This is a genomic window from Oryzomonas japonica, assembly GCF_008802365.1.
In the GTDB taxonomy this organism is placed as follows: domain Bacteria; phylum Desulfobacterota; class Desulfuromonadia; order Geobacterales; family Pseudopelobacteraceae; genus Oryzomonas; species Oryzomonas japonica.
The window spans coordinates 288,357-346,027 of sequence record NZ_VZQZ01000002.1; the positions used below are offsets into that span (position 1 = coordinate 288,357).

A 57,671-nucleotide genomic window follows, 5' to 3' on the forward strand; every position below is an offset into this window, starting at 1 on the left:
GCCGCATCAGGGGGGTCATGCCGATCCAGGCAACGGACGAGGGTGAGGAAATCGCCAACTTCATCCACAAACTCTACTGACCGTTACTAAAACCCGCGCTGTCACCAGCCGCGGGTTTTTTTCGAGGTAAATTCCGATGCGTGAGATCCATGGCAATATCTGGGATTATCAAAAAACTGCCATTGTTGCCATTACTACCAACGGGGAGGTGGCGAAAAACGGCAAGGCCGTCATGGGGCGAGGGGTGGCTGCCCAGGCTGCGCGGCTCTTTCCCTGGTTTCCCGGAAGGCTTGGCGCCTGCATCGCAGAGGACGGCAACCATGTGCATCACCTGGGCAGCAATCTGGTGAGTTTCCCGGTGGAACAGTCGCCCTATGCCGTTCCCGACCTGGGTTTGATCGAACAGTCTGCCCGTGAATTGGCCGCGCTTGCCGATACGGCTGGTTGGGAGATGATCGTGGTGCCGCGGCCCGGTTGCGGGGGAGGGGGGCTATCGTGGCATGATGTGCGCCCGATACTGGAGCGTTATTTCGATGATCGTTTTGCTGTCATCACGGTGGGGTCCCCCTGAGTCCGTGTCACCTTCACGGCGACGTTGAACTCCGGCATGCCGCTCGATCCGCCGTTAAAGCGCCACGGATTCAGGTTACTCTCCCAGCATCTGGGCAAAAAAAGCCGCCGCCATATCCACCGTTTCCCCCCCCTTGGTTTCGCCGCCGTTGGCTGACGCATCGATCAGCAGGTGCTCCGGTATCTCGGCCAGGAAGCGGCTCGGTTTACGCTCTTCGATGGAACCGTACTTTCTGCGGGTTCTACAGCGGGAGATGGTCAGGTGCTGGCGGGCGCGGGTGATGCCCACATAGCACAGCCGCCGCTCCTCGGCGCAGGTCGGGTCTTCTTCAATGGAGCGCTTGTGGGGGAGCAACTCCTCCTCCAATCCCACCAGGTAAACATGGTTGAATTCCAGTCCTTTGCTGGAGTGCAGCGACATGAGCGTGACGGCGTTGTGGCCGTGCTCCTTGTCGTCCTCCGATTTTTCCTCGTCCATCAGCGAGATCCTCTCGAGAAACGCCGACAGGGTGGCCCTGGGGGTTTGGGCCTCAAATATGGCCAGGGAGTTGACCACCTGTTCGATATTCTCGATCCGCTTGCGGGCCTGGGAAGCATCGTTCAGGGTACGGTACAATTCGTCCTCGATGCGCAGGCGGTTAAAAAGGGCATTGACCTGGGCGCCCAGGTCGGTGCGGCCGAAACCGGCAATAACCTCCGTCATCATCCGGTAGAAGCCCCCTACCGCTTTTTTTGACGACTCCGAGATGTCGGCGATCTCCGCCACCCGGCCCAGGGCCTCGAACAGTGGGACGTTATGCGCCAGTGACCACTGGTTGAGATGCAGCAGGGTGTTGTCGCCGATGCCCCGGCGGGGAAAGTTGATGATGCGCAGCAGGGATGCCTCGTCGCCGGGATTGTCGATGACCCGCAGGTAGGCCACGGCGTCTTTGACCTCCTTGCGCTCGTAGAACTGCTGTCCCCCCACCACGATGTAGGGGATGCGCTCCAAACGCAATTTTTCCTCAAAGGCCCGGCTCTGGGCGTTGGAGCGGTAGAGTACGGCAAAATCCGACCACGGGAGTTTGCCGCGGAACTGCTCCAGCATCATACTGTCAGCTACCCTGGCGGCCTCTTCCTCTTCGTCGGCCGCAACGATCAGGTCGATCCCACGCCCCTGGCCGCCGGCCGTCCAGAGTGCCTTGTCGGTACGGATCGGGTTGTTCCTGATGACGCTGTTGGCCGCATCCAGGATCGAGCTGGTTGAACGGTAGTTCTGCTCCAGCTTGATCACCCGACAGCCGGGATAGTCGTCTCCGAAATTAAGGATGTTTTGCACCTCGGCCCCGCGCCAGCCATAGATGGACTGGTCGTCGTCCCCTACCACGCAGATGTTGCCGTGCTTCTGAGCCAGAAGCGAAATCAGCAGGTACTGGGAGGCGTTGGTGTCCTGATATTCATCCACCATGATGTAGCGGAAACGATCCTGCCAATGCCCCAGGATAGCTGTGTTGGATTGTAGCAGCCTGACCGAAAGCATGATGATATCGTCGAAATCAATGGCGTTAAACCCCTTGAGCAGTTCCTGGTAGCGAGGGTACACTGCGGCCGTGGCCAACTCGAGTTTGTCGTCGTGGGCCGGTTTGAATTCGGCAGGGCCGATGAGGCGGTTTTTGAGGCCGGAGATCTTCCAGAGCATCAGGTCCGGGTCGCATTGCTTCGGGTCAATGTCCCGCTCCCGCATGGCCTGCCGCAGCACGCCGGCCTGGTCCGACGAGGAGTAGATCGAAAAGTTGGGCTTGAAGCCCAGCGCTCGGATGTCGCGGCGCAGGATGCGTACCCCCAGGGAGTGGAAGGTTGAGATGATGATCCCGTCCGCCATTCTGCCGGCCATGGTGCCGACGCGCTCCTTCATCTCCCTGGCGGCCTTGTTGGTGAAGGTCACCGCCAGGATGTTGTCGGCGGAGATGTGCTTGTCCTTGAGCAGGTGAACGATGCGGGTTGTGATGACCTGGGTCTTTCCGGAACCGGCCCCGGCAAGAAGCAGCAGGGCGCCTTCGGTGTGGTTGACCGCCTGTTGTTGCGGAGTGTTGAGTCGTTTCATAGGTGATAAGGTGTACCACAAACAGCACTGTGGACGCAAATCTGTTCCATGCTTGTTGCTACAATGCCATAATAATGTAACATCTATCAGGTAGAACAAATCCGCACCCTGGAGACCACGGTGACAGCATCCCCCCGTACCAAGAAGAAGCAAACCCAGAATAAGACCAAGCGAGGCAAGGTGGACAAGGTAGACCCAACACCGGCAAAGCCCCCCAAGACCAAGGCGACGAAACCGAAGCAGCCAGTGGCCGTTGAGAAAACTCCGGCTGCGCCCGAGCTAGACCTGAACGACAGCGAATGGTATCTCAACCGGGAGTTGACGTGGCTGGAATTTAACCAGCGGGTACTGCACGAAGCCGAGGACAGTCGGACGCCCCTGCTTGAGCGCCTGAAGTTCATCGCCATTGTCAGTTCAAATTTGGACGAATTTTTCATGAAGCGCATCGGTGGCCTTAAGCAGCAGATCGGCGCCGGCATGCGGGAGCTGACCCTGGATGGCCGCACGCCCCGCCAGCAGGTCCAGGAATGCCACCTTGTCATTCGCGGCCTTGAGGCCCGCAAGGACCTGCTTTTCCGCCACCTCTGCTCCCTGCTGGAGGAGAAGGGCATCGCCATAGAATCCTACAATGAGCTTACCGCCAAGGAAAAGAAGACACTGCGGGAGCATTACTATACCAACATCTTTCCCCTGTTGACCCCCCAGTCCATCGACCCGGCCCACCCATTCCCGTTCATTTCCAACCTGTCCCTCAACCTGCTGGTGACCCTGCGCTACCCGAGGGCGCGGGAGGTCTCCCTGGCACGGGTCAAGGTGCCGGTCGGCCTGGGAACGCCCCGTTTTATAAGGGTGGGGAAGGGGGACCATTTCGTCTGTCTGGAAGACGTGATGATGAACAACCTGGACATGCTCTTTCCCGGCATGAGTATTGTAAGCTGTGAAATCTTCCGCGTGACCCGCAATGCCAATACAGAGCGGGATGAGGAAGAGGCCGACGATTTGATGGCCATGATCGAGTCCGAGCTGAAGGAGCGGAAGTTCGCCCCGATTGTGCGTCTGGAGATCGGCGCCGGAATGGACCCGGTCCATCGCGGTCGTCTGGCGGCCGAGTTGGAGTTGGACGAAGAAAACGACGTCTTCGAAGTGCCCGGTCTTCTGGCCCTGCGCGACCTGTTCGAGCTGGCTGGCCTCGATTATGCCCGGCTGCACGACCATCCACATTACCCCATCGAACACCCCCAGTTGCAGACGGCGCGCAATATCTTCCATATCATTCGCGACTGCGGCTCCATTCTGCTGCAACACCCCTACGAGTCGTTCTCCACATCGGTGGAGCGTTTTCTGCGCGAAGCGGCCACCGACCCCAAGGTACGCGGCATCAAGATGACCCTCTACCGCACCTCCATCCAGGGGCGCATCATCGATTCCCTGGTGTTGGCCGCCCAGAACGGCAAGCAGGTAGCGGTGGTGGTGGAGCTCAAGGCCCGCTTCGACGAGGCGGCCAATATCCGCCTGGCGGAACGGATGGAAGAGGCCGGCATCCATGTGACCTACGGCGTCGTCGGCCTCAAAACCCATTGCAAGGTTATTCTGGTGGTGCGCCAGGACTATAACGGGCTGCGGCGGTATGTGCACATCGGTACCGGAAACTACCACGCCGAGACGGCGCGGATCTACAGCGACCTGGGACTGTTGACCTGCGATCAGACCATTGGCCAGGACGTGACGGAGTTGTTCAACTACCTGACCACCGGCTTCATGGCGAAACGTAATTATCAGAAGATTGTACCGGCGCCCCGTATGCTCAAAAAGGCGCTCCTGGCGGGGATTGAACGGGAGATCGAGTTGCACCGCCAAAAGGGTGGCGGGCTGATCCAGTTCAAGATGAACGCCCTGGAAGATGGCGACATCGTCAAGGCGCTCTACCGGGCGTCCCAGGCCGGGGTGAAGATCGACCTTGTGGTGCGCGACACCTGTCGGCTGCGCCCCGGCATTCCCGGGCTTTCAGAAAATATTCGGGTTATGAGCGTCGTTGGGCGCTTCCTCGAACACTCGCGTCTCTACTATTTCAGAAACGGCGGGGCGGATGACTATTACATGGCTTCGGCAGACGCCATGAAACGCAATCTGGAAGCGCGTGTGGAGGTCCTCTGTCCGGTCGAGTCACCGGAGCTGACCAAGGAGTTGCGGGCCATCTTCGATATTCATCTCTCCGACCAACGCTCGGTCTGGGACATGCACCCGGATGGCAGCTACACCCAGCGAATGCCTACTGCGGAATCGCCCCACCTGGGCAGTCACCATTTGATGATCGAGCGGGCTTCCAAGCGTCTCAGGGAATCGCTCAAGCAAAAGAAAAAGACCAAACCCAAAACCTGATTTTCAAATTTTCCCTGTGTAACGGCTGCTTCGGCAGCCGTTTTTTTGGGTGCCCCGGGATGGGTGACGAATTAGTATTGCAATAGAACAATTTTATATTATACTGAATGGCAATAAATATATTTTATATATGCCCATGATGATTGAAGGTTAGGTCACTCCAGCCAAAAAGGGGGTTGTGAATGAACAATCAAGATGATGGCGCTGAAAACAGTTTGTTAGAACACAATTGCGCAATGCGTGAGTACTCTGTAGGAGAAATACTCAGGGAACGGGGGGTTTCCCGACGGGATTTTCTGAAATTTTGTTCCGCCATGACGGCGGCCATGGCCCTGCCGGTCACCTTCGCCCCCAAAGTCGCCCAGGCCCTGGACGAGGTCAAGCGCCCGCCACTGGTCTGGCTGGAGTTTCAAGACTGCGCCGGGGATACGGAGGCGTTGCTGCGTTCCGCCAACCCGACCGTAGGGGAGATCGTCCTCGACATCCTTTCCGTCGACTACCATGAGACCATCATGGCCGCCGCCGGGCACCAGGCTGAAGCCGCCCTGGAAAAAACCATTACCGACTACAGGGGCAAGTACCTCTGCGTCGTCGAGGGATCGATACCTATGAGGGACGGTGGTGTTTACGGCTGCGTGGGCGGCAAGTCGCACCTTTACCGGGCGCGCCAAGTCTGCGGCGGTGCCCTGGCAACCATCGCGGTGGGCACCTGCGCATCCTTTGGCGGTATCCCGGCCGCCGTGCCCAACCCCACCGGGGCCGTCGGCGTCAAGGAAGCGGTCCCCGGTGCAACCGTTATCAACCTGCCCGGCTGTCCGGTCAATGCCGACAACCTGACCGCCACCGTGGTCCACTATCTGGTATTCGGCAAGATCCCGGCTCTGGACGGCCACGGCCGGCCGCTGTTCGCCTATGGCAAACGCATCCACGACAACTGCGAGCGCCGCCCCCATTTCGATGCCGGCCAGTACGTGGAGCAGTGGGGCGACGACGGCCACCGCAAGGGGTTCTGCCTCTACCGGATGGGCTGCAAGGGGCCGGCCACGTTCCACAATTGTCCCACTCAACGCTACAACGACAAGACCAGCTGGCCGGTGGGCAGCGGCCACGGCTGCGCCGGGTGCTCGGAGCCGGCCTTCTGGGATACCATGGGTCCCCTGTACAAACGTCTGCCCAACGTGCCCGGTTTCGGCATCGAACACACCGCCGACAAGATCGGCATCGGGCTGGCGGCCGGCGCCGCAGCGGCCTTTGCCGTCCACGGCGCGCTGAACGCCATAAGGAGAGATAAGGAACCCAGCGACGAAAACAGGGAGGGATAGGCAATGGCCAAGATAGTGGTTGACCCGATTACCAGGATAGAAGGACATCTGCGCATCGAGGCCGAGATCACTGACGGCAGGATCACCGATGCCTGGAGTTCCAGCACCATGTTCCGCGGCATCGAGAAGATCCTCAAGGGGCGTGACCCGCGGGATGCCTGGTTCTGGACCCAACGTTTCTGCGGCGTCTGCACTACCGTGCATTCCATCGCCTCCATCCGGGCCGTGGAGGATGCGCTCAGGATCAAGATCCCGCCCAACGCCCAGTTGATCAGGAACATCATCATCGGCATCCAGAACGTGCAGGACCACGTCATTCATTTTTATCATCTCCACGCCCTGGACTGGGTGGACGTGACTTCGGCCCTCAAGGCCGATCCGGCCAAGACACAGGCCCTGGCCGCCTCCCTTTCCGATTGGCCCAACAACTCCGCAACCTACTTCCAGTCGGTACAGGACAAGCTCAAAGCCTTCGTGGCCTCGGGCCGACTCGGTCCTTTTGCCAACGCCTATTGGGGGCACCCGGCCTACAAGCTCCCCCCCGAGGCGAACCTGATGGCGACGGCCCACTATCTTGAAGCACTGGAGTGGCAGAAGGACGTTATCAGGATTCACGCCATTCTGGGGAGCAAGAATCCCCACCCCCAGACCTTTCTGGTGGGCGGGATGTCGATTCCCATCGATCCCGACTCCCAGAACGCTCTCAACGCCGACAAACTGATGGAGATCAAACGCCTGCTGAAGAAGGCACAGGATTTTGTGGAAAAGGTCTATATCCCGGATCTTTTGGCGGTTGCCTCTTTCTACAAGGATTGGGCCGCTATCGGCGGCGGGGTGGGCAATTTTCTCAGCTACGGCGAATTCCCCGATGCGGCCGGCAACCAGTGGTTGCCCCAGGGTGCCATCCTGGGCAAGGACATCTCCAAGGTGCTGCCGGTGGACCAGAAGAAGGTGGCCGAGTATGTGGACCACTCCTGGTTCGAGTACAAGAACGGCCCGGAAAAGGGGCTCCATCCCTGGGACGGTGAATCTGAAGCGAGTTACAGTGGGCCCAAGCCTCCTTACGAATACCTGGATACGGACAAAAAGTACTCCTGGGTCAAGGCCCCCCGTTATGACGAAAAAGCCATGGAGGTAGGACCCCTGGCCCGGGTGCTGGTGGCGTATGCCTCCGGCCACAAGGAGGCCAAGGCAGCGGTGGACATGGTGCTCAACAAATTGGGAGTCGGTCCCGAAGCGCTCTTTTCCACCTTGGGGAGGACCGGCGCCCGCGGCATCGATTGCCTGCTGGTCGCCCGCCAGACTCCGAAATGGCTGGACGAGCTGATCGCCAATATCGCCAAGGGTGATTACCGCATCCACGCCAACGAGAAGTGGGACCCCAGCGAATGGCCCGCCGAGGCCAGCGGCTACGGTTGGCACGAGGCGCCGCGCGGCGCCCTGGGACATTGGATCAAGATCAAGGACCAGAAAATTCTCAACTACCAGGCGGTTGTCCCCTCCACCTGGAACGCATCTCCCCGGGATGCCAAGGGGCAGCGCGGCCCCTACGAGGCGGCCCTGATCGGAACACCGGTGGCCGACCCCGCCAAACCGCTGGAGATCCTGCGTACGGTCCACTCCTTTGACCCGTGCCTGGCCTGCGCCGTTCATGTGGTGGATGCCACCGGAAACGAAGTGATCAAAGTGACCGTTTCCTAGAAAGGAGTGGGGTATGAGTGAGCAGTGCAAATTCAAGAATTACATCTGGGAATTACCGGTGCGCTGGTGTCACTGGATCAACGTGATCTGCATCGTCGTGCTGTCGGTGACCGGCTTTTTCATCGGCACCCCTTTCTCGTTCGGCCGTTCGGCATCTGATTTTACGATGGGTTGGATTCGTTTCATCCACTTCACCGCTGCCTACCTGTTTGCCGTCAGCGTGATCTCCCGGGTGATCTGGTCGTTCATCGGCAACAAGTACTCGGGCTGGAAAGAATTTTTCCCACTCGCCACCGCCAGGGGGCGTCATAAATTGCTCAGGATGCTGCGATACTACCTGCTGATCGACAAGGACGTGCCCGAGACCGTTGGGCACAATCCTCTGGCGACCACCGCCTATATCGCCCTGTTCTGCATCTACTCCACCATGGTCCTGACCGGCTTTGCGTTGTATGCCGAACATGCCCCCAGCTCTCCGATGCACCGGGCGCTCGGTTTCATGTATGCCTTGTTCAGCGACCAGGGGATGCGGCTCACCCATCATTTCGGCATGTGGCTGATCGTCGGTTTTGTCATCAACCATATCTACAGCGCCTGGTTGATGGACATCAAGGAGCATGGCAGCGAGATTTCCAGCATGTTCTGCGGCTACAAGTTCACGGTGAAAAAAGAGGATTAGTGTATCCCCAGAATCCGTGACGCCTCCATGCCTCCACTTGTCCGGAATGCCTCTGCCTCTGCTGGAATGCAGGTGGTCGACCGTCCGGCGGCGGCCTGGCGTGGTGAGTGGCTTGGTGCGGCACAGGTGGCGTGCGGCTCCGACTCTTCCGGCCGCTACGTATTCCGGCGTCACGGATTCTGGGGATATTTTAGATTCAGCCGGGCCACAGTTGGCGCTTCCATTTTCCGCAGCGGAGGGGTGCATGATTTTGCATGACGGTCAGGCCCAAGCCCCTGCTATCCTGGTGCTCGGCATCGGCAATCTGGTGATGAGCGACGACGGGGTTGGCGTGCGGGTGGTCCAGGAACTTCAGAAGCGCTGTTGCTTCCCGCCCCATGTGGAGATCATGGACGGCGGCACCCTGGGGTTGGATCTCCTGCCCAAATTGGAAGGGATCGATCGGCTCTTGGTGGTGGATGCGGTTGAAACGGGGGGCACGCCGGGAACGCTGGTGCGGCTGTCGGGCACGGAGTTGCCGATTGCTCTGCAAACCAAGGTTTCTCCCCATCAGATGGGGCTCAAGGACCTTCTGGCCGTGGCGGAGTTGCTGGGGCATGCTCCCCGTGAGATGGTGCTGGTCGGGATCCAGCCGGCCAGTATCGAGATGGGGGCAGAACTCTCCATAAACATTACTGCACAACTTGAAAAAATGATTGGCAACGTACTGACGGAATTGAATGAATGGGGTGTTGAGGTGCGTCCTTTTTAGCCAAGAGACTTTTTCATTTCCAGGACATTACCTCCGTCCGCCTTTTTGTACTCCACGGAATCCATCAAAGAGCGGATGATGAAGATGCCGCGCCCCTTTTCGCCGAGCTGGTCCGCTTCAAAGCTGGGATCGGGTACGCTTGTGAGGTCGAAACCCTGCCCGCTGTCATAGACCTTAATGCAGATTTCCCGGTCGGAAACGCTGATGCGTATCAGGATCTCCTTGCTTGGGTCGGCGGCATTGGCGTGTTTGATGGCGTTTACCATGGCCTCGGTCAGAACCACGTTGAGGTGGTGCGCCAAGGCCTCCCGGTCCCCTTTGAAACGGTCCAACTCCCGCACCACATTCTCGCCGATTTTGCCGATCATGCTCAGGTAACGGGTCTGGTTGGGAACAACAATCTCTATGTCGATGGTGTTCTTCATGACAACCTCGCGTGTGAGAAAGCTGCAGGTACGTGGATGACGGCTCGGTCAGTAACTCTCCAGCGCATCGTCCACCGTCGGAAATATGTCGAATACCCGGTGCAGGCGGGTCAGTTCGAACATCGACTTGACCTGGCTCTGGAGCGCGGAAAGCTTGAGGCTCCCCTGGCGCGCGGATGCATTCTTGAATCCTGACACCAAAACCCCCAGCCCGGAACTGTCGATGAAACGCACCTCCTTGAGGTCGATCAACAGGTCTTTGGTCCCGCTATCGAACAGCCGATTCAGTTCGGCCTTGAGCTCGTCGGAGTTGTGGGCGTCAAGGCGCTCCTCCTTTACGTAGATGACCCTGACGGCTCCATTCTCTTCGATTTTCAACTGCATGGGTAACTCCTTTCGTTATGTGTCCCCCTCATGGCGCCGAGGCCGGGGAACGGTGCGGTGATTTTACAGAATTTTGAGTACGACCAGGGAGATATCATCCTGAAATGTTTCCGAAGCTGTGAATTCCCTGACCGCCGCGTAGAACGCATCGATAATCTCCCTGGCCGGCAGCTGCCGCAGCGTGCCCAGGAGAGAGCATACCCGCCCGGTCCCGAACAGTTCGTCCCGCTCGTTGCGCGCCTCGGTCAGGCCGTCCGTATAGAAAAGCAGTACATCTCCCGTCTTAAGCTCGAAACTGCGCTCCTCGAATATCACCGAGGTCTTGACGCCGAGGATCAAGCCTTCCGCGTCCAACTCGACGCATGAATACTCGCCGTCACGGCTGATCATGGGACGGTTGTGGCCGGCATTGGCGAAGGAGAGGCGGCCGGTGGCGGAGTTGTACTTGGCGTAGAACATGGTGATGAATAATTCGGAGCGGGTCAGATCGTCGTAAAGCTGGCTGTTGAGGATTTGCAGGATAGCGCTGGCGCTGTGGGCAGAATTTACCTGGGCACGCAGCAGGGTGCGTACCTCGGCCATGATCAGGGCCGCGCCGACGCTGTGCCCGGAAACGTCGGCGATCAAAAGGTCGATGGTGTGATCGTCGCGCTTGAAAAAATCGTAATAGTCGCCCCCCACATGGGCGGCCGAGATGCAGCGGCCAGCCAGGTCGATGCCGAACGTCTCCGGGGCGGCGTCGGGCAGGAGGGATATCTGGATCTGTTGGGCGATCTCCATGTCCCGCGTGACACGCGCGTTTTTCAGGAGCGCCAGTTCCTTCTCATTTCGTTCCCGCTCCTTGGCCTCCATCTCGCGGACTATGGTAACCGCCTGGGCCAGTTGGCCCGCCAGGCTGCACAACAGGCTGATGAACTCTTCGGTGAAAATGCCGGTGATCGATTTGGAAAAAACCGATAATACCCCCAGGGACGGTTCACCCTCGCGGAAGATGGGGAGATAGGCGCAGGAAACGATTCCCTCCCCAAGGGTCTGCTCCAGGTTGACGGCCCCTCCGATCTGGCTGGTGTCGTTGACGAAGTGCGGCTTGCGGTCCAAAAGCGCCATATCCCAGTAGGGGGCGCTCTCCATGAACCAGTGCTGCGGGGCCATGGGGCGCCGGTTGCTCCCCTGATAGCTCTTGACCGTCAGGGTGCCGTTGCCGTTGCGCAATTGGATGAAAGCAACATCCAGCTTGAATTCCTTCAGCAATAGGTTGAGCAGGTCATCCATGATGATCTGGAGGTCAAGGGTACGATTGATGATCTCGGACGCCTTCAGGCGGACGTAGAGAGCTTCGCGGCTCTGGTCGAGGGAGGTGCGCACGGAGCTGAAGATATCGTAGACCGATTCCATGCGTGACCCCATGTCGGAAAGGAAACTGTCCACAATGGCCCCGGCCGCGGCCGCGCCGACCGACCCGGCCAGGGTTTTCTCGGTGAACCGTTTCAGGTTGGGGAGTTCGAACTCGGGAACATTGCCATCCGCATCCATCTCCCGGCCGCCCAGGTGGCTGCTGATGGCGTGGTGCGCATCCGCCTCTCCGATGAATTTGGCCATCAGATTGACGAACTGGCCGATGGTAACCGGCTTGGAGAGACGCTTGGTCTCTGCCGGATGATAGGCACGCTCCTGCTCGTAGCTGCCGATGAAGCGCCGGACCTGCTCGCGCTCCGGCTCGTCCTGGCGCAACAGGATCGAGCAGAAGATATACGCGCCAACATTGAACAGCATGCTCCAGAACAGGGAGTGGCTCCACAGGTCCATGTTGCTGAGGCCGAACAGTTCGGTCGGCTTGAGAAGTCCAATGCCGAAAGGACCTTTCGTGAGCAGTTCCACCCCAAGCCAGCCGGATTTGCTGAACGAAGGGAGCAGCAGGGTATAGGCCCATGTCAGAAAGCCGAACAGGATGCCGGTAATGGCGCCGGTTTTGTTGCCGCGTCTCCAATAGAGGCCCCCCAGCATGGCCGGCAGGAACTGGCAGGCGGCCGAGAAAGAGATCAGCCCCATATTGACCAGCATGTAGGAGTCGCCCACGATCCGGTAATAGAAATATCCCAGGAAGATCACCAGGAAGATGCCGAGCCGTTTCAGGTTGATCAGCAGATAGGGGAACCAGGGTTGGGGGTGGAAGCGGACGATGACCGGCATAAAGATGTTGTTGAGCAGCATAGTGGATATGGCGACCGATTCCACCATCACCATCCCGGCGGCGGCTGACACTCCTCCCAGAAAGGCCAGCAGGGCGATGGTACCGTGTCCGCTCAAGAGTGGGACGTTGATGACGAAAAAATCGGCCCCGGTGCTGTTGCCGGTGGTCAGGATGCCGCCCAGGGCAATTGGCATGACGAACAGGTTGATCAGGAAAAGGTAGGCGGGAAAGAGCCACATGGCCTTGGTGATATGCTTTTCGTCCGAGTTTTCGATCACCATGACATGGAATTGGCGCGGCAGGAGCATGATGGCAGCCATGGACATGAAAAGCATGGTGAAGGAGGGGATGTAGCCCGGGTCGTTGCTGGCGCCGCCAAAGGTGAAAAGCCGCTCGAACAGTTCGGGCCGGACGGCATGGAAACGGGTGAATATATCGTCGAAACCGTCAAAGAGGTAATAGGTGACAAAGATGCCCACCCCGAGCAGGCTAACCAGTTTGACCAGCGATTCGAAGGCCACGGCGGCGATCAGCCCCTCGTGGCGTTCGCTCGATGCCAGCCTGCGGGCTCCGAAGATGATGCTGAAGACTGACAGGATCAGGGCGAGCAAAAGGCCGGTCGGCACCGACAATTCGCCTCCGCCGTGGGGAATGTGGATACTGTTGGCCCGGAATCCGCTGATCAGGTAGAAACTGGTGGAAACCGCCTTTATTTGCAGGGCGATATAGGGCATGATGCCCAAGGTGGAGATCAGGGTCACCAGGGCGCCCAGCCAGAGCGACTTGCCGTAGCGCAGGCTGATGAAGTCGGCGATGGAGGTGATGTTGTTCTCCTTGCTGATCTGGACGATACGGCGCAGCAGGAAAAACCAGGAAAATGCGGTAAGTGACGGCCCGACATAGATCATCAGAAAGTCCAGGCCGGTGGTGGCCGCCTTGCCGACGCTGCCGTAGAAGGTCCACGACGTGCAGTAGACCGCAATGGATAGGGAGTAGACGTAGGGATTGCCGACGATGCTCCGGCCGATCTCCTTGCGGCGGTGGGCATACCAGGCGATCAGGAAGATCAGTACGGTGTAGAGGGCCGATATGATTGCCGCATGGACAAAGCCGGAGTTCACGGTTGTTTGTTCTCCGGTGATTTAGTGGCGGTCGGGTTGCCGACTGCCAAGGTGAAAAGATAGATTATGAATATGGAAACCGCCCAGCCGAGATAGAAATAGAGAAACATGAACGGGTAACCGAAGATGGTGCCCGGCTTGTTGAAGATGTGCAAAAAGGGAAAGTTCATCATGATGAAGCCCACCACGAAGAAAATGACCCATGATTCCTTGAACTGGAGCCGGCGCAGGAGTTTGTGGCGCAGTTGCCTCGTCATGGCGCGAGCCTCGCATAGATCGGGCTGGTGAGGGCCTCGGGTGCAGCGGCCGTGGCAACGTTTACCACGAGCCCTTCCGATTCATCAGGCGGTTGGAAGTTGTCGCGTTGCAATTCGAGAATTTCCAGGCGTCCGTCGGAGATGTTCTCACCGGCAGCTTCCCGTTCGGCCAGGCGGCGGCGATGTTCCGTCACCGGGCAGATGCAGAACAACACGACGCAACGGACTGCTAGTCTTTCGGCCAGTTGGCTGAAGGGGCGGCGCTGACTGCGGCTGATGAAACAGGCATCGATGATGACGGAGCGTCCCATGGCGAGCTCGGTTTCCGCCAGGCGCAGCAATTCGGCATAGGTGGCCTCGCTGGCTGCGGCCGAGTAAAGCCCGGTCTCGAACGGCACGCGCATGGGCGTATCCGGCGGCAGGGCCGCCATCTGTTTGCGAACCCTGTCCGAATTGTAGGTTGCACTACCGAGTTCAAAGGCCAGTTGTGCCGCCAGGGTGCTTTTGCCACTCCCCGTGAGGCCGCAGGTGATGAAAAGTGTGGCTTTCTGGCGCTGTCGCTCGATGTAACCGCGCGCCAGCCGGAAATATCCGGCCGCCCTTGCTCCGGCGCGTTCCTGCTCCTGCGGATCTATGCCGCTGTCGTTCTGGCGGAAACTTTCCACCTTGCCCCGCACAAAGGCGCGGTACAGCTTGTAGAAATCGACCAGTTCCGGGAGGCCGGCGTCACCCGAGGCGGCCAGATATTCGTCGAGCACCGCCTCTGCAAGGTCGTGACGACGGTGATAGTCAAGGTCCATGAGGAGAAAGGCGATATCGGCGGCAGTGTCGCAGTAGCGGAAGCGCTCGTTGAACTCGATACAGTCGAAGATGTAGATCCTGCCGTCGGTCAGGCAGATGTTTTCCAGGTGGATGTCTCCGTCGCATTCCCGGATGAACCCTTGGGCTATCCGCTTTTCAAAAAGCTCCGCCCGGCTTTCGACAAATGAGGATACCCATTCCCGGATCACCGCCAACTCGTCGGGAGAGAGCGGCGTCCGGGGGCTGTCTGCTGCGCTCTGGGCGAAATTTTCCTGCCAATTGGCCATGATCCGTTCCCGGCGGCCGTATTCGCTGATGGCGGGCGAGGTGGCGGCGGCGAGGTGGAAGTCGGCAATGACCTTGGCCACCGCTCGCATGTCGGCGGCGGTTACCTCTCCCCGGGCCACCAGTTGGTCGAGCATCCGTCCTGCCGGGAGCCGCTTCATCTTGACGGCATAATCGATGATCGGGCCGTCCCCGAAAAATGCGGCGCCGCCGGGAGCCTCCCGCACTTCGACGACCCCCAGGTAGATATCCGGGCAGAGACGGCTGTTGAGCCGTACCTCTTCATGGCAGTAAAACCGGCGCCGATCAATGGTCGAGAAATTGAGAAACCCAAAATCAACGGGCTTTTTGATCTTGTAGGCCGTGTCGCCTGCCAGGAATATCCAGGAAACGTGCGTCTGAATCAGCTCGACGTCGCCGACCGCCTCCGGGTATGCGCTGGATTTTGATAATGATTTTAGTATATTGCGCTGCATAAGGGTATCTCTCTTAGATAAAAATACTACCATTAAAACAACGCTTCCGCAAGCAACTGGCCGGTCTGATATTCATTTGACGGTGATTAGGTTTCATGCTAGGTTTTATCACACTTTTCAACAACGAGGAACGCCGCTGTGAAGCCCTGTTTTCTATTGATAGCACTGTCCGCCATTCTGCTCTCCTCCTGCGCGACAACCGGTTCCCCGACGCGTGTCGATCCCTCGCCGTCCCGCTTGGCATACGGCAACCAGTCCCGGGCTCTGTATCTCTATTCCCGGGCTCGTTTGTCGGCCTACGACGGTGATTTCCCCACCGCCCTGTCCATTCTGAGGGATGCCCTTGAGTTGGACCCGGCATCCCCCTTTCTCAACAACGCTGTTGCCGAGGTCAAGCTGAAGATCGGGCAGGCACAAGAGGCCATGGAATACTTCGACAAGGCCATCAAGCTCGACCCGACCTATCGCGAGCCCTATATCATGGCCGGGTCGACCCTGTCGTCCATCGGCAAGGACCGGGAAGCACTCGATTATCTGCGCAAGGCGGTCCAACTCGATCCTTCCCGGGAAGATGCCTATCTGCACCTATCCTTGGCCCTGTCGCGGCTCAACGAGTACGAAGAGACCGTCACCACACTCAAGTCGCTGATCAAGGTTAATCCCGACTCCATGCTGGGGTACTACTATCTCGGCAGGGCCTACAGCCAGATGAAGCTGTACCGCGAAGCGGTGGGGTATTTTCAGAAAGCCCTCGAATTGCGGCCCGAGTTCGAACAGGCCGCCCTTGACATGGCCGCTTCCTATGAGGCCCTGGGGGACTATCCCCAGGCGATCGAGATCTATAAGAATATTCTCGATGACGACGACAGCAAGGTCCCGGTCCTGCAACGCCTGATACAGCTTCTTATTCAGCAGCGCCGCTTCGAGGATGCCCTTGATCTCCTGAAACGGGCGGCGGATTCCGGACTTTCCGGCCCGGAAACCATGCGCAAGATCGGGCTGCTCCATCTTGAACTGGAGCAGTATGATGACGCCATCAAGGTATTCAACGATATGCTCGAAAAGGATTCGGGCGCCGATCAGATCCGTTTCTATCTGGGGATGGCCTATGAGGAGAAAGGCGATATCGACCGGGCCTACGCCGAATACACCAAGATACCCCACGCTTCGACCGCCTACCTGGATGCCATCGGGCACATCGCCTTTATCCTCAAGGAAAAGGGCAAGACCGCCCAGGCGGTGGGGATGCTCAAGGATGCCATTGCCGGCAATCCGGGCCAACTCGACCTCTATCTCAATCTTTCAACGCTCTACGAGTCGCTCGGCAAGGTCGATGACGCCCTGACCCTGGTGCTGGGCGCGGAAAAGGAATTCCCGAACGAACCTCGCCTGTTTTTCCGCATCGGAGTTCTTTACGACAAGCAGGGCAAAAAGAACGAATCTATCGAACAGATGAAAAAGGTGCTCGCCATCAATCCCAAGGATTCCCAGGCGCTCAATTTCCTGGGCTACACCTATGCAGAGTTGGGCATCAACCTGGAACAGGCGTTGGAATACCTCAAACAAGCCGTTGCCATCCGCCCCAATGATGGATTTTTCCTGGACAGTCTCGGCTGGGTGTACTTCAAGATGAAAAAGTTCGATGAGGCCGTGAAATATCTGGAGGAGGCCAACCGTCAGGTTGAGGAGGACTCCACCATTGCCGAACACCTGGGGGACGCCTATTATGCCAAGCGGGAGTACCACAAGGCGTTGAAGCTTTACAAGCGTGCGCTGAAGATCGAACCGGAACGCAAGGATCTGGCGGACAAGCTGCGCAAGCTCAAAGGGGAGCCGGGTGATCGATGAACACGGTGCGCCGTTTCAGGCTGCTCTTCCCGGCACTTTTTCTTTTCGTTTCCGCATGTACCCAAGCGCCGGCGCCCCCCCGGAGCGGCGCCCATGACGTAAAGCCAGCCTATGGCGATGCCCTGGTGGAGGGCACCATCAGCGACGCCTCCACCCTGATCCCACTCCTGGCAACCGATAGCTCATCCCATGCCGTGGCCGGGCAGATTTACAACGGCCTGGTTAAATACGATAAAAATCTTAAGATTATCGGTGACCTGGCACAATCCTTCGATATCTCTCCGGATGGGCTCACCATTACCTTTCACCTGCGCAGGGGGGTGAAATGGCACGACGGCGCCCCCTTTACCTCCCGCGACGTACTCTACACCTACCATGTCGTCATTGACCCCAAGACTCCCACCGCCTATGCCGAGGATTTCAAACAGGTCAAGGGCATTGCCGCGCCCGACGATTATACCGTCCGGGTGACCTACGGCGCCCCCTTTGCGCCGGCCCTGGCCTCCTGGGGGACCGCCATTTTGCCGGCGCACCTTCTGGAGGGGAAGGACATCACCAAGAGTCCCCTGGCCCGCACGCCGATCGGCACCGGCCCGTACCGCTTCAAGGAGTGGGTCGCCGGCCAGAAGATCGTGCTGGAATCCAACCACGACTACTTCGAGGGCAGGCCCTGGATCGACCGCTACATCTTCCGCATCATCCCCGACACCTCCACCATGTACATGGAACTCAAGGCGGGCGCCCTCGACACAATGCCCCTGACGCCGGTGCAGTACGCCCGCCAGACCACCGGGACCCGGTTCACGTCGCTGTTCAACAAGTACCGTTATCCCTCATCCAGTTATGTCTATATGGGCTACAACCTGCGCCATCCGCTTTTTCGGGACAAGCGCATCCGGCAAGCCCTGACCGCTGCCATCGACAAGGATGAGTTGATCCACGGCGTGCTGTTCGGCATGGGCCAGAAGGCGGTGGGGCCGATTCCTCCCGGCCGCTGGGCCTACAACCCCAATGTCAAGGATATCGCTTATGATCCCAAGCATGCGGCCGAACTCCTGGCCCAGGCCGGGTGGCGGGAGAAAAACAGCGACGGCATCCTGACGAAGGACGGCAAACCGTTCAGTTTCACCATCCTGACCAACCAGGGAAACCAACAACGCCTGCTGACGGCCCAGATCATTCAGCAACGGCTCAGGTATGTGGGGATCGACGTGAAGATCCGTATCGTGGAGTGGGCCACATTCCTCAAGGAGTTCGTGGACAAGGGAAACTTCGAGGTGGTCATGCTGGGATGGACCACCACGCCGGACCCGGACATGTACGATGTCTGGCACTCCAGCAAGACCAATCCGGGCGAACTGAACTTTGTCGGTTTCAAGAACGCCGAAGTGGACCGTCTGCTGGTGGAGGGACGCAGCACCTTTGACATGGAAAAACGCAAGAAGGCCTATTTCCGTATCCAGGAGATCATGGCCGACGAGCAGCCCTATACCTTCCTCTACGTGCCGGATGCCCTTCCGGTGGTCAGTGCCCGCATCCGCGGCGTGGAAACGGCCCCGGCCGGTATCGGCTACAATCAGATCAAATGGTACGTGCCCAAGGCGGAGCAGGTGTACTGATATGACACGTTATCTCATGAAACGCATCCTGATGTTGATCCCGCTCATGGTCGGCATAACCCTCATCACCTTCTCGGTCGTCCATCTGGCGCCGGGCGAGCCGGTGGAAATGCAGATGGCCATGAACCCCAAGGTGGGCAAGGAGGCCCGGGAGCGGTTGCGCAAGTTCTACGGCCTGGATAAGCCGCTAGCCGAGCAGTATGTCACCTGGGTCGGCAAGCTGGCGCGGCTGGACCTGGGGCGCTCCTTTTCTTCCGACAACCGGCCGGTCAGGGACAAGATTGCGGAACGCCTCCCTATTACCCTTGCCCTCAATATCATCGCCCTGGTGATGGAATTCGGCTTGGCGATCCCCATCGGCATCCTGGCCGCCACCCACCGGGATACCTGGCTGGACAAGGGGATCACGGTCTTTGTCTTTGTCGGTTTCGCCGTGCCGACCTTTTGGCTGGCGCTGCTTCTGATGTATCTGTTCGGCGTCAAGCTGAATTGGCTTCCCATCTCGGGGCTGCATACCCTGGGGAGCGACAGTTACGGCCTGCTGCGTTATGTGGGGGATATGGCCAAACACCTCTGTATGCCGATCATGGTGGCCTCATTCGGCAGCCTTGCAGGGCTGTCCCGGTATATGCGCTCATCCATGCTGAACGTGATTGGCCAGGACTACATTACTACTGCCCGGGCCAAGGGGCTTTCCGAACGGGTCGTGATCTACAAGCACGCCCTGCGCAACGCCCTTCTGCCTCTGATCACCCAGGCAGGCCTGGCCATTCCCGGGCTGATCGGCGGGAGCGTCATCTTCGAGACCATCTACGCCATTCCCGGCATGGGACAGCTCTTCTACCAAGCGGTCATGGCCCGCGACTACCCGGTGGTGATGGGGATCGTGATCATCGGCGCGCTGCTGACCCTGATCGGCAATCTGGTGGCCGATGTGTGCTATGCCCTGGCCGACCCGCGGATCAGGGAGGGGAGGGGCGTGCAGTGATCGGACAATATTCCTATTTCCGTGCCGTGTTCTGGCCGCGTCTGGCGCGCAACAGGTTTGCCGTGGCCGGCGCAATCGTGGTGCTGCTGATGCTGGCGGTCGCGCTACTGGCACCCCTGATTGTCCATTTCGGCCCCAACGAGATCAATGCCAGGGCGGTTCTGGACCCCCCATCCCTGCGGCACTGGTTCGGTACCGACGATCTGGGGCGCGACGTCTTCAGCCGGATCGTCTACGGGGCGCGGATCTCCCTGCTGGTCGGCTTTGTGGCTGCCGGGATCGCCGTATTGATCGGCACGGTCCTGGGGCTTGTGGCAGGGTTTTACGGCGGCTGGATCGACAACATCCTCATGCGGGTCGTTGACATCATGTTCTGTTTTCCGACCTTTTTCCTGATCCTGGCGGTCATTACCTTCCTGCGCCCCTCCATCTGGTACATCATGATCGTCATCGGCCTGACCGGCTGGATGGGGGTGGCCCGGCTGGTGCGGGCCGAGACCCTTTCCATCCGCGAGATGGACTATATCATGGCCGCACGCTGCATCGGCTGTTCCGACAGGCGCATCATCTTCCGCCACATCCTGCCCAATGCCGTCTCGCCGGCTCTGGTGGCCGCCACCCTGGGCATCGCGGGTGCCATATTGACCGAGTCAGCCCTCTCGTTCCTCGGCATCGGCGTCCAGCCGCCGACCCCCAGCTGGGGCAACATCCTCACCTCAGGCAAGGATTACATCGAATTCGCCTGGTGGCTCTCCCTGTTTCCCGGTCTGGCCATCCTGATAACGGTTCTGGCCTACAACCTGCTTGGAGAGGGGGTCAGGGACGCCCTGGACCCCCGCATCAAACGTTGATCAACGGCTTCGCCCCCCCCAAGAAGATGACCATCGCCACGCCGGTGAACAAGGGCCGTGGACTATGACATGCTGCATATGGCAATCAGCGCTTCCATGAAATTGGTGGTGGTCAAAAGCCCCACCAGATCGCCATTCTTGTCGGTCACACACAGGCCGTACAGCTTTTTGTCGTGGACCAACTGTGCAGCCTGACAGAGGGGGGCATCGGGTTGGATGGTGTAGGGGGTCGGGTTCATGGCGTCCCTGACCGTGGCTTTGGAGAGCACGTAGTGCACCTCCCAGGTATCCAGAGGGGTTGACTTGCCGGGTGCGTATTCCTTGATCATCCGGTCGGTGATCAGGCCGCAGAATTTGCCTTTGCAGGTAACCGGCAGGCGGCGAATGTCCTTTTCCTTCAGCAGGTGGATCGCCTCGATGATGGAAGCGCTTTCCTCGATGGTGATCGGGTTGTGAGTCATCCATTGTTCAACGGTTTGCATGGCGTTTCCTTTCATGCCCCGCCCCGGCCATCGATCTGCCGAAGCCACGGCATCCCATGGATGGTGGAACGATTTTATCGGTTACATCCCCAAAAATGCCTTTTTTACGTGTTCGTTGCTGAGCAGATCGTTTCCTTCGCCGGTCAGGACGACCCGGCCGGTCTCCAGGACATAGGCGCGGTGGGCGATCTTCAGGGACTGGAAGACGTTCTGCTCCACCAACAGGATGGTGACTCCCTGCCGGTTGATCTCCTGTATGATTTCGAAGATGATCTTGACGAACAACGGCGAAAGGCCCAGAGATGGCTCGTCCATCAGCAACAGTTTCGGGTTGGTCATCAGGCCGCGGGCGATGGCCAGCATCTGCTGTTCGCCCCCCGACATGGTGCCTCCCAACTGTTTCTCGCGTTCCTTCAGGCGGGGAAACATGCCGAACACCCGCTCCACGTTCGCTTCGCGCGCTTTTCTGGCACTCTTGATATACGATCCCATGCGCAGGTTTTCCAGGACCGTCATTTCGGGAAAAATCTTCCGCCCTTCGGGAACCTGGACGATGCCCCGTTCCACCACCTGATGGGATTCGAGCTTTTCCATATCCTCTCCCTGGAAGGTGATGCTGCCGGAGGTCGGCTTCACCAGGCGGGAGATGTTCTTGAGGGTGGTTGATTTACCGGCGCCGTTGGCGCCGACCACGGTGACGATCTCTCCCTCATGGACCTCCAGGTTGATGTCCCAGAGGACCTTCAGGTCGCCGTAGCTGAAGTTGAGCTTGTCGATGGTGAGCATGAGGACCTCTTTTTAAAGTCTGCCACAGAGACACGGAGACACGGCGGGAGGAAGGCAAACGGAGAACAACGACTCGTTTCCCGGTTTACCTCAAAAAATGTTTTTTCTCTGTGAACCTCTGTGTCTCCGTGACTCTGTGGCAGATGTTTGTTGTTTTGTTACTACTCGCTGCCCAGATACGCCGCAACCACATCAGGGTTGCTGACGATCTCCTGGGGCGATCCCTCCGCCAGTTTTTCGCCTGAGTTCAAGACGACGATCCGGTCGGAGATGCGCATGATGGTCTTCATGTCGTGTTCGATAACCATCTGGGTGATGCCCAGCCCCTTGATCGCGAGGATCAGTTGAATGATGTCTTCGCTTTCCGCCGGATTGAGGCCGCCCATGACCTCGTCCAGGAGCAGCAGTTTGGGCTGTGTCGCCAGGACGCGGGCCACCTCCAGCTTTTTGCGCTCGCCGATGGGCAGACCGCCGGCCAGGAAGCCGGAGCGATGCTCCAGGCCCACCACCTTGAGCTGTTCCATGGCCATGTCGCGGGCTATTTTCAATGAGCCGGTCCGACAGAGGGCGCCAACCATGACGTTGTCCACGACGCTCATCTTGGCCAGCGGCCGCACCTTCTGCCACGTTCGGGCCATGCCCAGCTTGCAGACCTTGTCCGGCTGGAGGCCGTGCATGCTGCGGCCATCAAAGACCACATCCCCCTTGGAGGGAGGATAGTATCCGGTGATGCAGTTGAATAATGTCGTTTTCCCTGCACCGTTGGGTCCGATCAGGCCCATGATCATCCCGTGCTGTATCTCGAAGGAAACGTCGGAGTTGGCCGACAGACCGCCGAAAAACTTGCTGACGTGTTTGATTTCAAGTATGGCCATCAGACGACCTCCTTCCGTTTTCTGGCCGCCAATGCCTTGGCGAATCCCAATACGCCGTCGGGCATGAAGAGGATCACCACTACCACCAGAACCCCGTAGATCAGGACGTGGGCATGGGACAGGTTTTCGGTCAAAAAACTGCCGAACGCCGAATCGGCCTTGACGATACCCGAATTTATCAGGGATTCGCCGATCATGTTGCTGCGTAGCGCCTCCGAGAGCGGCACCAGCACCAGCGCCCCGATCACCGGCCCGAAGATGGTGCCGATGCCGCCGATGATGCAGATCAGGACGATCTGCACCGATAGGTCCAGTGCCAGTACCGTGGAGGGATCAATAAAGCCGACGTAGACGGCATACAGGCTTCCGGCCAGCGAAGTCAGCACCGCCGATAGGGAGAGGGCAACGTTTTTGTAGAAGGTGAGGCTGATACCCAGGGAGTGGGCTGCATCCTGGTCTTCGCGGATGGCCTGGAAATAGTATCCGAGCTTCGAGTTCTGCAGTAGCCAGGTGACCAGGATGACGAGCAGGACGAATACCAGGCCGGCGTAGTAGAACGGCACCTTGGAGGAAAAGTCGGTGATGAGGGCCCCACCGATTTTCAACGGCGGTATCTCCGTGGTCAGGATGCCTTCTGCGCCATTGGTAATGTTTTTCAGGTTCAGGGCAGATACCCGGAGTATTTCGGCCACGGCGATGGAAGCCAGGACGAAGTACGGTCCTCGCAGACGAAAACAGATGCTGCCGATGATCAATGCAACCACCAGGGCTGCGACCATGCCGCACCAGATGCCGAGCCAAGGCGGAATCTGGCGGAACTGCATCAGCATCATGGTGGTGTAGGCCCCCATGCCGAAGTAGGCGCAATGGCCGACCGAATATTGACCGGTGTACCCCCCAAGGAGGTTCCAGCTTGACCCCATGACGATGCTGATGAAGATCAGGATCATGATATGCAGGGCATAGGTGTTCTCAACAAAGCGGGGAAAGAGGAAGAGCAGGACAACCACCAGCAGACCCGTTATGGCCGGCAGTGCACCGATTCCCGTGGTGTTTTTGAAGAGTGGTTTCATGGTTATATCGGCCCCCGTCACGTGTTGGATTTGCCCATCAGACCGGAGGGCTTGAACAGCAGCACCAGCAGGAACAGCACGAACACCACCACCTCTTTCCAGCCGGAGCCGAAGTAGACCCCACCGATCGACTCGGCCACGCCGATCAGGATGCCCCCCAGGGTGGCGCCGACAATGCTTCCCATGCCTCCCAGGACCGTGATGACGAAGGCCTTGAGGGTAAAGGTGCTCCCCACCTGGGGGAAGATGTAGTAGGTGGGCGAGATCAGGGCGCCGGCGGTGCCTGCCAGGGAGGCGCCGAGACCAAAGGCGATGATGGACATGCGCTTGACGTTGATCCCCATCAATTGGGCCGCTTCCCGGTCCTGGGCCGTGGCCCGGATGGCCTGGCCGGTATCGGTCTTCAGAAGGAACCAGTACAGCACGACTGTGATGCCTGCCGTGATGGCAAAGGAGATCAACAGCGGGGTGGAGATGGATATGCCCAGAATATCGAAACTGCTGGAGGAGTAGTCGGTGGAAAGGATCTTGTAGTCCGACGTGAAGGCCAGCATGATGCCGTTGCTCATGATCAGCCCCATGCCGATGGTCAACAGTATCTGATTCTGGGGCAGGGCACCGAGAATACGGTTGATGAATACCTTTTGCAGGAAGCCGCCGTAGAGGAACATGAGCGGCATGGTTATGACAATCGAGATGAATGGATCGATATTGAACAGGGTGAACAGGTAGAAGGTCCCGTACATGCCGACCATCAACAGGTCGCCGTGGGCGAAGTTGATTACCCGCATGACGCCGAAGATAATGGTCAGGCCGATACCGATCAGGGCGTAGACGCCGCCGATCAGGATGCCGCTGATCAGTGATTGCAGGAAGATGGTCATGGGCGCGTCTCCGAGTAGGTGGAGGGGCGGTTAAAACCCGCCCCTTACGGATTTCAGACTGTTACCTCCAACCGGGGAACGGATAGACCGGCTTCTTGGAAACATACTTGGGCGGATAGACCGTCTGGTGCACGCCGTTCTGGATTTGTTCCACCAGCATCTGGTGTTTGTTCTGGTTGGTGTAGCCCTCGTAATCGGCGAATTTTACCTCCCCCATGATGCCGTTCCACTTGCCGCTCTTTAACGCGGAGCGGATTTTTTCCTGGTTGCCGCCGGCCTTGGCCGCGGTTTCGGCCATGATCATCATCGACTCGTAGGCGGTCGCGGCGTGGTAGGTCGGTTCCTTGCCGAACTTGGCGATGTAACGCCTGTTGAATTCCTTGGCTCCCGGCCAGTTTACGTCGCCGGTCCATTGGGTGCTGGAGAAGACGTTGCTGGAAATGGCCTTTTCCTTGGCAAACGACACGGTGGCGAAGCCGGCCCCTGCGCCGAGGAATGCCTGCGGCGTGATGCCGATCTCCCTTGATTGGCGCATGAGGAGGATGGCGTCGGCCACGTAGGAAACCATGAACACCAGGTCAGGTTTTTTCGATTTGATTTTGGTCAGCGTGGAGCGGTAGTCGGGGGAACCCGGCGCATAGGCCTCTTCGGCCACGACCCTGATGCCTTTTTTGCCGGCATAATCCTTGGCTGACTTGGCTCCCGATGTGCCGAAATCCGTGTTCTCATTGATGATGGCGATGGTCCTTGGTTTACCCAGGCTGGTCGCCATATCGAGCAGAATGGTTGCATAATCGTAGGTAGTAGCGCTCAAACGGAAGGTCCACTTCAGATTCTGCCGGGTGATCTCCTCTTTCGACGCTACCGGGATGAGCAGGGGGGTCTTGTACTTCTCGGCCAGTTTGGCTATGGCGTTGGCGCACTTGGAACTGTAGGGGCCGACGATGCCGGCCACCCTGTCGCGGGTGGCCATTTTTTCAAAGGCGGCCATGGACTTCTCCGGCTTTCCAGTATCGTCCTCCTTGACCAGTTCCACGTCGATCCCCTTTTTCTTCAAATCTTCCAAGGCCAGCGTAACGCCGTTTGTCAAGTTCTCTCCGATGGGTGCTTCGGGGCCGGTAATGGAGTTGACAAAACCGATTTTAACCTTGGCGGCCTGTGCCGCCATCGGTAATGCCAGGATCAGGGCCAATGCTGTTGCCTGAATCTTTCCGAACATGTGTAACCTCCTTGAGTTAGTGGCCAAAATACGCGACGCACGATTGTTTGTTTGTAAACAATATTGCGTTCTATTTTTATGTAATCAGTATATCATATGAAAGGACGAATGCAATCTCCGGGTTGCGCTGAAGGTTTTATTTTCATGGTCGGGTATGCGAATAGGGAGAGCGGTAAAAATAAGCCCGATGGTGGATGCGGTATTTTTCTCTTCATGCAGTACGCACGGGAGGATAGGATCTGCGGGAACAGTGCTTTGTTGCACGGTACAGTCCGTCAGCGGCTCCCGGCGGCAGCGCGATGGATTGGAGCTTCTTGACGCAACAAAGAGGCTTCAATCGCAGCAATCCTGATTGTGTTTGTTTGATTACAATGATAATCTGAACCTCCAAAGTGTTCTATTTTTGCGAGGTGAGAGGTGCCGGGATGATGAAATGTGTTGCTGTCCGGATTTTATCCTTTATTCTCCCGCTGGTAGCCGCCGCGCCGGCCTTGGCGGGAATACAGCTTTACCGGGGGAACATGGAGGCGGTGACCGCCCCCAGCAAATCCTGTGAAGGTGTTTTGGGAAAACACCCCGCGACTCTCGTTATAAACGAAGACAGCGCCCTGGATGGCTTGAACGGTTACCTGGAAAGCGAGGGGGTTGTGGTCGGCAAGGTCGCCGGTCCTGATCTGGCACACCTGGGAATCGCCTATCCCGGACAGACGGGCAGAGGCAACACCATCTCCCTGACCCGCTCCGGCGCCGCGCTTGTCGGAGAGCTTAACGGCTCCACTACGGTCAACCATTGCACCTTTGATCTCGGCCGCTTGGCGCTGGACCGCGTGGATGACGAGGGGAGCGCAAAAGCCGCCCACCAAAGGCTGGTCAACCTGTTTGCAGCCCAGGCTACCCTTTACCAGGCCTTTTCCCTGACCCAGAACGGCAATTGCGAGGAGGCGCTGCCGCTCTTTGAAAAAGCCCTCGGCCTGGCCGATTCGGTTTTCGGTCAGGGATCATCCCAACTTACCCACTTCATCAGGGGGTTGTCCAACTGCTACGCCAAGCTCGGCCGCATCAAAGAATTCAATACCCTCTACGAGCAGCGGATCGGCACCATTTCCGACGAATCCCTCAAAGCGGGTCTCACCAAGCTTCGCATCAGCGCGCTGATGCAGGATGGGCGCATACTGCTTGCCCAGGCGGAGTATGAAGCGGCGCTGAAGATACTGATGCAGGCATATCAACTCAACCCCCAGAATAAGGACAGCATCCATACCGTCATGGCCGTATATATCCGCAGCAGCCGTTACAGCGAAGCGGTCGCCTTTCTCGAACAGGCTGCCGGCAAGTTGGAAGAGCCGGCCGACCGTAAGGAGATCAATGACATCATCGCCCTGGTGTATTTCAAAAAGGCGATGAAGGATGCCCAAAACGGCAAGGGTGAAGAGTCGGAAGCTTCGTTGCGCAAGTCGGTAGCCCTCGACCCCGGGAGTTCCCAGTACCTTGTGGCACTGGCACGGATGCGTCACAAGGCCGGCCACTTCGACGAAGCGCAGAAAATGCTCAGCCAGGGACTGGAACGGATCACGGATGAACCGTCGCGCCAGGAAATCCTGGCGATGCAGGAAAAGCTCCGCCAGACCGAAATGATCATCAAGAAGCTTCAGTAGGCGGGTGGCCGATGGGATACCGTAATCTACAGGAATGCGTCGCCGACCTGGAACGCCACGGCATGCTGCTGCGCATCAATGCGCCACTCGACCCGCGTCTCGAAATCGGGGCTGTCCAGCGGCGCGTCTACCGGGCCGGCGGGCCGGCGCTGCTCTTCACCAATCCGGTCAACTGCAGTTTTCCCCTGCTGGGCAACCTGTTCGGCACCCTGGAGCGCACCCGTTTCATCTTCCGCGACAGCCTGGCCGGCATCCGTCGTCTGGTTGACGCCAAGATCAATCCGTTTTCCCTGATCAAACACCCGTTGGATGCCCTGAAGACCCCTTTTGCGGCGTACCATCTCCTGCCCAAAACCGTCTCCCATGCGCCGGTGCTGGAGTGCCGCACCACCCTGTCCCAGCTGCCCCAGGTCGTCTCCTGGCCAAACGACGGCGGCGCCTTCATCACGCTGCCGCAGGTCTACACCGAAAGCCCGGCCAACCCCGGTTTCGGCTCGTCCAACCTGGGGATGTACCGGGTGCAGATCTCCGGCAACAGGTATCTCCCCGACCGGCAGGCCGGTCTGCACTACCAGATCCAGCGGGGCATCGGGGCGCACCACGCCGAGGCCATCGAACGGGGCGACCTGTTGCGGGTGAACGTCTTTGTGGGGGGAGCCCCTTCCATGGCCGTGGCTGCGGTCATGCCGCTGCCGGAAGGGATGCCGGAGCTTTCCTTTGCCGGGCTGCTGGGCGGCCACCGTATTCCCATGACCAATCTGCCGGGGCACCTGCCGGTCTCGGCAGAGGCCGATTTTTGCATCTGCGGCGTGGTCGATCCCGCGAAAACCCTGCCGGAAGGCCCCTTCGGCGACCATCTCGGCTACTACAGTCTGGCCCACGATTTTCCCTTCATTCAGGTTGAGGCGGTCTACCACCGCCGCGACGCCATCTGGCCCTTTACCACCGTCGGGCGGCCGCCCCAGGAGGACACCAGCTTCGGCGCCTTTATCCATGAATTGACCGGCCCGCTGATTCCCACCGTGGTCAACGGCGTCAGAGAGGTCCACGCCGTGGACGCCGCCGGCGTGCATCCGCTCCTGTTGGCCGTGGCCAGCGAACGGTACGTCCCCTATGCAGCGGAACGCCGCCCCCAGGAGCTCCTGACCATCGCCAACGCCATCCTCGGCCAGGGCCAGCTCTCCCTGGCCAAATTCCTGTTTATCGCAGCCCATGAGGACGCCCTCGGCCTCCACACCCACGACATTGCCGCCTTTTTCCGCCACGTGCTGGAACGGGCCGACTGGCGCACCGATCTGCACTTTCAGACCGCCACCACCATCGACACCCTCGATTACAGCGGTAGCGGCCTTAACGAAGGGTCCAAGGTGGTCATCGCCGCCGCCGGTCCAAAACGACGCGACTTGGCAACCGAGGTACCGGCCGGTCTGGGACTGCCGCCCGGTTTCGGCCCCGCCGCGGTGTGCCTGCCCGGTGTCCTGGCGATTCAGGGGCCACGGTCGGGGCAGGGGAGGGGCGAGGGCGATCCGGCTCTTGATGAATTCTGCCGCTTCTATGGCGAGCGGACCTGTTTCGATGGTTTTCCCTTGATCGTGATCTGCGATGACAGCCCCTTCGCAGCGGCTACCCTCAACAATTTTCTCTGGGTGACCTTTACCCGCTCCAACCCGGCCACGGATCTCTACGGTATCGGCGCTTCGCTACGCGCAAAGCATTGGGGGTGCAGCGGGCCATTGGTGATCGACGCCCGGGTGAAGCCGTTCCATGCCCCGGTGCTGGAGGATGACCCCGAAGTTGAACGAAAGATCGAAACATTAGGTGCTAACAATGGTCCACTGAAAGGTTTTATTTAGATGCGTGATGTTGCGCTTCGTCATCATTCCCCCTTACCAATTTACTCTCATTACCAGCGAGGTTGAATGCTCACACAACAACAATCGAGAGGTTTTCTGATCGTCCACGGCTGGCACGGTTCCGGCCAAAATCACTGGCAGACCTGGCTGGCAAACCGCCTGGCGGCGGCCGGAGAATACGTCCGCTACCCGGTGCTGCCCGATTTTGATACCCCCCGGCTGGATGAATGGCTGGCAACGCTTCACTCGGAGCTGTCCCTGCTTGCAGACAAAGAGGAGCGGGTAGTGGTGTGTCATTCCCTCGGGGTGCTCTTGTGGCTGCACCATGCCGTAGCCCCCTCTTCGGTATCGGTGGACCGGCTGCTCCTGGTTGCCCCGCCGGGTCCGGCGCTGTGTGTGCCGGAGGTGGCGAGCTTCTTCCCGCCGCCGCTGGATGGGGCTGCTCTCAAACGGTCGGCCGCGGAGATACACCTGGTATGCACGGATAACGATCCCTGCTGCCCGGAGCGAGCCGCCCTGTTTTACGGCCGCCCCCTGGATATCGTGACAGACATCATTACCCCCGAGGCACAGCATATCAACGAGGCTGCGGGCTATGGCCCCTGGCCCGGGGTTGAGCAGTGGTGTCTCACCAACACGTTCCCGATGTAAGGTCGCCATGTCTGCAGCCATAACCACCCATAATCTCACCAAACGTTACGGCGATCTGACCGCACTGGAGAACTTCGACCTGGAGGTGGCCCAAGGCTCGATCTTTGGCCTGCTGGGGCCGAACGGCGCCGGCAAGACCACCCTGATCCGCGTCCTGACGACCTTGATGCGCCAAACCTCGGGCGAGGCCTTTATCGAGGGGCTGGATACCCGTAGCAACGGTCGCGAGATCCGCCGGCTGATCGGGGTGGTGTCCCAGGAAAACAGTCTGGACCGCTATCTGACGGCGCGGGAAAACCTGGAACTACATGCCCGGCTGCACGGCATGGAGAACAGACACTACCGAAAACGGATCGACGAATTGTTGGAATTGATGGGACTGGCGGCCCGGCAGAATGATTTTCCCGATACCTATTCGGGCGGCATGCAGCGCCGGCTGGTGGTGACCCGGGCGCTCTTGCACGAGCCGCGGGTACTGTTCCTGGACGAACCGACCACCGGGCTCGATCCCCAGTCGCGGCGGGCGGTGTGGGACTATATCAAATCCATTGCCGGCAGCATGACGATCTTCCTGACCACCCATTACCTGGAAGAGGCGGAGCAACTCTGCGACCGGATCGCCATCATGGACCACGGCAAGCTGATCGCCCTGGGCAGCACCCAGGAGTTGAAGGACCGCCTGACCGGAGGAACGTTCTACCTGATAGAATTTGGGGAGGATGCCGAACGGTATGGGGCGATTCTCAGGGCTATGGCCTGCGTGCGGGAGATCGAGGTGGATGGGCGGACGGTCTGCGTGGGTCTCAATAGTTGGGAATGCCTTTCGGAGGTGGTTACCGCCTTGAACGGCGCCCCGGTGCGGCGTATCGCCCTGCGGGAGCGGACCTTGGAAGATGTCTTTATCAGCCTGACCGGCGAGAAGGTGAGGGAGTAGTGTTCAAGGGGGCCTTTGCCATCTGGCGCCGCGACATGCTGGTCCTGCGCCGCAGCATATTATCCGAACTGGTGGCGGTGGTGGCCTATCCGCTGACCATCTACCTGGCGTTCGGCATCGGCATGAAGGGGTACATCGGCCTGGTGGACGGCGTGCCCTACAGCATGTTCATCGCGCCTGGGCTGATCACCATGACCGCGGTCAACGCGGCTTACAGCGAGAGCACCTGGAGCCTCTGGTTCCACCGCAAGGTGCAGTTTACCATCGAATCCTACCGGGTCACCCCCATCTCGGTCTCGGAGATCGTGATCGCCAAGATTATGTCCGGCTTTTCCCACGGCCTGGTCAAGGGGCTGGCCGTGGGTCTGGTGATCTTTGCCATCACCCCGTTCCGTTTCTCACCGGTTAACCTCCTGGCGTACCTGGCCTTTCTGATCCCCGGTTCGGCCCTGTTCTCCTGTGCCGGTGTGATCTGCGGCACGGTCATGGACAAGCCCGAGACCATCGGCAAGGTCGAGGCGGTTTTCATCATGCCGCTGATCTTCATGTCCGGTCTCTTTTTCCCGCTCTCCTCCTATCCGGCCAACGTCATTTCCTGGATCAGGGTGCTGCCCACCACGTCCCTGTTCGAGGGAGCGCGTCAAGCATTGGTCAGTGGCGGTTTTCCCCTGGCTTCTGCGCTCCATGTTGCGATCACGGCCTTGCTTGCCTTTGCGGCGGCTGTGTGGATCTTCCGGCTGAAGATGTCGGAGTAAATCGGCTAGGCGGCCTCTGTTGAACCAAACGGTGGTTATCCGGTTTTCCCGCCGCACTCGTCCCTCAGTATTTCAACCCGTCTTTGCAGGATGAAGTCGGGCCGTTTTCTCGGCGCCATCCCCTCCAAGCGGGCGTCATCGATCCCCATAGCAACGGTGGTCATTGTCGCAATCCGAACAGCCCGTTCCCACTCCTGCCACGCAAACGGCCCACCCGGTTTATCCGCCGCAGACACCAGCGGCAGTATCTCGCCAATCCGGGCCTTCACGGCTTGCTGCGCCGTTTCCAGTATGGTGGAGTCCCGCAGTTCACCCCACCGGTTGAGCAGGCCGTGGAGCCTGCTGGTCCAGGCCAGGGCCGTGCGGTAAGATGAAGGCAGCCGCAAGCGTTCGCACAGGCTGCGGGCCAGATCAAAACCTGCATCCTCGTGGCCGTGGTGTCGGGGATGGTTCGCCGGGTCGGTGGCCAGTTTACCGATATCGTGGAAAAAAGCGCAGAATCGGGCCAGCGGGTCACCGGTCCGCTCGGCCACCCGTTCAAGCACCTGAATCGCATGGCTGAGCAGGTCCCCTTCGGGATGATACTGCACCGGCCCGGCGGGGATTGCCGGCATGGCAAAGAGTTCCGGCAGGTAGCCACGGCCGACATTGAATTGGAGCATGCGCGCAAAAAAACGCTCCGGCTGCGCCCCCTCCAAGGCTTTCAACATCTCGCGGGAAAACCGTTCCACCGGCAACAGACGCAACGGTTGCTGCCACTCCCGTTCCCGAATCAAGGCCTCGCTTTCAGGGGTCAACAGCCAACCGTCGACCTCGAACCGGAAGGCGCGGAATATGCGCAGCGGGTCATCGTTGAACGAGCGGGGGGAACAGACCGCCAGCCTGCGCTGTTCCAGGTCAAGCCTGCCGCCCAGCGGATCGATGAGTTCGCCGTCAAGGGTCATGGCCATGGCGTTGACGGTGAAATCGCGGCGGGCGAGGTCTTCGGCCAGGGCTGTGTCCAGGTCGGGCAATTGCGTTACCTCGATGGAACCGAAGGTTTGGTTATACCGGAACCAGATGGGTGCTATGCTCCTGGGCTCCAGTTTTCGGAAGCCGCAGGCGGCCAGTTGGGCCGCATCCAGACTGACCACCAGGTCAATGTCAGAACCCGCCCGCCCCAGGAGGTGATCCCGCACACTGCCGCCCACAAGGAGGATGCGCCCGTGGCTGGCCGCGGGAAAAAGCTCTTTGAGAATAGCGATGGTCGTGTTCATAGGGAGAATGGCCTCATCATCGGTTCGTTATGTATGGTATGGCTATTCTAGCCTCTTCCGATTGTAAATACTCGTACTTATGACACTCCCTCGCTATGTTCAGTTCGCACATAGTGTTATCCGAGCCGTATCAGAGCCGCACCGGCCAGGATGAGCAGGGCCGAAACCATCCGGATTCTGCCGAACGACTCGCCGAGGAAAAGGATGCCGATCAGCACCCCCACCAAAATACTGACTTGGCGGACCGGCACGGCATAGCTGACCGGCGACAGATTGAGACCGTAGCGGAAGGTGAGAAACGAGGCCATGATGATCGGGCCGCTCCAGAGTACCAGAGCCCAATGCTCGCACAATTCCTGTCCGATGTGGGATCGATACTTGGGGCGGGCCAGATTGATGGTCATCATGGCCAGCATGGAGAGAACTAGAAAATAGGTGAAATAAAGCGGCGAGTAGCTTTTGACGCCGGTCTTTTCAGCTATGGAACCTATGGAGTAGATAAATCCGGCCGTCAGTGCCGCCTGGACCGACTGGCTGCGCAGGTTGCGGAAGGGGCGCACCAGTTCGAGCAGTGAAAAACGTTGCATTTGTACCGAGAAAGTCCCGAGGATCACCAGTAGGATACCGCAGACGCCCACGACGGAAAGGCGTTCTCTCAACAGAATCATGCCCCAGATGGGCACATAGATCATGGAGGTCTGGGACAGGGGGTACACGACCGACAGGTCGCCACCCCGGTAGGCGCGGCCGTTAAAGAGGTGGTAGAGGACGTAGCAGACCGCACCGATGGCGATCATGAACACGGTTTGGGAGCCTGGCCAACGGAACGGTTCGGCGACCAGCGGCAGGCAAAGGCTGAAGAGCAGGCTGGAGGCGATGAACATCCACCAGATGAAGACGGTCTTGTGGGTGCTGCGCTTCACCAACAGGTTCCAAAGGGCGTGCATGACTGCCGAGATGACGATCAGGGTAAAGGCGGGTGTGCTCATGGAGGCATTATAGTCGAGGTTGACGTCAAGGGGAAATAATCTAATTATGGCTCATGTCTTTCCATCTCCTGCTTGCCGACCCCGTAAAGTCCGGTCAACAGGTTTTCTCCCGGCGAAGCGCCGAGGGCTCCCTTCAGGCCACCCTCACCCTCAATCCGCTCGAACAGGGCCACGGTGCGTCGTACAACCTCCTGTGCCAGATCGTCGGGCGTTTCGATCCTCTTTTCACCCGTCACCGGGTGACGCCAGTTGCCAAGCAATTGGACAGGGTCGTTCCCGGACCGGATCAGGGGATAGAACAGGTGCCGCGCCTGCCTGAACAGGGGGAACGGCAGGCAGGCCAGCAGGCGGGCGGCCAGTTTCCAAAAGGTGCTGTCGTACATGGCCTGGATGCGGCAGTGGAGCGTTAGAGCCCGTTCCAGCACCTGATGCGGCAGTTGCCCCTCGGGATCGAAGAGGAGGGCGCTTGCCGTGACCAACTCGGCCCGGATGGCGGGGGTCATGAGGGCATCCAGCCGTTGTGCCGGGAGATGATCGCCCTGGCGGGAGAAATGGCAATCGAGGGCGGTCTCCACCCGGTAGTGGCGGCCGATGTCCCGCGTGCCGCTGTGGGCATAGACGAAGGGGTGGAAGGCGATGTCGGCCTGCATGTGGGAGAGCACCCCCAGCAGGCAGACGAACAGCCCGGCCGGAAGACCTTTCGCCCCATAGCTCTCCTCGGCCCGAATAAGCGGGGCATAGCTGTTGCCCTCGGTATCGTGAAACCGATGGGCCAGCCCCAGGGCGGTCGGGCCATGGGGGCCGCCTACGAGGTGCAGCAGGGTGTCGGGCAGAACCGCGCCGGCCAGATAGAGCACGCGGTTCTCGCGTATAAGGACGGAAAGGCGGCTCGTGTCTTCCAATCCGGCCAGCGATCGTTCGGCCAGTATCCAGTGGGTCAGTTCCTTGGGCATGGTGCGGTTTTCTCCAGGATGGCATGGGGAGGTGGGTCGGTGGTCCGCCTCAATCCTAACCGGTTAGGGCGCAAGAGTGCTCATGATCCGGCTCTGCACCGCAGGCATGATATCCGCCATATAAGCCCCGAATTTCTTCATGATCGAGGCCCCCTCGGCGCTGGTGTAGAATTTGGTCAGCGCCTTGATTTCATCTGTCGTGAAATGTTTGGGCATGGCCGTAAGGGTGACCGATTCCAGGAACTTGGGATCGAGCGCCTTTTTGAGGGTTTCTGCGGCCATTACCTGCTGTTCCGGTGGGACGGTCTTCAGTATCTCGGTTGTCAGGTCTTTGGCCATGTTTTCGGGCGGCACGGCCTTCAGATATGCCCTGGTGGCCGCAATCCGATTATTTTTGGTGTCGTCGGCATGGCTAGGCACGGCGGACGCCAGGAGGGCTGCGGAGAGGAGGAATATGGAGAGTAGGTGTTTCATGGGAGGTCCTTTCGGGAGGGTGTTAAGTCTTTTGATGGGGGTGATTTACCCCAATGGAACAATTCACCTATGAACTTGCAGAATGCCGCCCTCATTCATCTTCCGTTTCAAACACAAACCGGCGCCCGGAATAATCCGCAGCGCCGGTAGTTTACTCAGTACCTATGTCGTTCGAAATCAGTTTTGAGCGTTATGCACACTCCGAGTATCCGCACACGCGGCAGACGCAGCAGCCGCCCTCGTGCTCGATAATGCCGCCGCAATCGGGGCAGGCGCCTCGTTCCTGGGTGGCCGTCTCGGCGTCGATGTCGTAGCCATTGGCCACCATGTGGGCCTGGATGGCCTTGGCCACGGCGTCGGCGCAGGAAAGTATGCGGTTGTCGCCAAAGCCGGAGGGGCAGTGGCAGGAGATTCCCAGGAGTTGTTTGATGACCTGACGGGCCTGGACGCCGCTACGCCATGCCAGGGAAACCATGCGGCCGATGGCCTCGCTTTGAGACGCGGCGCAACCGCCGGCCTTGCCCATGGTGGTGAAGAGTTCGAACAAGCCGTTGTTGTCCTCGTTGACGGTTACGTAGAGCGGCCCGCAGCCGGTCTGCATCTGGTAAGTCCATCCTTTGAGCGCCTTGGGACGGTCGCGCTTGATGGTCTTTTTCTCGGCTTCCACCGGCGTGGCGGCCACGGCAGCCTGCTGTTCCTCCTTTTTGCCGGTGGAAAGCACCTGCTCGTCGCGGGAACCGTCACGATAGATGGTGACACCCTTGCAGCCGGTTTCGTAGGCCAGCATGTAGGCCTTTTCCACATCGTCCATGGTGGCCGAATTGGGGAAGTTAACCGTCTTGGAGACCGCGTTGTCGGTGTAGAGCTGGAAAGCTGCCTGCATCTGGATATGGTCTTCCGGGGTGATGTCGTGGGCGGTGACGAAGACCCTGCGCACGTCTTCCGGCACTTCGGGGATGTCGTGGACGGTGCCGTGTTCGGCGATTTTCTTCATGAGCGCTTCGGAATAGAAGCCGCGCTCCTTGGCGATCTGTTCGAAGATCGGGTTGACCTCCACCAGCACGTTTTTGTCCATGACGGTACGGATGTAGGAAACGGCAAAGAGCGGCTCCACGCCGGAGGAGGCGTTGGAGATGATCGAGATGGTGCCGGTGGGCGCAATGGTGGTAACCGTTGCGTTACGCATGGGCGGTGCGCCCTTTGTGTCGAAGATCGAACCCTGGAAATTGGGGAAGGAACCGCGCTGCTTGCCCAACTCCTGGGATGCCAGATGCCCTTCGTCGTTGATGAACTTCATTATTTTCTTGCCCAGTTTGACAGCCTCTTCGGAGTTGTAGGGCACTCCCAGCAGGATCAGCATGTCGGCCCAGCCCATGACCCCCAGGCCGATCTTGCGGTTCGCGTGGGTCATGTCGTGAATCTGCTGCAAGGGGTAGTTGTTGGCCTCGATAACGTTATCCAAGAAGTTTACCGAGTCGTGCACGACGGTTTTCAGTTTCTTCCAGTCAACGGTACCGTCCTTGACGAATTTCCCCAGGTTGATGGAACCAAGGTTGCACGATTCGTAGGGGAGCAGAGGCTGTTCGCCGCAGGGGTTGGTGGATTCGATCTCACCGATATGGGGGGTCGGGTTGTCGCGGTTGAGGCGGTCCAGGAAGATGATACCCGGTTCGCCGTTTTCCCAAGCCTGCACCACGATACGGTGAAAGACCTTGCGGGCGTTTTGACGGCCAAAGACCTTCTTGTCGCGGGGGTTGATCAGGTCGTACTCTTCGTCCCGCTCCACGGCCTGCATGAATTTTTCGGTCAAGCCGACGGAGATGTTGAAGTTGTTGAGCTGCTTCTGGTCGGCCTTGCACATGATGAAATCCATGATATTGGGGTGATCGACCCGCAGGATGCCCATATTGGCGCCCCGCCGGGTGCCGCCCTGCTTGATGGTTTCGGTGGCGATGTCGAACACCCGCATGAAAGAGAGCGGGCCGCTGGAGATGCCGGTGGTCGAACTGACCACGTCATTGGCCGGACGCAGGCGCGAGAAGGAAAAACCGGTGCCGCCGCCGGACTTGTGGATCAGGGCGGTGAATTTGACGGCGTCGAAGATCTCTTCCATGGAATCGCCCACCGGCAGGACAAAACAGGCCGAGAGCTGCCCCAGTTGGCGGCCGGCATTCATCAGGGTCGGGGAGTTGGGGAGAAATTCGAAGTTGGTCATCATGCGGTAAAACGTATCGGCCAAGCCTTTGAGGTCGGCTTTTTTGTCGAATTTTTTATTGGGAGCCGCAATGGTTTCGGCGACGCGACGGAACATGTGCGCCGGCGTCTCCAGCACCTTGCCCTCGGCATCGCGCCTCAAATAACGCTTTTCAAGGACGGTTGCGGCATTTTTTGAAAGGTCGGGGATTGTGTCGTGTGAGGATTCCTTTTTCATGGATGGTTCTCCTTGTGGCGTGAAAAAATCGAGTTATTTTGAGGAATTGGGGGTAGAATGTATTACTCGCGCAAAACCACAATATTTGGTGGAGCGCGCAAAATAAAACCACAACATATATGACAAGTCAATATAATATTTACGGCAAATATAACGTGCTGAAAAGAACAAAAAATTTACAGTTACCCCGCAACTATGATAGAAGCTAAGACATTACCGAATGGAGCACCGTGTGAAGAACCTTGTTTTCAGGTGCGTCGGCATCTGCCTCATAATCCTGCCATTAATCGTTTGCCGGAACACCTGCGTCGCGAGTGAAGGAAACCCGCTCACCAGAAGCGCCATGGCGGCACGGCTCCAAGGTATTGTTCCCCTTGAATCGGCCCGTCCCCAGGCATCCCATGCCGTTGACGGCCCCTCCTCGTCCCCCCAAAAACGCCCTGATATCCGTTACGACCATGCGACCCTCACCGAAGACGTCACGTGGCGTGGGACCGTGTTGATCAGGGGGGCTTTGGTGGTTGCCCCCCAGGCCACGCTTCGCATCGAACCGGGAACGACGGTGCGCTTTGCCCGGGTCGATGGCGCTCTCCGCAAGGCCCGTCTGGTTGTCATGGGTCGTATTCAAAGCATCGGCACGGCCGAACGGCCGATCCTGTTTTCTTCGGACGCCCCCATGCCGGTCACGGGAGACTGGGGCGGTATCCTGCTGCTTGCAACCGAAAAACGCAATCAGTTCGAACATACCGCCATCGAAGGGGCGGAAACGGGGCTCGAAGCGCATTTTTCGGCCTTTACCGCCAAGTCGGCGCGCGTCACCCTCTCAAAAACAGGTTTGTCGCTGCGCGACAGCATCGCCACTATTGCATCGTCGAGTTTTTCAGCCTGTGAAACGGGCATCGAGGTGCATGATGCTGAATTTGAACTGCGCGACAGCAGTGTGAGCACGAACCGCCAGGGGATGTCCCTGTTCCGTTCGTCGGTCGTCCTGGCGTCCACCAGCGTGACGGACAACGGCCAGCGGGGGATTCTGGCCGAGGAATGCCGCCTCAGGATCAGTTCCTGCAACATCTCCTCGAACGGTGCCGGAGCCATGGTAACGGGGGGGGAGGGGCAGATCTTCATGACGCGCTTCATGCTCAATAAGGATACGGCCCTGCATCTCGGCTCCAGCCGCATGAAGATCAATCGGTCTCTTTTCGCCGACAACGACCGCGATGCCCTGCGGACCGAGGCCGGCCGGGTAACGGTCTGGGGATGCGCTTTCCGCGGCAACGGCGGTTTCAATCTCTATAACGCCGGACGTGAAGACGTGGTTGCCGTGCAGAACTGGTGGGGGGGTGACGATGAAAAGGCCATTTCATCCAAGGTGTTCGACGGTTCACGGGAACCGCGTTCCGGCACGGTGCGGGTATTCCCCTGGCTTTCCGGCCAGCCAGCCATTCTGCCTTGAAGCATAGCCCTATGTCCATCTATCTCGATAACGCGGCAACTTCCCACCCTAAACCGGAATCCGTTTACCAGGCGGTCATGCACGCCATGCGGGAGATTGGCGCATCTCCGGGACGCGGGGGGCATCGGCGCTCCCTGGAAGCCGGCCGTCTGTTGCTCCAGGCACGCGAAGCCATCGCTACCCTGTTCGCCATCCCCGACTCTTCGCGGATCATCATGACCCATAGCGCCACCGAGGCGCTTAACTTGGCGCTCCGGGGCGTTCTTGCGCCGGGCGACCATGTGGTTACCACCTCCATGGAACACAACTCCCTGATGCGTCCTCTGGCCGCCTTGCGCGCATCCGGGGTGGAGGTGACCGTGGTCAGGGCCGACGGCACCGGCATGGTGGACCCGGACGATGTCAGACGCGCCCTGAGGCCCACTACCCGGATGGTGGCCCTGGCCCATATCTCCAACGTCTGCGGCACAATTCAGCCCATCGACAGGATGGGGGCAATCGCCCGGGAGGCCGGCGCGCTGTTTCTGGTGGATGCGGCCCAATCGGCGGGCAGCGAACCGATCGATGTGATCAGAACCGGCATCGATCTTTTGGCCGCACCGGGGCACAAGGGGCTCTATGGCCCCCAGGGAACCGGTTTCCTCTACGCCTCCCCGGCTGTCCCCCTGAAACCGCTTCTTCAGGGGGGGACCGGCACCAGTTCCACTGCCGAGGAACAGCCCCTGACCCTGCCGGACGGCTTCGAGGCGGGCACCCATAATATGCCCGGTATCGCCGGGCTCAAAGCCGGGGTCGAATTCGTACTGGAACAGGGGGTATCAGCTATCGGGGGCAAGGAACGCCACCTGGTCGCATCAGTCGCACAGCGCTTGGCCGAGGTGCCGCAGGTCACGCTCTACGGCCCATCCGACCCGACCCTGCGTGGCGGCGTACTCTCTTTTACCGTTGCGGGAACCGATCCCGCGGCCTTGGCATTCATGCTGGATCACAACCATGATATCGCCGTGCGCGCCGGGTTGCACTGCGCGCCCCAGGCGCACCGCACCCTGGGCAGCTTCCCCGGGGGCACCCTGCGCATGAGCCCGGGCTGGTTCTCCACGGGCGAAGAGATTGCTATTTTCTGTGATGCCGTTGTAGAATGCTGCCAGTTTTAGAGAAGCATATAAATCTGCCCCAGAGACTCAGAGAACTATATAGAAATTTAATTCAAAACTTAAAATATAGCTGCGTAACTACTCTTATTTAATAGAGTGTTTGTATGTGATCTCGGGGGGTTCTCCGTGTTTTCGTGCCCCTGCGGCAGATTTGAATGTGTTTGGTCTCTTGTTTGATTAATCCTCCCGACAGAAAGGCCTTCCGTGAAAAACTTCATCCTCGACACCAATGTGCTGCTGCATGATCCCCAGTCCCTGTTCAGATTTCAGGACAACAACATCATCATCCCCATAACCGTGATTGAAGAGGTTGACCGTTTCAAGAAGGACATGAACGAAACCGGCCGCAATGCCCGTCAGATCTCACGCATCCTCGACACCATGCGGGAAAAGGGCTCGCTGGCAGCCGGCGTTACACTCCCCGGTCAGGGCACCCTGCGGGTTGAACTGTTCAGCGAAAACTACCTCAAGCGTCTGCCGGTGGACCTGCGGGTGGACAGCGGCGACAACCGCATCCTGGCGGTAGCCCTGGATATGCGCGACCGCTTTCCCGACACCGAGCTCATCTTCGTCACCAAGGACACCAACCTGCGCATCAAGGCCGATGCCATCGGCTTGGCCGCCGAGGATTACGAATCGGACAAGATCGATATCCAGGATCTCTATTCCGGGACCCGCAGCATCGAGATGACGCCCGAGGCCGTGGACCGGTTTTACGGGCAGAACTGGCTGGAGGCGCCGGAAGGGCTTGCCCCCAATGAGTTCATCACCATTACGGACAGTAGCAACGCCTCCCATACCGCCATCTGCCGCTACGACGCGGATAGCGGGCACATCGTCCCGGTGCGCAAGGTCCCCAAAGAGGGGATCTGGAGCATCTTCGCCCGCAACCGCGAGCAGTCCTTTGCCCTGGACGTGCTGATGGACGACTCCATCAAGCTGGTGACCCTGGTGGGCAAGGCGGGCACCGGCAAGACGCTTTTGGCCATCGCCGCCGGCCTGCACAAGACCGCCGAGGAGAATATCTACAATCGCCTGCTCGTTTCCCGGCCGGTTTTCCCCATGGGCAAGGACCTGGGATTCCTGCCGGGCGATATCGAGGAAAAACTGACACCCTGGATGCAGCCGATCTTCGACAACGTGGAACTGCTCATCTCTGGGCACGAATCGGAGAAGCGCCACAGCAAGGGGTACAAGGAGTTGATGGCCATGGGACTTCTGGATATCGAGCCCTTGACCTACATCCGCGGCCGTTCCATCCCCAACCAGTACCTGATCGTGGACGAGGCCCAGAACCTGACCCCCCATGAGATCAAGACCATCGTCACCCGGGTGGGAGAGGGGACCAAGATCATCCTGACCGGCGACCCCTACCAGATCGACAACCCCTACGTGGATTCGTCCAGCAACGGCCTGAGCTTCCTGGTTGAGCGGTTCAAGGGGGAGAAGATCGCCGCCCACGTGACCCTGACCAAGGGGGAACGTTCCGAGTTGGCGGAACTGGCGGCGAACCTGTTGTAGAACAAAATCTAAGTAACAAAATCAAATTTCGCCACAGAGACACGGAGAAGGAAAAGTAAGTTTGTAAACTGAGGATGGCTACCGCCCCCTTCCTAACCTCTATGTCTCTGTGTCTCCGTGACAAATTAAGAAAGGTAGTTATGACGCCCGAAAAAGCACGCGATAAAATCATCTTTGCCCTGGATGTGCACGGATTGGCCGACATCGACCGCTGGGCGGCGCAATTGGCCGGCCATGTTGGGATGTTCAAGGTTGGCAAGGAGCTGTTCACCTCCTGTGGCCCCGAGGCGGTCAGGACCGTGCAGCGTCACGGTGGCAAAGTTTTTCTCGATCTCAAGTACCACGACATCCCCAACACCGTGGCCAAGGCCATGGTCGAGGCGGCCCGGCTCGGGGTGCAACTGGCCAACCTACACGCCCTGGGGGGGGAAGAGATGATGGCCACGGCCGCCGCTGCGGTGCGCACGGAGTTTGGCGACGAGCGCCCCCGGCTCCTGGCCGTGACCATTTTGACCTCGTCCACGGCCGAGACCCTGCGCCAGGTGGGGATCGAACGCCCGGTGGAGGAGATGGTCGTCCGCCTGGCCCGTCTGGCCAAGGATTCCGGCATGGACGGCGTGGTCGCCTCGCCCTTGGAGATCGAATCGATCCGAGCGGCCTGCGGCCCGGATTTCCTGATCGTCACCCCCGGGGTTCGGCCCTCGTTCGCCTCCCTGGACGACCAAAAACGCGTCATGACCCCGGCCGAGGCGGTTACCGCCGGAGCAGACTATCTGGTGATCGGCCGCCCCATCGCCAAGGCGGGCGATCCGGTGGCCGCCAGCCGGATGATCGTGGACGAAATCGCAGGAGGGTGCCCATGAAAGGCGAACTGGTCTTCGGCGTCAATCCGGTCCGGGAGGCGCTGCGCGGTGCGCGGGGGGCTTTCGAACTGTATGTGCAGTCCTCGGCAACCGACCATCGTCTCGAGAAGATCCTCAAGCTGGCCGAGGAGCGGGGCGTCCCGATCCACCGGCGCGAGCGCGACGATCTGACCAAACTGTGCGCCTCCAGCCATCACCAGGGGGTTGCGCTCATGGTTGAGCCCTTCCGGTATGCCGACCTGGACGACCTCGTGGCCCGCATTGACGAGGCGGGACGCAGCGGTTTTCTGCTGGTGCTGGACGGCATCCAGGACCCCCACAATCTGGGGGCGCTGATCCGCACCGCGGCCTGTGCCGGTTGCGACGGCATCATCATCCCCAAAGACCGCGCCGTCGGCGTTACCCCGACCGTGGAAAAGGCCTCGGCCGGTGCGGTGGAAACCATACCGGTCGCCCAGGTGACCAACGTGGCCCAGAGCCTCCAGGTGCTCAAGGATGGCGGCTACTGGGTCTACGGTCTGGCCGGTGAGGCCGGGCAGTCGCTCTACGATGTGGACTTTTCCGGCAAGGTCGTCCTGTTGGTGGGAAACGAAGGGGAGGGGATTCGTCCCCTGGTGCGCAAACAGTGCGACGTGGTCCTGTCGATCCCGCTCTATGGCGGCGTATCTTCCCTGAACGCCTCGGTGGCCGGCGGCATCGCCCTGTTCGAGGCTGCGCGCCGGCGCGGCATTCCGGCGTAACCGGATTCCCGTGAGCGAGGACATCACTGAAAAACCTGCTCCCGAACAACGCCTGAACCTCCTCAAGAACCGTGTGAAGCCGACCCTGCTGCTTGCCGTGGGGCTGGGTATCGCGAGCGGCTTCGTGCTGATCGCCCAGGCCCTGATCGTGGCCGGGCTGGTGCACCGGGTCATGATAGATGGCTCCGGTTATCGGGAAGTGCTGCCCCAACTGCTCTGGCTTCCCCCCTTGATGCTGGCGAGGGCCGGACTCTCCTGGATTTCGGAGCGGGTCGCCTTTGCGGCCTCGGCCACCATCCGCCAGGAGGTGCGTAACGATCTCTTCCAACGCCTGCTGGATGCCGGTCCTTTGCAGCTCAAGGGGGATCGGGCCGGCGAGGTGGCCACCGTGATCGTGGACGGCGTGGAGGCGTTGGAAGGGTACTACAGCCGCTACCTGCCCCACCTGGCCGTGATGGCCGTGGTGCCGCTCTCCATCCTGGCGGCGGTTGTCCCTGCCGACTGGATCTCGGCGGGGATCATGTTGTTCTCGGCCCCCTTCATCCCCTTTTTCACCATCCTGATCGGCCGCGGCGCCGAGCGGCTCAACCAGCGCCAGTGGCAAACCCTGGCCCGCCTGGGGGGATACTTTCTCGACCGGGTCAACGGCCTGGCCACCCTGCGCATGTTCAACGCCTCGCGGCGTGAAGCCGAGATGATCGCCCGCATCTCGGACGATTACCGCCGGGCCACCATGTCGGTCCTCTACATGGCCTTCCTCTCCGCCCTGGTCTTGGAGTTCTTCGCCACGGTCAGCGTGGCGTTGATGGCAGTGGTTATCGGCTTTCGGCTTTTGAAAGGGGGCATGGCCTTTCAGGACGGTTTCACCGTGCTGCTTTTGGCGCCGGAATTCTACCTGCCGCTGCGCCTGATGGGGAACTACTACCATGCCCGCATGGAGGCCATCGGCGCGGCCGAACGTATCTTCAATCTGCTGGACACCCCGCTTGCTCCCCGACCCGCTGCCCCCCACCCGCTGCCTCCTGTCTCGCCGCTCCGAATCTGCCTCGAAGATGTCTGCTTCCGGTATTCCCCTGACTCGCCCCCCGTGATCGACGGCGTGACGCTCAACCTGGCGCAGGGAGAACGGGTCGCCCTGGTGGGGCCGAGCGGGGCCGGGAAGAGCACCCTGGCGGCGCTGTTGTTGGGCTTTGCCCTGCCGGAACAGGGGAGGGTGCTGATCAACGGCGTGGACCTGGCACAATGCGATCTTGATCAATGGCGACGTCATGTGGCCTGGGTTCCCCAGAGCCCCCACCTCTTTCACGGCACCATCGGCGATAATATCCGCCTGGGGCGCCAGGACGCCACGGACACAGATGTTCTCCAGGCTGCTTCACGGGCCCGTTGCGGGGAGTTTATCGCCCGCCTGCCCCAGGGGCTGGATACGGTCATCGGCGAACAGGGGGCCGGCCTGTCCGGCGGCCAGGCGCGGCGCATCGCGCTGGCACGGGTATTCCTCAAGGACAGTCCCCTGATCATCACCGATGAACCGACCGCTGGGCTGGACGCCCATTCGGAGACATTGGTCCGGGAAGCACTCGGCGAACTTGCCCAAGGCCGGACCGTGTTGTCCATCGCCCATCGCCTGGCCACCCTGGAGGATACCGATCGGGTCGTTGTCATGAGTGGGGGGAGGATCATCGAGCAGGGGCACTATGATGACCTGAAGGGAGCGGGTGGGCTGTTCGCTCGCATGGCTGCCGCCGGGGAGGGGGCATGAGGGATATCCTGCGCCTTCTGAAACTAGCGTGGCCCTATCGCGCTTGGCTCTCGGCCGCTCTCGGGCTCTCGCTGGTGACGCTTTTTGCCAATGTGGGGCTCTTGGCCCTCTCGGGGTGGTTCATCGCCGCCATGGCCCTGGCCGGGATCAACGGCACCCCCATCAACTATCACTACCCTGCGGCGGGTATCCGCACCCTGGCGATCGGGCGCACCCTTGGCCGCTACGCCGAGCGGGTGGTCAGTCACCAGGCCTCGTTGCGGCTCCTGGCGGGTCTGCGGGTCTGGATCTACCGCCGCATCGAACCGCTGGCCCCGGCCCGTTTGGAGAGCTACGCCAGCGGCGATCTTCTCAGCCGTATCCGGGCCGACATCGACAGCCTGGACAATTTTTACCTTCGTCTACTGGCGCCGGTACTGACCGCGCTCTGTTCCAGCCTGCTGTTCATTCTGTTCCTGTGGTATTTCAACAGCGCCGTGGCGTTGGCGACCGGAGCGCTGCTCCTCGCGGCCGGCGGTTTTCTCCCCCTGGCGGTTCATCTGCTGGGGCGCAAGCCGGGGGCGCGGGTAACCCAAACCTCTGCGGAACTGCGCACCGCCGTGGTGGACGGCCTGCGGGGGATGGAAGAACTCCTGGCCTACGGTGCGGCAGGGCGCCAGAAGGAGCGGGTAGTGGAACTGAACCGGCGCCTGCTGGCCGATCAGGCCCGTCTGGCCGGGTTGGCTGGTGTCTCCGCCGGCGGCGTGGGGCTCTGTTCCGGCCTCGCCCTCTGGCTGGCGCTGGTCATTTCGATCCCCCTGGTGCGCGCCGGTTCCCTGACTGGGCCCCAGATGGTCATGCTGGCGCTCTTTTGTCAGGCCGCCTTCGAGGCGGTCCTACCGCTCCCGCCGGCCTTTCGCCTGCTGGGGCAGACTCTGGCAGCGGCCCGGCGCATCTTCTCCCTGGCGGATGAAACTCCGGCGGTCAAGGAACCCCGTGAACCGGCTCAGCTGCCGGAGACACCGCTCCTCACCCTGCGGGGAGTGGGCTTTTCCTACAGCGATAGCGCTGCAACCCTGGTGGGGATCGACCTTGACCTTGCGCCCGGCCGCAAGGTGGCCGTGGTGGGGACCAGCGGCGCCGGCAAGAGCACCCTGCTGGCCTTGCTGCTCCGTTTCCGGGAGTACGATAGCGGTTCCATGACCATGGCCGGGCGGGAGATCAGGGAGTATGACGGCGAAACAGTGCGGCGGCTCATGGCGGTGGCCAGCCAGCAACCGTTTTTGTTCAACGCCACCCTGCGGGAGAACCTGCTGATAGCCCGGCCCGAGGCTAGTGAGGAGGAAATGATCGCGGCAGCCGATATTGCGGGGGTTCACGACGAGATCGCCGCCTTTGCTCAGGGGTACGACACGCCGGCCGGTGAGGGGGGGGTGAAGCTTTCCGGCGGCCAGATCCGCCGTCTGGCCATTGCCCGTGCCATCCTTAAGGATAGCCCGGTCCTGCTGTTGGACGAACCGACGGAAGGGGTGGACGCCTCAGCCGCCCGTTCGCTGCTGGAACGGGTGTTCAGCTTTGCCGAGGGCAGGGCGCTGTTGGTGATCACCCATAGCCGGATCGGGCTGGAGGCCATGGACGAGGTGCTGCTCATGGATGAGGGGCGCATCGTCGAGCGGGGCAGCCACGCCGAACTGCTGGCACGCAGCCGGCGTTACCGGGATATGTGGGAATTGGATGATTGAGTAAAAATATTTGCAATAAAGCCACAGAGACAAACATTTCAAGTTTTTTGCCCCATTTTTCTTTTCTATTTCCATGTCAAAATAGATGGAAAATCTCTGTGATTTTCTCCGTGTCTCTGCGCCTCTGTAGCAGAACTGCCGGTTTCAGGCTGAACGGCTCGTGATCAGGTGTGTTCAATGCCGCTTGCGTCGAACATGCCGTTCCAGTTCATCTTTTCCGTTATTTTCCGGAAGTGGTAGCCATAGATGGCAAAGGTGATGGCAAGCGGGAACAGACGAGGCCGCCTGAAAAGGGACCAGAAAAAGAGTTTCCAGAACTGGAGCCGCTCTTTGCCGATTACCCCCAGCATGACGATGGATTTGAAGAACGCCCCGTAATAACCGGGCTTCACATGGAAGCTCCCCCGCTTGAGAGGCCGGTACTCGCGGAGAAAGCCGGTTACACGCCGATAGTAGTTCTTTGGGGCGTAGATACTGGTAAGGATGCTCCGATAGCCGTTGATGAGCGTCTCCGCCTTCATGCGGGGGATAAAGTTGAGGGCGACGGCCGTGTTGTTGCCGGAGGTATCGCCCAATAGCCTGCCTTCCTTGAAGAGCCGCTGGTGGAGCTTGGTGCCGCGCAACGCGGTGAGCATCCCCACCATGGCCGTGGCGATGCCGCTCTCCTGGATAAAGTGTATCTGCCGCTCGAAAATCGACAGGGGATCGCTGTCGAACCCCACGATAAACCCGCCTTGGACCTGCAATCCGGCGTGCTGGATTTTCTTGACGCACTCAAGGAGGTTGCGGTTCTTATTCTGAACCTTGCCGGTTTCGCTCAGGCAGTCCTCATTCGGGGTTTCTATGCCGATGAACACCTCTTCAAAGCTGGTCCGCACCATGAGGTCCATGAGGTCCGGGTCGTCCGCCAGATCGATGGAAACTTCAGTGAAGAAGGCAAAGGGATGATTGTGCCGCTCCATCCATGCGAGCATGGCCGGGAGGGTTTCCTGCTTCAGCTTGCGTCTGTCGCCGATGAAGTTGTCGTCCACAAGGAAAATCCCGTCGCGCCACCCCCAGGCATAGAGGGCATCGAGTTCCCCAGTCAGCTGCGCGGTGCTCTTGGTACGCGGCTTGCGCCCGAAGAGTTGGGTAATATCGCAGAACTCACAGTCGAACGGGCAGCCCCGGGAATACTGGATATTCATGGCTGCGTATTTTGAGGGATCGATCAGGTTCCAGAGCGGGATGGGGGTTTCCCGCATCTCCGCCCATTGGTCGGAAACATAGCTATGCTCCGCTTGACCGCACTCAAGGTCGTCAAGGAACCGGGGAAGGGTGACCTCGGCCTCGCCCAGCACCAAATGATCCGCCGAATCAAACTCGGCCGGGGCGGCGGTGAAGAGCGGCCCACCCACGACCGTCTTGATCCCCAGGCGGCGGCAGCGCGCAAGAACGTCGTTGACGGATTCCTTCTGGACCGTCATGGCACTGATGAAGACATAGTCCGCCCACAGAATCTGCTTGTCGGAAAGCGGTTGCACATTCATATCCACAAGCCGCTTGTCCCAGGCGGCGGGAAGCATGGCGGCCACGGTCAAGAGGCCAAGGGGGGGGAATGCGGCCTTTTTCCCGATGAACTTGAGCGCGTGGCGGAAACTCCAGAAGGTGTCGGGGTAATGGGGGTATACGAGAAGAATTTTCATGCTTGCTGCCCTTACGGTGTTCCGGGGGAGGTGGTTGCGGGTGGAAGGTTAACCTTTTTAAAGGATACCGCAGTTATGGAAAATGCAATGTAAATCTATTGTAATATTCCTGGAAAAAACGTGTGTATCGGGGGCGCTTACGGGAGGGAAAGGGGCATGGCTGCCGCAGGGGCGGGGTGCTCCTGCGATTTGTTGTATTTTGGGCAGATGGCGATCATGGACCGCCCTGTCTTTCGTCGAACCTGCGGAAATACTCCTCCCGGCACCAGTTCTCCACATCCACCAGCGCCTGGAAGGCCTCTGCGAAGTCCGCACGCCCAAGGGTGAAGACCCCGTGCCCATAGACGATGGCCCGGCCGGGCCCTCCGATGACCGGCGGGAGGTTCTTTGCTATCCCTCCGGCGCCGATCTCGCCCGCCACCACCGGAGTTCCGCCCAGAATCCTGACCCTGGGGCAATCTTTCCAGCAGTCGGCTATGGGGCAGTGTTCCTTCTCGTCGCAGAGCATGCTCATGACCACGGCGAAGCGCGGGTGGCCGTGCAGGATGGCGCGGCATCCGGCGGTTTCGAAGATGCGGCGATGGGCCACCAGTTCGCTGGAAGCGGTGATGCCGACGGTGGAACTGTTTTCAAAGGGGACCGGGTCGATGCAACCCGCCAGTTCGTCCAAGCTGGAAGCGGTCTGGGAGATGTAGAGCAGATCACCGTTGGAATAGGAAATGTTGCCGAAAAACGAATCGACCAGGCCCCGCTCCACCGTATAACGCCCCACCCGTGCCATCTCGTCGAGGATATCTGCCTTGTCCCGCAGGGGGCCGTTTCTGAAGATCAGCCCCTCAGCCGTAAGTCGAACCAGCCATTTGGTGCGGAAGTGATCAAAGGCCTGGGCCTCGTCGGGCAGCTTGAAACCGTCCTGCAACACGTCCTCCAGGTACTTGATGAAGGTGGAGTGGAACACGGAGGACCAGTTAATGAAGGCCTGTTCGACGGTCAGGGCGCCGCTGGCCACGATGCCGATGCCTTGGACGATGACGCCCTTGCGGTTGCCCAGCACGTGGGCGATGGCCTCCACGGGATCGTCACCGAGATCGTTGCGGCGCAGGATCGGAATGTCGTGCAGGAAGGTGCGGGTTTCGGTGTCGCGCGGTACGATCTCCAGTTCGTGGTTTGCGGCGCGTTGCAACAAAAAAACGGCAAAGGGGAGGGCAGGTGCTGCGGCGCAGAGTGCCAGGCAGTTGAGTCGTTCGAGAACAGCTGCCGCCAGGCGGGCCAACCCGGCGTCTCCCGCGGCGATCACGGTGTCGTCCTGGGCGGCAAAGGCGATCCGGTCAGGAAGTGCCGAACGATCGGAGATCAGCTTACGGCTGTATTTTTCTATCTGATCGTACATCAGGGGATGTTGGTAAAGAGAACCGAGCCATCGGCCAAGACCTGTTTGCGGAAACTGCTCCTGTGTTTCGCCGCCGCTAGGTGTGTCCTAGGCAGGGGCATGGTGCTGCCGGGGATGAAGGCCGGCGTGACGTTGACGCCCGCCTGCCACGCCTCGAAATGGAGGTGGGGCCCTGTTGACCGGCCGGTACTGCCGGACAGTGCAATGGTCGTATCGGCGCCGATTTGCTGTCCCTGGGCGACCAGCAGGCGGCTGTTGTGACCGTAGAGCGTGACCATGCCGTTGTCGTGTTCGACCAGAACCGTGTAACCGTAGCCGGAACGGAGGCCGCTGTAGACGACGACCCCCGGCCCAACCGCTTTGACGGCCGTTCCCTCGGGGATGGCGATGTCAACGCCGTTGTGGTGGCGCAACCTCCCGTCGATGGGATCGATGCGCATACCGACCCCCGAGGTTATTGTCCCGCCCACCGGCGGCAGGTGCGCTTCAAAGCTGGCCGGTGGCGTTTCCCGGGGATTGATCGAGGCGTTGACGGTCTTTTCCACGACCTCGTTCAGGGAAACATTCCTGACTTTTTCGTTTTTGGCAGCCTTTTTTTTCTTTTTGGACGGGTTCGTCCCATACTCCTTGATGATGACCTTGGCCGCCTTGTTCTGGGGAGCATCGGTGAACGTCTCAACGCCGTCAACCGTGACGAAGCGGTAAATGTCGGCGCGGCCCTGCCCGGGCAATGCCGGGATGGATGCGCACACCCATAATATTACAAGGAGTTGTATCCTGAACACTGAGAATGTGCGTCGATTGAGCATAATTGTTTCCATTAGTGCTTGTCGTTCGAAGGCATTTCTGTTAAAAAAGCCCTGTCCGTTTATACAACAGTCGTGCGTTTTCTGCAATTCAATCAATCCTCCCGGGGAATTTTGTAATGTTCCAGTATTTTGACAAAATCGTTAAAGGGACCGAGCGCGAAGATTCCCTGGTAATTATTCAAAATATGAAAGAACTGGTTGGGACGAGTTTTTCCTTTCTCAATTATTATAAAGAAATCCCGGTGTCCTACGATGCCAAGTTGGTCAACATTGATAATGAAATGGCTGAATTCGAAGTGCATGAGTACCAGGCAAAGGTCATTACCCTGGAGCATAAGGCCCTGATTCGCTCCCATGAAAAATTTTCCTTCCGCGAAGATATGTTCGGGGAGGCTTTTTACGTCAACGTTGCCCGGAAAAAGGTCATTCTCTGCAACTTCGGCTACGCCAAGATCAGGTCGGATATGCGCCGCTTTGTCAGGGTCGTGCTCGACAGGCCGCTTGAAGCCGAAATGATCGTTGCGGAGGACATCCTCAAAGGAGGCATTAAGGATATCTCCCTTGGCGGTGCCTCCATAAATGTCATGTCCAAGGAACAACTGCCCACGGGGCTCGACATCAATATGTTCCTGAAGCTCCCCGATATTGTCGATGGTTCGATACACGAGGTCGGGGTTGCCGCAACGGTCATCAAAGTAACGGGGGATGAAGCCCCCTACAATTGCTTTGTGGAATTCTACCCGGAAAAACACTCCCAGCAGCAGATATCCTACTACATCAACCAACGTCAGGTTGAAATCATCAAAGAGCTCAAAGAACAAACGTTGTAATCTGGAATCGCCGCACTGCCTCCTTTGTGGGCATGTTTCCGTGGTGGTGCTTTGTTTTTGTGCAGCACGACTTGTCCGGTCAGTGGTGCCGTTTTATCTAGTAATCGTATCCATCTGATATTGTTGGAATTTATATGCGTTGATTTTGGCAAAGTGTTTGCAAGAATAAACAGTGGAATGCAGCAGCTTACCGCTTGCAATTTGACTGATAATTCATATAATCTCCCCTGTCCAATTTCAAGAAAGGGAGGGTCACGCGTTTGAAAAAAGTCGAAGCTATAATCAAACCGTTCAAGCTTGATGAAGTTAAGGAAGCTTTGAATGAGATCGGCGTGCAAGGTATTACCGTCAGCGAGGTCAAAGGTTTCGGCCGTCAGAAGGGACATACCGAGCTGTATCGCGGCGCCGAATATGTCGTGGACTTTATCCCTAAGATCAAGCTCGAAATCATCGTCTCGGATGCGATTGTTTCCAGAGTCGTGGAAGCCATCGAGCAATCCGCCAAAACCGGCCGGATTGGCGACGGCAAGATATTCGTGACGTCGGTTGAGGCCGTGATTCGCATCAGGACCGGCGAAACCGGCGAAGACGCGCTGTAAGGCACAAAAGCTGTTTATTACATATCCCCCCGAAAGGAGAAACTGATGACCCCGAAACAAGTAGTAGATTTTGCCAAAGAAAATGGCGCACTGATGGTAGATTTCAAGTTTATGGATTTTGTTGGCATCTGGCAGCATTTTTCCACACCCATAAGCGAATTCGGTGAGGATATATTTGAGGACGGCCTTGGATTTGACGGTTCTTCCATTCGTGGTTGGCAGCCCATTCATGCTTCCGACATGATCATCATCCCCGACGCCACCACCGCCAAAATGGATCCGTTTACCGCGCTTCCGACCCTGTCGCTGATCTGCAACATCTTCGATCCGATCACCAAGGAAGGCTACAGCCGTGACCCGCGCAACATCGCCAAAAAGGCTGAGGCATACCTCAAGTCCACCGGTATCGGCGACACCGCTTTCTTTGGCCCGGAAGCCGAATTTTTCATCTTTGACGACGTGCGTTACGACTCTACCGCCAACCAGTCCTTCTACGCCGTTGATTCGGTTGAAGGCGCCTGGAACTCCGGCCGCGAAGAATTCCCCAACCTGGGCTACAAGCCGCGCCACAAGGAAGGTTACTTCCCGGTTTCCCCGACCGACTCCCAGAACGACCTGCGTAACGAAATGGTCATGGAGATGCAGAAGGTCGGCATCCAGGTCGAGTGCCAGCATCACGAGGTAGCCACCGGCGGCCAGGCCGAGATCGACATGCGTTTCGACGCCCTGGTCAAGATGGCCGACAAACTCCAGTGGTTCAAATACATCGTCAAGAATGTCGCCTACCGCAACGGCAAGACCGCTACCTTCATGCCCAAACCGCTCTACGGCGACAACGGTTCCGGTATGCACTCGCACATGTCCATCTGGAAGGACGGCACCAACCTGTTTGCCGGCGACAAATACGGCGGACTTTCCCAGATCGCCCTGTACTACATCGGCGGTATCATCAAGCACGCCAAAGCCCTGTGCGCCTTCACCAACCCGACCACCAACTCCTACAAGCGTCTGGTGCCGGGCTTCGAGGCCCCCGTGAACATGGCTTATTCCAGCCGTAACCGTTCGGCCTCCCTGCGTATCCCGATGTTTTCCACTAACCCCAAGTCCAAGCGCGTCGAATACCGTACGCCGGACCCGTCCTGCAACGGTTACCTGGCCTTTGCCGCCATGTTGATGGCCGGCCTCGACGGCGTCGAGAACAAGATCGATCCGGGCCAGCCGCTGGACAAGGACATCTACGGCCTTTCTCCGGAAGAGCTCAAAGATATCCCGTCAGCTCCGGGCACCCTGGAGGAGGCGCTCAAATGCCTGGAAGACGACCACGACTTCCTGCTCAAGGGTGACGTCTTTACCCCCGACGTTATCGAAAAATGGATCGAATACAAAACAGAAGCCGAAGTCAACCCGGTCCGTATGCGCCCGGTACCGATCGAGTTCCAACTCTATTTCGACATCTAGACTGTGCATGGCGGTATAGCAACACCAAAGAGGCGGGATTTTCCCGCCTCTTTTCGTTTTTGCTTCAATTGACTTTACCCGGTCACTCTGTTAGAAAGACAGTGGTTATCAAGTTTTAAAGGATGTTCATGGAAAATTTTCTCTTTAAGCTTTCCGTCATGCTTGTGCCGGGTATGCTGGCCATTGTCTGCCATGAAGTCTCCCACGGTTTCATTGCATGGCGTTACGGAGATCCCACGGCGCGCATGCTCGGTAGGCTGACCCTGAATCCGTTCAAGCATATCGATATTATCGGCACCCTGATGATCTTCTTTATCGGTATCGGTTGGGCCAAGCCGGTACCGGTGAATTTTTCAAATCTGCGTAATCCCAAACGCGATATGATCTGGGTGGCGGCAGCCGGACCCATAACCAATCTCATTCTGGCAACTGTTTCCGCTTTTTTGCTACGCGGGCTGGTTGCTGTCGACAACTCGATGGTTGCACCGGGTTCGACCCTCTCCATGCTGGTTGAGCCGGTTGCCCTTATGCTGGCTTTCTCGGTCTACATCAACCTGCTGCTGGCGATCTTCAACATGATTCCGGTGCCGCCACTTGATGGCGGCAGGGTTTTGGTCGGGCTTCTCCCCTATCGTCAGGCGTCTGCATGGGCCCGTATTGAACCGTTTGGGATGGTGATCATAATAGTACTGGTATTTTTCACGAATATTTTTTCCTATGTCATCTCGCCCATCCTCAACGTGGGGGTCCATATGCTGGCAGGACCGCAGAGCGGCTTGGTATTGGGTGTTACACAACTCATGATGCGTTAGATTACGGGAAATCGCTTTTTGTCCCGGCCTTGTAACACTCAGGATTTCTTGGGTGAAGCCGCGCTGTTATGCCTCTGCATAATTCCTCGACAATCGTACCGGGTCGAAAACTCACGATTTCCATACTATAATTTCTGGGAGCACTAAAATGGGTACACAGCAGCGTATTGTCAGCGGCATGCGGCCGACCGGGAAACTGCACATCGGCCATTATCACGGCGTATTGGAGAACTGGATCAAGATTCAGGACTCTTTCGACTGTTTTTTCTTTGTAGCGGATTGGCACTCTTTGACCACGGAATACGACAATACCGCCGGTATCCGCACCAGCATCCACGAGATGGTGCTGGACTGGGTCGGTTTTGGCCTCGATCCCGCCAAGAGCGTTGTTTTTCGCCAAAGTATGGTGCCGCACCACTCCGAACTGAACCTGATCCTGTCCATGATTACGCCCGTATCCTGGCTGGAGCGCAATCCGACCTACAAGGAGATGTTGGACAACCTCGCGGCCAAGGACCTTTCCACCTTCGGTTTTCTGGGGTATCCGGTGCTGATGGCGGCCGACATTATTCTTTACAAGGCGACCCGAGTGCCGGTTGGGCACGACCAGTTGCCGCATCTCGAGATCACCCGCGAGATTGCACGCCGTTTCAACTATCTGTACGGCAATGTCTTTCCCGAGCCCGAGGCGTTCCTGACCGAGACCCCAAAACTGCTCGGCCTCGATGGTCGCAAGATGAGCAAATCATACGGTAACTCCATCTACCTCTCGGACACGGCCGAAGAAACCACCAAAAAGGTCTTGTCCATGATGACCGACCCGGCGCGGATTCGGCGGAGCGACCCCGGCGATCCCGATGTCTGCGTGGCCTTTAACCTCCATCGCATCTACGTGCCCCAGGAAAAACTGGATGAGATCATCCCGGCCTGCCGCAATGCCGCCATCGGCTGCGTGGAGTGCAAAAAAATCCTGGCCGAGTGCATGAACGAACGCTTGGCGCCCTGCCGGTCAAAGCGGGCAGAGCTGGCCACCCGCCCCGATTTTGTGAACGATCTGTTGCAGGACGGCAGCCGTCGGGCATCGGAGATCTCCGATGCCGTCATGGCCGAAGTCCGTGAAGCCCTGAAGATCTGACCATGGCTCTGGATTTGGCGCACTACCGATGAATCCGGCCCGGGAGGAAAACCCCACGCTTCTTGACGGCTTCCGCGATGGCTACAGCGTTCATCTCGACAAGTTTGACGGACCGCTGGACCTGCTGTTACACCTGATCCGCAAGAATGAGGTCGATATCTGCGATATTCCCATTGCAGACATCACCCGTCAGTACCTGGACTACATCAAATTGATGAAGGTGCTCAATCTGGATGTGGCCGGAGATTTTCTGCTGATGGCTTCCACGTTGTTGCACATCAAGTCCCGCATGCTGCTGCCGCCGGATGATGAAGAGGAAAGCGAGGAAGAAGAGGGGGACCCCCGGGCCGAACTGGTGCGGCGTCTGCTGGAGTATCAGCAGTACAAAGAGGCCGGCATGGTCATTGGCGCCAGGGCGCTTCTGGGGCGCGAGGTCTTTACGCGCGCCTGCCCAGACCCTGCGTTGTCTGCGGCCCGCACGGAAGAGGGGCCGCTGGAGGTGTCGCTGTTTGAGCTCGTGGATGCTTTCCGCGCCCTCCTGGCGCGTATTCCGAAGGAAAGCTTCCATGATGTCGCCCCCGGCGACTCCCTTAATATTGCAGACTGTATCAATGAAATACTTTCCCTGCTCCAGGATCGTGATACACTTCAATTCGATGAACTCATCAAAGACGAGTTGACCAGTGAACGGGTCATCGTCACCTTTCTGGCCCTCTTGGAACTGTGCCGTCTTAAACTGATCCGCATCTTTCAGAATGGGGAGTACGGCGCCATCTGGTTCATTCCTGCCGTTGCCCCGGAACAAGCGGGGAGTGCCGGAGAAGCCGTTCAATCTCCCGTGTAAAGGTGGGGGGAACCATGCTGCAGGAATTCGGGAAATTTGCGCTTATAGGCAATGTTATCGACCTGACAGCAGATATCACCACCGGGTGCGGCCTTCGACTAAGTGGTACAATCGCTGGTGAACGACATCGATTGCATCTGCGACTCCGTGGCTCTGCGGCCTAACTCATGTCTTAAGGTTTGACCATGTCTTTGCCTGCTATTATCGAAAGTATCATCTTTGCCGCCGATGCAGCCCTGTCCCTAGACCGGCTCTGCGAGATGCTGCCCGAATACGAACGTGGCGACATCAAAACCGCCTTGACCGAACTGGCCGAGTTCCATGAGGGAAGGGGAGGGGGCTTCGGGCTCGTGGAGGTCGCCGGTGGCTGGCAGTTTAGGACCCATCCGGTATTGCAGGAATACGTCGTCAGGCACATAAAGGCCAAAACCGCCAAATTTTCTCAATCGGCTCTGGAAACCCTGGCCATCATCGCCTACCGCCAGCCGCTGACCCGGGCCGAGGTGGAGCACCTGCGCGGCGTCGATTGCGGCGGCGTCCTCAAGTCGCTTTTGGAAAAGAAATTGGTCAAAATTCTTGGCAAAAAGGATATCCCCGGCCGGCCGCTGATCTATGGAACCTCTAAAGAATTTCTTGAGGTATTTGGCCTTAAAGACTTAAAAAGTTTGCCAACTTTGCGAGAGATTCAAGCTCTTGACGAGACCCCCCAGTTCGAACGTCAAGAGGAATTGCCGCTGGAGCCGGATCAGGCCCCTCCGGTCGATAGTTCGCTTTTATTTGACGATCCGGAATAACAGGGCATAGACAGCATGATAAACGCAGGAGGTGTGCCATGCAGCGTCATGCGGCAGTTGCGGGACAGTTCTATCCTGGTACGCGGGAACAACTTCAAAC

General features: G+C 58.9%; 51 protein-coding genes (2 of these 51 cut by a window edge). 31 read left to right on the top strand and 20 right to left on the bottom strand.

Annotated features, from left to right (window positions below; all coding sequences use genetic code 11):
* Both F6V25_RS04585 and F6V25_RS04590 read left to right on the top strand, forming a co-directional pair.
* Positions 1–80 carry the final stretch of a DUF4410 domain-containing protein gene (locus tag F6V25_RS04585; RefSeq protein WP_151127441.1) on the top strand. It extends 514 nt beyond the left edge of the window, so the window shows 80 of its 594 coding nt (coding positions 515–594); the start codon falls outside the window, past its left edge; it ends in the stop codon at positions 78–80.
* A 56-nt stretch (positions 81–136) separates the two neighbouring features.
* Complete coding sequence (locus F6V25_RS04590) at positions 137–571, top strand: macro domain-containing protein (protein ID WP_151127442.1); 435 nt, start codon at positions 137–139, stop codon at positions 569–571.
* Between the two features lie 75 nt (positions 572–646).
* Here F6V25_RS04590 and F6V25_RS04595 read toward each other — a convergent pair whose 3' ends face one another.
* On the bottom strand, positions 647–2,653 hold the full coding sequence (locus F6V25_RS04595; protein ID WP_151127443.1) for an ATP-dependent helicase: 2,007 nt from the start codon (positions 2,651–2,653) through the stop codon (positions 647–649).
* A 120-nt stretch (positions 2,654–2,773) separates the two neighbouring features.
* Here F6V25_RS04595 and ppk1 point away from each other — a divergent pair, with 120 nt between their 5' ends.
* The 5 genes from ppk1 (at position 2,774) to F6V25_RS04620 (ending at position 9,485) form a co-directional block, all read left to right on the top strand.
* Positions 2,774–5,032 carry a polyphosphate kinase 1 gene (gene ppk1, locus F6V25_RS04600; protein WP_476739184.1) on the top strand — a complete coding sequence of 753 codons (2,259 nt, stop codon included), beginning with the start codon at positions 2,774–2,776 and terminating at the stop codon, positions 5,030–5,032.
* 236 nt (positions 5,033–5,268) lie between these two features.
* Positions 5,269–6,354 (top strand): hydrogenase small subunit, encoded by a 1,086-nt coding sequence (locus F6V25_RS04605; protein ID WP_246166961.1) that lies wholly within the window; start codon positions 5,269–5,271, stop codon positions 6,352–6,354.
* 3 nt (positions 6,355–6,357) lie between these two features.
* A complete protein-coding gene (locus F6V25_RS04610; RefSeq protein WP_151127445.1) occupies positions 6,358–8,055 on the top strand; it encodes a nickel-dependent hydrogenase large subunit in 1,698 nt (565 codons plus the stop codon).
* 13 nt (positions 8,056–8,068) lie between these two features.
* Entirely contained in the window at positions 8,069–8,734 is a 666-nt protein-coding gene (cybH, locus tag F6V25_RS04615; protein ID WP_151127446.1) for a Ni/Fe-hydrogenase, b-type cytochrome subunit, read from the top strand.
* Between the two features lie 244 nt (positions 8,735–8,978).
* Positions 8,979–9,485: a HyaD/HybD family hydrogenase maturation endopeptidase gene (locus F6V25_RS04620; protein WP_151127447.1), complete on the top strand. Its 507-nt coding sequence runs from the start codon at positions 8,979–8,981 to the stop codon at positions 9,483–9,485.
* Here the strand turns inward: F6V25_RS04620 and F6V25_RS04625 are convergent.
* The 5 genes from F6V25_RS04625 to F6V25_RS04645 form a co-directional block, all read right to left on the bottom strand.
* Positions 9,482–9,910, bottom strand: coding sequence for an ATP-binding protein (locus F6V25_RS04625; protein WP_151127448.1), 429 nt, complete (start codon positions 9,908–9,910; stop codon positions 9,482–9,484). The genes F6V25_RS04620 and F6V25_RS04625 overlap by 4 nt on opposite strands.
* A gap of 48 nt (positions 9,911–9,958) precedes the next feature.
* On the bottom strand, positions 9,959–10,294 hold the full coding sequence (locus tag F6V25_RS04630; RefSeq protein WP_149305669.1) for an STAS domain-containing protein: 336 nt from the start codon (positions 10,292–10,294) through the stop codon (positions 9,959–9,961).
* A 63-nt stretch (positions 10,295–10,357) separates the two neighbouring features.
* Entirely contained in the window at positions 10,358–13,606 is a 3,249-nt protein-coding gene (locus F6V25_RS04635) for a SpoIIE family protein phosphatase (protein WP_151127449.1), read from the bottom strand.
* Positions 13,603–13,863, bottom strand: coding sequence for a hypothetical protein (locus F6V25_RS04640; RefSeq protein ID WP_151127450.1), 261 nt, complete (start codon positions 13,861–13,863; stop codon positions 13,603–13,605). Before F6V25_RS04640 ends, F6V25_RS04635 begins: the two co-directional genes overlap by 4 nt.
* Complete coding sequence (locus F6V25_RS04645; RefSeq protein ID WP_151127451.1) at positions 13,860–15,425, bottom strand: bifunctional aminoglycoside phosphotransferase/ATP-binding protein; 1,566 nt, start codon at positions 15,423–15,425, stop codon at positions 13,860–13,862. Before F6V25_RS04645 ends, F6V25_RS04640 begins: the two co-directional genes overlap by 4 nt.
* A 138-nt stretch (positions 15,426–15,563) precedes the next feature.
* On the opposite strand from F6V25_RS04645, the gene F6V25_RS04650 reads away from it, so the two are divergent.
* Genes F6V25_RS04650 through opp4C form a run of 4 tightly spaced genes read left to right on the top strand, consistent with a single transcriptional unit; the run spans position 15,564 to position 20,731 of the window.
* Positions 15,564–17,273, top strand: a complete 1,710-nt coding sequence (locus F6V25_RS04650) for a tetratricopeptide repeat protein (RefSeq protein WP_246166962.1) — start codon at positions 15,564–15,566, stop codon at positions 17,271–17,273.
* Positions 17,270–18,892: a peptide-binding protein gene (locus F6V25_RS04655; RefSeq protein WP_151127452.1), complete on the top strand. Its 1,623-nt coding sequence runs from the start codon at positions 17,270–17,272 to the stop codon at positions 18,890–18,892. The genes F6V25_RS04650 and F6V25_RS04655 overlap by 4 nt, the downstream gene beginning before the upstream one ends.
* Before the next feature lies 1 nt (position 18,893).
* Complete coding sequence (locus tag F6V25_RS04660) at positions 18,894–19,880, top strand: ABC transporter permease (protein WP_151127453.1); 987 nt, start codon at positions 18,894–18,896, stop codon at positions 19,878–19,880.
* Entirely contained in the window at positions 19,877–20,731 is an 855-nt protein-coding gene (gene opp4C, locus F6V25_RS04665; RefSeq protein ID WP_151127454.1) for an oligopeptide ABC transporter permease, read from the top strand. Before F6V25_RS04660 ends, opp4C begins: the two co-directional genes overlap by 4 nt.
* Before the next feature lie 62 nt (positions 20,732–20,793).
* On the opposite strand, the gene F6V25_RS04670 is transcribed toward opp4C, so the two are convergent.
* From F6V25_RS04670 to F6V25_RS04695, 6 genes are all read right to left on the bottom strand, one after another.
* Positions 20,794–21,213 (bottom strand): CBS domain-containing protein, encoded by a 420-nt coding sequence (locus F6V25_RS04670; RefSeq protein WP_218043525.1) that lies wholly within the window; start codon positions 21,211–21,213, stop codon positions 20,794–20,796.
* 81 nt (positions 21,214–21,294) lie between these two features.
* Positions 21,295–21,999, bottom strand: coding sequence for an ABC transporter ATP-binding protein (locus F6V25_RS04675; RefSeq protein ID WP_151127456.1), 705 nt, complete (start codon positions 21,997–21,999; stop codon positions 21,295–21,297).
* A 161-nt stretch (positions 22,000–22,160) separates the two neighbouring features.
* Positions 22,161–22,874 (bottom strand): ABC transporter ATP-binding protein, encoded by a 714-nt coding sequence (locus F6V25_RS04680; RefSeq protein ID WP_151127457.1) that lies wholly within the window; start codon positions 22,872–22,874, stop codon positions 22,161–22,163.
* Positions 22,874–23,947, bottom strand: coding sequence for a branched-chain amino acid ABC transporter permease (locus F6V25_RS04685; protein WP_151127458.1), 1,074 nt, complete (start codon positions 23,945–23,947; stop codon positions 22,874–22,876). Before F6V25_RS04685 ends, F6V25_RS04680 begins: the two co-directional genes overlap by 1 nt.
* 17 nt (positions 23,948–23,964) lie before the next feature.
* Complete coding sequence (locus F6V25_RS04690) at positions 23,965–24,831, bottom strand: branched-chain amino acid ABC transporter permease (RefSeq protein WP_151127459.1); 867 nt, start codon at positions 24,829–24,831, stop codon at positions 23,965–23,967.
* A gap of 61 nt (positions 24,832–24,892) precedes the next feature.
* The gene (locus tag F6V25_RS04695) at positions 24,893–26,050 is read right to left on the bottom strand and encodes an ABC transporter substrate-binding protein (RefSeq protein ID WP_151127460.1); all 1,158 of its coding nucleotides are present in this window, start codon (positions 26,048–26,050) and stop codon (positions 24,893–24,895) included.
* Positions 26,051–26,478: 428 nt separating this feature from the next.
* Between F6V25_RS04695 and F6V25_RS04700 the strand changes: the two genes are divergently transcribed.
* From F6V25_RS04700 to F6V25_RS04720, 5 genes are all read left to right on the top strand, one after another.
* On the top strand, positions 26,479–27,705 hold the full coding sequence (locus F6V25_RS04700; RefSeq protein WP_191966075.1) for a tetratricopeptide repeat protein: 1,227 nt from the start codon (positions 26,479–26,481) through the stop codon (positions 27,703–27,705).
* 11 nt (positions 27,706–27,716) lie between these two features.
* Positions 27,717–29,558 (top strand): UbiD family decarboxylase, encoded by a 1,842-nt coding sequence (locus tag F6V25_RS04705; RefSeq protein ID WP_151127462.1) that lies wholly within the window; start codon positions 27,717–27,719, stop codon positions 29,556–29,558.
* A 66-nt stretch (positions 29,559–29,624) separates the two neighbouring features.
* On the top strand, positions 29,625–30,209 hold the full coding sequence (locus tag F6V25_RS04710) for an RBBP9/YdeN family alpha/beta hydrolase (protein ID WP_151127463.1): 585 nt from the start codon (positions 29,625–29,627) through the stop codon (positions 30,207–30,209).
* A 7-nt stretch (positions 30,210–30,216) separates the two neighbouring features.
* A complete protein-coding gene (locus tag F6V25_RS04715; protein WP_151127464.1) occupies positions 30,217–31,143 on the top strand; it encodes an ABC transporter ATP-binding protein in 927 nt (308 codons plus the stop codon).
* Positions 31,143–31,898: an ABC transporter permease gene (locus F6V25_RS04720; protein ID WP_151127465.1), complete on the top strand. Its 756-nt coding sequence runs from the start codon at positions 31,143–31,145 to the stop codon at positions 31,896–31,898. The genes F6V25_RS04715 and F6V25_RS04720 overlap by 1 nt, the downstream gene beginning before the upstream one ends.
* A gap of 35 nt (positions 31,899–31,933) precedes the next feature.
* Here the strand turns inward: F6V25_RS04720 and F6V25_RS04725 are convergent, their stop codons facing one another.
* The 5 genes from F6V25_RS04725 to F6V25_RS04745 form a co-directional block, all read right to left on the bottom strand.
* Positions 31,934–33,154: an HD domain-containing protein gene (locus tag F6V25_RS04725; protein WP_151127466.1), complete on the bottom strand. Its 1,221-nt coding sequence runs from the start codon at positions 33,152–33,154 to the stop codon at positions 31,934–31,936.
* 116 nt (positions 33,155–33,270) lie between these two features.
* On the bottom strand, positions 33,271–34,143 hold the full coding sequence (locus tag F6V25_RS04730; protein WP_151127467.1) for an EamA family transporter: 873 nt from the start codon (positions 34,141–34,143) through the stop codon (positions 33,271–33,273).
* 44 nt (positions 34,144–34,187) lie between these two features.
* The gene (locus tag F6V25_RS04735) at positions 34,188–35,096 is read right to left on the bottom strand and encodes a zinc dependent phospholipase C family protein (protein WP_151127468.1); all 909 of its coding nucleotides are present in this window, start codon (positions 35,094–35,096) and stop codon (positions 34,188–34,190) included.
* A 63-nt stretch (positions 35,097–35,159) separates the two neighbouring features.
* On the bottom strand, positions 35,160–35,570 hold the full coding sequence (locus tag F6V25_RS04740; RefSeq protein ID WP_151127469.1) for a DUF2059 domain-containing protein: 411 nt from the start codon (positions 35,568–35,570) through the stop codon (positions 35,160–35,162).
* Positions 35,571–35,760: 190 nt separating this feature from the next.
* Positions 35,761–38,001, bottom strand: coding sequence for a vitamin B12-dependent ribonucleotide reductase (locus F6V25_RS04745; RefSeq protein WP_151127470.1), 2,241 nt, complete (start codon positions 37,999–38,001; stop codon positions 35,761–35,763).
* A gap of 232 nt (positions 38,002–38,233) precedes the next feature.
* Between F6V25_RS04745 and F6V25_RS04750 the strand changes: the two genes are divergently transcribed.
* The 7 genes from F6V25_RS04750 to cydC all read left to right on the top strand — a co-directional run bounded on the left by F6V25_RS04750 (position 38,234) and on the right by cydC (position 47,215).
* Positions 38,234–39,454: a right-handed parallel beta-helix repeat-containing protein gene (locus tag F6V25_RS04750; RefSeq protein ID WP_191966076.1), complete on the top strand. Its 1,221-nt coding sequence runs from the start codon at positions 38,234–38,236 to the stop codon at positions 39,452–39,454.
* Between the two features lie 11 nt (positions 39,455–39,465).
* Positions 39,466–40,608: an aminotransferase class V-fold PLP-dependent enzyme gene (locus F6V25_RS04755; protein ID WP_151127472.1), complete on the top strand. Its 1,143-nt coding sequence runs from the start codon at positions 39,466–39,468 to the stop codon at positions 40,606–40,608.
* Between the two features lie 204 nt (positions 40,609–40,812).
* Positions 40,813–42,129 (top strand): PhoH family protein, encoded by a 1,317-nt coding sequence (locus F6V25_RS04760; RefSeq protein WP_151127473.1) that lies wholly within the window; start codon positions 40,813–40,815, stop codon positions 42,127–42,129.
* A 140-nt stretch (positions 42,130–42,269) separates the two neighbouring features.
* Positions 42,270–42,992 carry an orotidine-5'-phosphate decarboxylase gene (gene pyrF / locus F6V25_RS04765; RefSeq protein ID WP_151127474.1) on the top strand — a complete coding sequence of 241 codons (723 nt, stop codon included), beginning with the start codon at positions 42,270–42,272 and terminating at the stop codon, positions 42,990–42,992.
* Positions 42,989–43,732 (top strand): 23S rRNA (guanosine(2251)-2'-O)-methyltransferase RlmB, encoded by a 744-nt coding sequence (gene rlmB, locus F6V25_RS04770; protein WP_151127475.1) that lies wholly within the window; start codon positions 42,989–42,991, stop codon positions 43,730–43,732. Before pyrF ends, rlmB begins: the two co-directional genes overlap by 4 nt.
* Positions 43,733–43,742: 10 nt before the next feature.
* Entirely contained in the window at positions 43,743–45,494 is a 1,752-nt protein-coding gene (gene cydD, locus F6V25_RS04775; RefSeq protein WP_218043526.1) for a thiol reductant ABC exporter subunit CydD, read from the top strand.
* Entirely contained in the window at positions 45,491–47,215 is a 1,725-nt protein-coding gene (gene cydC, locus F6V25_RS04780; protein ID WP_151127476.1) for a thiol reductant ABC exporter subunit CydC, read from the top strand. The genes cydD and cydC overlap by 4 nt, the downstream gene beginning before the upstream one ends.
* 164 nt (positions 47,216–47,379) lie before the next feature.
* On the opposite strand, the gene F6V25_RS04785 is transcribed toward cydC, so the two are convergent.
* From F6V25_RS04785 to F6V25_RS04795, 3 genes are all read right to left on the bottom strand, one after another.
* Positions 47,380–48,900: a B12-binding domain-containing radical SAM protein gene (locus tag F6V25_RS04785; protein WP_151127477.1), complete on the bottom strand. Its 1,521-nt coding sequence runs from the start codon at positions 48,898–48,900 to the stop codon at positions 47,380–47,382.
* A 214-nt stretch (positions 48,901–49,114) separates the two neighbouring features.
* Positions 49,115–50,290 (bottom strand): class II aldolase/adducin family protein, encoded by a 1,176-nt coding sequence (locus F6V25_RS04790; protein ID WP_151127478.1) that lies wholly within the window; start codon positions 50,288–50,290, stop codon positions 49,115–49,117.
* Positions 50,290–51,099, bottom strand: coding sequence for a M23 family metallopeptidase (locus F6V25_RS04795; protein ID WP_151127479.1), 810 nt, complete (start codon positions 51,097–51,099; stop codon positions 50,290–50,292). The genes F6V25_RS04790 and F6V25_RS04795 overlap by 1 nt, the downstream gene beginning before the upstream one ends.
* Positions 51,100–51,215: 116 nt before the next feature.
* On the opposite strand from F6V25_RS04795, the gene F6V25_RS04800 reads away from it, so the two are divergent.
* The 8 genes from F6V25_RS04800 to amrB all read left to right on the top strand — a co-directional run.
* Positions 51,216–51,929, top strand: a complete 714-nt coding sequence (locus F6V25_RS04800) for a PilZ domain-containing protein (protein ID WP_151127480.1) — start codon at positions 51,216–51,218, stop codon at positions 51,927–51,929.
* Positions 51,930–52,189: 260 nt separating this feature from the next.
* Positions 52,190–52,528: a P-II family nitrogen regulator gene (locus tag F6V25_RS04805; protein ID WP_149305706.1), complete on the top strand. Its 339-nt coding sequence runs from the start codon at positions 52,190–52,192 to the stop codon at positions 52,526–52,528.
* A gap of 45 nt (positions 52,529–52,573) precedes the next feature.
* Positions 52,574–53,986: a type I glutamate--ammonia ligase gene (gene glnA, locus F6V25_RS04810; RefSeq protein ID WP_151127481.1), complete on the top strand. Its 1,413-nt coding sequence runs from the start codon at positions 52,574–52,576 to the stop codon at positions 53,984–53,986.
* 128 nt (positions 53,987–54,114) lie between these two features.
* Complete coding sequence (locus F6V25_RS04815) at positions 54,115–54,798, top strand: site-2 protease family protein (protein WP_151127482.1); 684 nt, start codon at positions 54,115–54,117, stop codon at positions 54,796–54,798.
* Positions 54,799–54,946: 148 nt separating this feature from the next.
* Positions 54,947–55,933 (top strand): tryptophan--tRNA ligase, encoded by a 987-nt coding sequence (gene trpS, locus F6V25_RS04820; RefSeq protein ID WP_151127483.1) that lies wholly within the window; start codon positions 54,947–54,949, stop codon positions 55,931–55,933.
* Positions 55,934–55,961: 28 nt separating this feature from the next.
* Positions 55,962–56,777, top strand: a complete 816-nt coding sequence (locus F6V25_RS04825) for a segregation and condensation protein A (RefSeq protein WP_151127484.1) — start codon at positions 55,962–55,964, stop codon at positions 56,775–56,777.
* 185 nt (positions 56,778–56,962) lie between these two features.
* The gene (gene scpB / locus F6V25_RS04830; protein WP_151127485.1) at positions 56,963–57,571 is read left to right on the top strand and encodes an SMC-Scp complex subunit ScpB; all 609 of its coding nucleotides are present in this window, start codon (positions 56,963–56,965) and stop codon (positions 57,569–57,571) included.
* 38 nt (positions 57,572–57,609) lie between these two features.
* Positions 57,610–57,671 carry the beginning of an AmmeMemoRadiSam system protein B gene (gene amrB / locus F6V25_RS04835; protein ID WP_151127486.1) on the top strand. It continues 742 nt past the right edge of the window, so 62 of the gene's 804 nt are visible here — the first part of the coding sequence; its start codon is at positions 57,610–57,612; its stop codon lies off the right edge, out of view.

Excerpts from the sequence above, each read along its gene's own strand:
- F6V25_RS04590 (WP_151127442.1), top strand. The coding sequence starts at position 137 with ATGCGTGAGATCCATGGCAATATCTGGGATTATCAAAAAACTGCCATT.
- F6V25_RS04595 (WP_151127443.1), bottom strand. The coding sequence starts at position 2,653 with ATGAAACGACTCAACACTCCGCAACAACAGGCGGTCAACCACACCGAA.
- F6V25_RS04605 (WP_246166961.1), top strand. The coding sequence starts at position 5,269 with ATGCGTGAGTACTCTGTAGGAGAAATACTCAGGGAACGGGGGGTTTCC.
- F6V25_RS04610 (WP_151127445.1), top strand. The coding sequence starts at position 6,358 with ATGGCCAAGATAGTGGTTGACCCGATTACCAGGATAGAAGGACATCTG.
- cybH (WP_151127446.1), top strand. The coding sequence starts at position 8,069 with ATGAGTGAGCAGTGCAAATTCAAGAATTACATCTGGGAATTACCGGTG.
- F6V25_RS04620 (WP_151127447.1), top strand. The coding sequence starts at position 8,979 with ATGATTTTGCATGACGGTCAGGCCCAAGCCCCTGCTATCCTGGTGCTC.
- F6V25_RS04625 (WP_151127448.1), bottom strand. The coding sequence starts at position 9,910 with ATGAAGAACACCATCGACATAGAGATTGTTGTTCCCAACCAGACCCGT.
- F6V25_RS04630 (WP_149305669.1), bottom strand. The coding sequence starts at position 10,294 with ATGCAGTTGAAAATCGAAGAGAATGGAGCCGTCAGGGTCATCTACGTA.
- F6V25_RS04640 (WP_151127450.1), bottom strand. The coding sequence starts at position 13,863 with ATGACGAGGCAACTGCGCCACAAACTCCTGCGCCGGCTCCAGTTCAAG.
- F6V25_RS04645 (WP_151127451.1), bottom strand. The coding sequence starts at position 15,425 with ATGCAGCGCAATATACTAAAATCATTATCAAAATCCAGCGCATACCCG.
- F6V25_RS04655 (WP_151127452.1), top strand. The coding sequence starts at position 17,270 with ATGAACACGGTGCGCCGTTTCAGGCTGCTCTTCCCGGCACTTTTTCTT.
- F6V25_RS04660 (WP_151127453.1), top strand. The coding sequence starts at position 18,894 with ATGACACGTTATCTCATGAAACGCATCCTGATGTTGATCCCGCTCATG.
- F6V25_RS04670 (WP_218043525.1), bottom strand. The coding sequence starts at position 21,213 with ATGCAAACCGTTGAACAATGGATGACTCACAACCCGATCACCATCGAG.
- F6V25_RS04675 (WP_151127456.1), bottom strand. The coding sequence starts at position 21,999 with ATGCTCACCATCGACAAGCTCAACTTCAGCTACGGCGACCTGAAGGTC.
- F6V25_RS04680 (WP_151127457.1), bottom strand. The coding sequence starts at position 22,874 with ATGGCCATACTTGAAATCAAACACGTCAGCAAGTTTTTCGGCGGTCTG.
- F6V25_RS04685 (WP_151127458.1), bottom strand. The coding sequence starts at position 23,947 with ATGAAACCACTCTTCAAAAACACCACGGGAATCGGTGCACTGCCGGCC.
- F6V25_RS04690 (WP_151127459.1), bottom strand. The coding sequence starts at position 24,831 with ATGACCATCTTCCTGCAATCACTGATCAGCGGCATCCTGATCGGCGGC.
- F6V25_RS04695 (WP_151127460.1), bottom strand. The coding sequence starts at position 26,050 with ATGTTCGGAAAGATTCAGGCAACAGCATTGGCCCTGATCCTGGCATTA.
- F6V25_RS04700 (WP_191966075.1), top strand. The coding sequence starts at position 26,479 with ATGAAATGTGTTGCTGTCCGGATTTTATCCTTTATTCTCCCGCTGGTA.
- F6V25_RS04705 (WP_151127462.1), top strand. The coding sequence starts at position 27,717 with ATGGGATACCGTAATCTACAGGAATGCGTCGCCGACCTGGAACGCCAC.
- F6V25_RS04710 (WP_151127463.1), top strand. The coding sequence starts at position 29,625 with ATGCTCACACAACAACAATCGAGAGGTTTTCTGATCGTCCACGGCTGG.
- F6V25_RS04715 (WP_151127464.1), top strand. The coding sequence starts at position 30,217 with ATGTCTGCAGCCATAACCACCCATAATCTCACCAAACGTTACGGCGAT.
- F6V25_RS04725 (WP_151127466.1), bottom strand. The coding sequence starts at position 33,154 with ATGAACACGACCATCGCTATTCTCAAAGAGCTTTTTCCCGCGGCCAGC.
- F6V25_RS04730 (WP_151127467.1), bottom strand. The coding sequence starts at position 34,143 with ATGAGCACACCCGCCTTTACCCTGATCGTCATCTCGGCAGTCATGCAC.
- F6V25_RS04735 (WP_151127468.1), bottom strand. The coding sequence starts at position 35,096 with ATGCCCAAGGAACTGACCCACTGGATACTGGCCGAACGATCGCTGGCC.
- F6V25_RS04740 (WP_151127469.1), bottom strand. The coding sequence starts at position 35,570 with ATGAAACACCTACTCTCCATATTCCTCCTCTCCGCAGCCCTCCTGGCG.
- F6V25_RS04745 (WP_151127470.1), bottom strand. The coding sequence starts at position 38,001 with ATGAAAAAGGAATCCTCACACGACACAATCCCCGACCTTTCAAAAAAT.
- F6V25_RS04755 (WP_151127472.1), top strand. The coding sequence starts at position 39,466 with ATGTCCATCTATCTCGATAACGCGGCAACTTCCCACCCTAAACCGGAA.
- pyrF (WP_151127474.1), top strand. The coding sequence starts at position 42,270 with ATGACGCCCGAAAAAGCACGCGATAAAATCATCTTTGCCCTGGATGTG.
- rlmB (WP_151127475.1), top strand. The coding sequence starts at position 42,989 with ATGAAAGGCGAACTGGTCTTCGGCGTCAATCCGGTCCGGGAGGCGCTG.
- cydC (WP_151127476.1), top strand. The coding sequence starts at position 45,491 with ATGAGGGATATCCTGCGCCTTCTGAAACTAGCGTGGCCCTATCGCGCT.
- F6V25_RS04785 (WP_151127477.1), bottom strand. The coding sequence starts at position 48,900 with ATGAAAATTCTTCTCGTATACCCCCATTACCCCGACACCTTCTGGAGT.
- F6V25_RS04790 (WP_151127478.1), bottom strand. The coding sequence starts at position 50,290 with ATGTACGATCAGATAGAAAAATACAGCCGTAAGCTGATCTCCGATCGT.
- F6V25_RS04795 (WP_151127479.1), bottom strand. The coding sequence starts at position 51,099 with ATGCTCAATCGACGCACATTCTCAGTGTTCAGGATACAACTCCTTGTA.
- F6V25_RS04800 (WP_151127480.1), top strand. The coding sequence starts at position 51,216 with ATGTTCCAGTATTTTGACAAAATCGTTAAAGGGACCGAGCGCGAAGAT.
- glnA (WP_151127481.1), top strand. The coding sequence starts at position 52,574 with ATGACCCCGAAACAAGTAGTAGATTTTGCCAAAGAAAATGGCGCACTG.
- F6V25_RS04815 (WP_151127482.1), top strand. The coding sequence starts at position 54,115 with ATGGAAAATTTTCTCTTTAAGCTTTCCGTCATGCTTGTGCCGGGTATG.
- trpS (WP_151127483.1), top strand. The coding sequence starts at position 54,947 with ATGGGTACACAGCAGCGTATTGTCAGCGGCATGCGGCCGACCGGGAAA.
- F6V25_RS04825 (WP_151127484.1), top strand. The coding sequence starts at position 55,962 with ATGAATCCGGCCCGGGAGGAAAACCCCACGCTTCTTGACGGCTTCCGC.
- scpB (WP_151127485.1), top strand. The coding sequence starts at position 56,963 with ATGTCTTTGCCTGCTATTATCGAAAGTATCATCTTTGCCGCCGATGCA.